A 57,671-nucleotide genomic window follows, 5' to 3' on the forward strand; every position below is an offset into this window, starting at 1 on the left:
ATAGCGGGTGATGAGTTGTAAGACTTGTTACCCGCTATTCTTTTTTAGACCGCGCCCGCGCTGTTCCCGCTGTTTTATTCTCTCTCTTTCCTCTCTCTTTCCTCTCTAACCTCTTTCTCTTGCTTCTCTTCTTTCCTCAAGAGCGAAGGAAAGCAAGAGGTAGAGAAAACACAGCCTGAATGCTACTACAAACAATTGCTCTAACTATTTCCTTATCTATTCCTCCCGCTATATACCCCAACTTCTAACCCTCTCTTTCTATTACATGCTGATCTTTATTGCTCTACTCCGTTTATTGCTTTGATTCTTTACTCCCTACTCCGTTTATCATATTCGGCACTCCAAAATGAGAGAGAGGGAGTATTCTCTGTCGAGAGGGGATACAAGCCATCTGTTGTGTTATCTTTGCGAGTATGAATAAGCGAACACTGTTTCACCTCTTTGTCGCTCTCCTTGTTTGGGGAGTGTTTTTGCTTGCTCCTCACATATCAGCATCAGCTCAACAGCTGTCTAAGAAGGAAGTATATGGTTTTCTGCAGCTACCGGCTTCGGCTGAAGCAGCAGCTCTTGGTGGACGCACAGTTTCTTATATCAGCGAGAACCCGGCCATGGTATTTTCTAATCCCGGATTGTATGGTCAGGAAATGAGAGGAAAGTTAGCTCTCTCTTATTTGAATTATATAGGTTCGGCTCATGCCGGATCGGTTCTTTATGGTCAAGATTGGCACGAGCGTGGAGCTTGGGCTGTAGGAGGGCGTTTTGTCCAATATGGTCGTATGGCAGGCTATGATGCACAAGGGCTTCCTACCGGGCATTTTGCTGCTACTGATCTAGCTTTACAGGCGACTTACGCTTATGATTTGTCTTACTATTTTCGTGGAGGTATAAGCCTAAAGGGCGTGTATTCCCACATTGACACCTATTCTTCTTTTGGTGTTGGAGCCGATGTTGGAGTCAGCTATTATAATGATGAGAATGATCTCTCTTTGGCTATTGCTGCAACTAATATTGGAACGCAGTTGAAAGGATTCCACAAAGAACGGGAGCTTCTGCCATGGGACATACAGTTAGGAATGAGTCAGGGGCTTTCGCATGCTCCTTTCAGAGTCCATTTTCTTGTCCATAATCTTAATCCTCGTATGTGGGGAGATAGGAGCCGTCCTCTTCTTAGACGGGGATTGAGACATTTGTTGTTGGGTCTGGAATTTCAACCCGGAGAACGTTTTAATCTGATTGCCTCCTATAATCCGGCTTTGGCTGAAGACCTGCGAGTGCAGAACGGTGGAGCCTTATCCGGATTTTCATTGGGCGCAGGACTACGTACCTCGAAGTTGGATATACAGCTGGCTGCCACATCTTTTCACCCATCCGTACTCTCAATCATGCTCAGCTTGAGTATGCCTCTTGGCAAGAGACTGCAAGAATTGTAATAGCTAATCACAGGTAGAGATATTTATATTCGATGAAGGACAAACGCATTATCATAGCCATTGATGGGCATAGTTCATGTGGCAAAAGCACGATGGCGAGAGATTTGGCCAAAGCTCTTGGTTATGTGTACATAGATACGGGAGCCATGTATAGAGCTGTGACCCTCTATAGTTTGCAGCAGGGAATATGGACAGAAGACGGTAGTCCGGATGAAGATGCTTTGCAGAGGTCTATGAAAGATCTGCATATAGAATTTCAGTTTTTCCCCGAAGAAGGTCGATCGCATACCTTGCTCAATGGTATTGATGTGGAGCAGGAAATTCGCAGTATGGAAGTCTCTTCCAGAGTCAGTCCAATTAGTGCTATCCCTTTTGTTCGTTCGTCCATGGTGAGCCAACAACAGGCTATGGGGAAGGAGAAAGGTATCGTGATGGATGGCCGAGATATTGGTACTACAGTTTTCCCTCGAGCCGAAATGAAGGTTTTTGTAACAGCCCGTCCGGAAGTCCGGGCACAGCGCCGTCTTGATGAGTTGCGCAGTAAAGGTAATACCGCTACAACATTGGAGGAAGTGTTAGCCAATATCAATGAGCGAGATTATATTGACTCTCACAGAGCCGTGTCTCCACTTGTGCAGGCTCAAGATGCACTTGTATTAGATAATTCTCAAATGACAATCCCCGAACAAAGCCAATGGCTGATAGACAGATACAAAGAGATTGTGAGCCGGCTGTGATACCTATTGTCGAAATAGATGAGGGCTCAGGCTTTTGTTTTGGCGTAGTCAACGCCATTCGTTCAGTGGAGAAAGAGTTGGAGAAGAGTAAAGAGACGCTCTATTGCTTGGGAGATATTGTGCATAATAGTCAGGAAGTAGAGAGGTTAGAGGCCAGAGGAATGTGTACGATTTCCTATCAAGACTTAGAGCAATTGAGAGATGCCAAGGTTTTGCTTCGAGCGCACGGAGAGCCTCCGTCGATCTATCGAATGGCAGAGAGGCAACATCTGAAGATTGTCGATGCTACATGCCCTGTGGTATTGGCTTTACAGCGACGTATTCGTAGAGCTTACGATTCTACCAGGGAAATATGTGCTCAGATTGTTATTTTTGGCCAGCGAGGGCATGCTGAGGTGAATGGTTTGGTAGGTCAATGTGAAGGAGATGCCCTGGTGATCGAGAATCCACAAGAGATAGAGAGCATAGATAGAGAAAGACCTGTACTACTCTTTTCTCAAACAACGAAGGGGCTGGAAGACTATGCTCAAATCATAGAGTTGATAGGACAATGGCTCAAGCCCGGCGTACGTTTTGAGCATTATGATACAATCTGTAGGCAAGTCTCCAACCGTATCCCTCACATTCGAGAATTTGCAGCCAAACATGGTTTGGTTCTTTTTGTCGCTGGAAAGAAAAGCTCCAATGGGCGAGTGCTATTTGCTCATTGTCAAGACTCAAATCCCAGATCTGTATTTTTGAGTTCGCCGGAAGAATTGTCTATCGAGCAGTTAATGCCTATTCCCCGGTCAATAGGTATATGTGGGGCCACCTCAACCCCCAAAAGACAAATGGAAGCCATGGCAGAGGCTGTAAAGGAGATATTGGCATGCGGAAGTTGAAAATTACAGAAATACAACGCCTCAGTGTAGAGACCTTTCGGCAGTTTAATAAATTGCCTATTGTGGTGTTGTTGGATGATATTCGTTCTATGAACAATGTCGGATCAATATTGCGCACTGCTGATGCTTTTCGCCTGGAGGCTGTTTTGCTGTGTGGTATTACAGCTTGTCCTCCCCATCCTGATATTCATAAAACTGCTCTTGGAGCGGAGGATAGTGTCTGCTGGGAGAAGATTACAGATCCGCATGAAGCCGTATTCCGGTATATAGAAAAGGGCTATCGTATTTGTGCATTGGAGCAAGCCGAGGGGAGTTTACTTCTACAGGATTTGAATGCACAGCGAGGAAAAGGCTATGTCCTGATTTTGGGTAATGAAGTTTTTGGGGTCAAGCAATCGTTGATTGATTTGTGTGATTGCTGTTTGGAAATCCCTCAGTTTGGCACTAAGCACTCTCTCAATGTATCTGTAGCAGCCGGAATGGCGATTTGGCAAATGGCTGTTCCTCTGTTGCCGAGCTTGGCATATTGATACTCAATGTGACTGAGAAGAGTAAAAGAGATGAGATGAAAATCCCGAATGGTATTTGTAGTACCTTTGTTCTCGAAAATGTCACATCAGAAACTAATAATGAACATGATAAAGATAACGTTCCCTGATGGTAGCATTCGGGAATATGAGGTCGGAACTACTCCGATGCAGATAGCAGAGAGTATTAGCCCTCGTTTGGCAAAGGAAGTTTTAGCTGCCGGTGTCGACGGTGAAATTTTTGATTTGCAACGACCGTTGTTCTCCGATGCATCTGTGAAGTTGTATAAGTGGGAGGATCCTGAGGGTAAATATGCTTACTGGCACTCAAGTGCTCACTTGATGGCCGAAGCTCTTGAGGAACTTTATCCAGGCATCAAGTTCGGTATTGGTCCAGCTATTGAGCAGGGCTTTTACTATGATGTAGACCCGGGTACTGCCATTATTAAAGAAGAAGATTTGCCTCGTATAGAGGAATGTATGCGTCGATTGGTAGCCAAGGAGGAACCTATTGTTCGTCGGGATATAAGCAAGGCAGATGCCCTCCGGATGTTTCAGGAGAAGAACGATGAATACAAGGTAGAGCTGATAAGTGAGTTGGCCGATGGCACAATCACATTGTATACACAGGGCAATTTTACCGACCTTTGTCGTGGTCCTCACTTACCCAATACGGGACTTATCAAAGCTGTTAAACTGCTCAACGTGGCCGGAGCTTATTGGCGAGGGGATGAGAAGCGTAAGCAGCTGACACGCATATATGGGATTACTTTCCCAAAGAAAAAGATGCTTGATGAGTATCTGCAGATGCTTGAAGAGGCCAAGAAGAGAGATCATCGCAAGATTGGAAAGGAGTTGGAGCTTTTTACGTTCTCTCAAAACGTAGGAGCAGGGTTGCCGTTGTGGTTGCCCAGAGGTACTCAACTCAGGCTCAAGTTGGAAGATTTTCTCAAGCGCATTCAGAAGCATTTCGGTTATCAGCAGGTGATGAGCCCTCATATAGGAAACAAGAAACTCTATGTTACCTCCGGGCACTATGCCAAGTATGGAGCAGATTCTTTTCGCCCTATAACCACGCCTCAGGAAGGAGAGGAATTCATGCTCAAACCCATGAATTGTCCCCATCACTGCGAAATATATAAAGCTATACCTCACTCATATAGAGATCTTCCTGTGCGTTTGGCCGAGTTTGGCACTGTGTATAGGTATGAGCAGAGTGGAGAGCTCCATGGTCTGACTCGTGTGCGTGGTTTCACTCAGGATGATGCACATTTGTTCTGTCGTCCAGACCAAATTAAGGAAGAATTTTGCAAGGTGATGGATATTATCTTCATCATTTTCAAGGCTTTGGACTTCAAGAATTTTGAAGCACAGATCTCTTTGAGAGATAAGGTCAATCGTGAGAAATATATCGGTAGCGAGGAGAATTGGGAGAAAGCAGAGCGTGCCATTATCGAGGCTTGTCAGGAAAAAGGCTTACCAGCTGTCATTGAATACGGAGAAGCGGCTTTCTATGGTCCAAAGTTAGACTTCATGGTTAAGGATGCTTTGGGACGTAAGTGGCAACTGGGTACGATTCAGGTTGATTACAACCTTCCAGAGCGATTTGAGTTGGAATACACCGGAGAAGACAACCGCAAGCATAGACCTGTGATGATTCACCGTGCACCTTTTGGTTCTATGGAGCGTTTTATAGCTGTTCTTATCGAACATACTGCTGGTAAATTTCCCCTTTGGTTGACTCCTGACCAGGTGGTGATACTTCCGATTAGTGAGCGATTCAATGAGTATGCTTATAAGGTGGCTCGCCAGCTTAATGAGGCTGATATTCGTGTGCAGGTGGATGATCGCAACGAAAAGATTGGTCGAAAGATCCGAGACAATGAGCTCAAACGTGTTCCTTATATGTTGATTGTAGGGGAGCAGGAGGAGCAAAATGAGGAGGTCTCTGTGAGAAAACAAGGAGAAGGAGATAGAGGTACGGTGAAATTGACTACCTTTGCCGGGCAAATCTGTGGTGAAGTGGATGCAATGGTCAATGCTTGGCAGGCAGATTTGACCGAAACTTCCGCAGAGTAAATGTGTTGATAGAAAACGACTCTACGAGAAATACAAAAGAATAAGAGTAGGGCTTGTGTAGAGGTATGATAGGACAAAGAACTAAAAAACCTGCAAGCTCAATGACTAATAGATACTGAATGGTAGAAGCAAGGCAGAAAGATCAGTACCGGATAAATGAGGATATTCGTGTTCGGGAAGTGCGTTTGGTGGGCGACAATGTGGAGCAGGGGGTATACTCTATCCAGGAGGCTCGCAAGATAGCAAAAGAGCAGGACCTCGACTTGGTGGAGATCTCTCCATCGGCCAAACCTCCGGTTTGTAGGGTCGTAGACTATCAGAAATTTATTTACCAGCAGCGTAAACGCCTGAAGGAACAAAAGGCTAAGAGCGTCAAGGTTGTGATCAAAGAGATTCGCTTTGGCCCTCAGACGGATGATCATGACTATAACTTTAAGCTCAAGCATGCGAAGGAGTTTTTGGAGTCTGGAGCTAAAGTTAAGGCGTTTGTATTCTTTCGTGGGCGGTCTATTCTGTTTAAGGAGCAGGGTGAGGTGCTGTTGTTGCGATTTGCCAATGACCTTGAGGATTACTGTCGAGTAGAGCAGATGCCTATACTTGAAGGCAAACGTATGTCCATTATGTTGGCTCCTAAGAAGCCGGGTAGTACGAAAAAAGAACCTCAACCTGTCACAGGCAAGGATGGTGTGGCTTCTCTTTCAGAAGAAGCCCAAAGAAGTGAAGAATAAGAAAGATAAAGGCCGTAGGGGCTTAGGCTGTTGCCTTTGTCTTCGAGGCGTAAACGTTTAATATTTAAGTAACAAGCAAATGTCTAAATTGAAGACTAAATCCGGTGCCAAAAAGAGGTTTGCCCTTACCGGATCCGGTAAAATCAAGCGTAAGCACGCTTTCAAAAGTCACATCCTGACCAAGAAAACAAAGAAACAGAAGCGCAATCTGACAAAGTTCACAGTGTTGGATAGGGTTGATGAGAAGCGTGTGAAGGAACTCTTGTGTGTGAGATAACCCCTTTGATCAAGAGTAACGAACAGATTTTATAACAGAGAGGTCAGCCAAGAAGAGCCGTAGTGATTTAACTCCGACCGCTGCCTATCACAAACATTTAGAATTATGCCAAGATCAGTCAATCATGTAGCTTCGAGAGCTAAAAGAAAAAGAATTCTCAAGCTGACACGTGGGTATATTGGTGCCCGTAAAAATGTCTGGACCGTAGCCAAGAATACTTGGGAAAAGGGTCTTACCTATGCTTACCGTGATCGTAAAAATAAGAAACGGAACTTCCGCGCTTTGTGGATACAGCGTATCAATGCAGCTGCTCGTTTGGAAGGGATGTCCTATTCTCGTCTGATGGGTGCTCTGCACAAAAGTGGGATTGAGATTAACCGCAAAGTTCTTGCCGATTTGGCTATGAATCATCCCGAAGCATTCAAGGCTATTGTGGAAAGAGTGCGTTAAGCTCGAATTTTTCCTTTTACACAAGGGCTGGAAGCTGCATGAGGCAAGTATGTAACTCGCCCTATGCAGTTTCTTTTTTTTCTACTGCTTAGAAGACAAGCAATAACTTTAGAGGAGTCTGTGGCTCAATGTGGGCTAGGCTTATTTCTGTTTACTCATACACTCAAATGAGATTGTATAATGCTTCCCTTTGAGCAATGTTTTTTTTAATCTGTTTTTGGGTGATAAATACAGAACTAAAAGACTACCTTTGTGGAAGGTAGAAAAGCACTTTGGAGGAGTTTCTCCGGGTGCAGACAGATTATGTTAAACCAATCCACATCTAAATTCAAAAGAAAATGGAGAATATCAATTGGTCAGAGCTCGGTTTCGGCTATATGAAGACTGACTACAATGTGCGTTGCTATTATCGGAATGGTAAGTGGGGTGAGTTGGAAGTTTCTTCCGACGAGCATATCAACATCCATATGGCAGCTACTTGTTTGCACTACGGACAAGAAGCTTTTGAAGGACTTAAGGCTTTCCGTGGTAAGGATGGTAAGATTCGTATCTTCCGTATCGAAGAGAATGCCAAGCGTATGCAACGCTCTTGTGAGGGTGTCGTAATGGCAAATCTACCTGTTGAAATATTCGAAGCTGCCTGCAAGAAGGCTGTCAAACTCAACGAGCGTTTTGTGCCTCCTTACGAAAGCGGAGCTTCTCTCTATATTCGTCCCTTGCTCTTGGGGCTTGGTGAACAAGTAGGGGTTAAGCCGGCTCCTGAGTATCTCTTTATTGTTTTTGTTTCTCCTGTAGGACCCTATTTCAAGGAAGGTTTTAAGCCGACTCCGATGGTTATTTTGCGTGGTTATGACCGTGCTGCTCCATTAGGTACGGGTACAATCAAAGTTGGCGGAAACTATGCTGCAGGTATGATTCCGACAGTGAAAGCTCATGATATGGGATATTCTGCTCCCTTATTCCTGGATGCTAAGGAGAAGAAATACATTGATGAGTGTGGCCCAGCCAATTTCTTTGGAATTAAAGACAATACTTATATCACACCGGAGAGCTCCTCTATTTTGCCCTCTATTACCAATAAGAGCTTGATGCAGTTGGCTGAAGATCTTGGTATGAAGGTTGAGCGTCGTAAGGTATTGGAAGAAGAATTGGCTACATTCGAGGAGGCCGGAGCTTGTGGTACGGCAGCGGTAATTAGCCCGATTTTGCGTATTGATGATCCGGACGAAAATCGTACCTATGTGATTAGTAAGGATGGAAAGCCAGGTAAGCGCTGTGAAGAGCTTTATCATAAGCTGCGCGCTATACAGTATGGAGATGAACCTGATGTGCACAACTGGGTCTCTTTTGTAGAATAATCCATTTATAGATTGCTTTCGCCGAGTTTTTCTCTTTGGCGGAAACTTTGATAGAAAAGGAGAGTGCGTGGTGAAGAACTGCGCACTTTCTTTATACATTAGCTCCATGAAAGATCAGTCTTTTTATTCTTTGGCTTGTCGTAGGCGTTCTATTCGTAAGTATACCGATGAGCCAATTAGTCCGAAGGATGTTCAGCTTCTCTTGGCCTCCGCTCTTCGGGCTCCATCCAGCAGGAATAGGCACTCCCCTCAATACATTGTAGTGGAGGATCGAGAAATGCTTAGCAAAATGTCTGTGGTTAGAGAGAAAGGAGCTGCATTTTTGAGAGAGGCTCCTATTGCAATTGTTGTGCTGGGTGATCCCTCTTGTTCTGCCCATTGGTTTGAAGATGCTGTGCTTGCGGCTTCTTACATACAACTGCAGGCTGAAGATTTGGGTTTGGGCTCGTGTTGGTGTCAAATAGTCGATACTCTCACGGTCAACGGGCAGGAGTCTGCAGAGTATATTCGCCTGTTACTTGGTATTCCACTGCAGTTGCAGGTGTTGGCTATCATTGCGATTGGGCATAAGGGTGAGGATAAAGAGCCTCGTCCGGAATCTGAGTTGCTTTGGGAGCGAGTGCATATTGGAGCCTATATGGATAGCAAAGAAGAGGATCATGAACCGGCCTGACTTGCAGATTGTCCTATTGGGTAGTGGTAATGTTGCTACTCATTTTGCTTTGGGCTTGGAGAGGGTAGGGCTTCCCGTTTCTCAGGTGTATAGTCGTACCCCTCAGAATGGTCTCTCTCTTCTGGAGAGATTGTCGAATAAGCCAGATTTGATCTTTACGACCGACAGACTGATTCGGACGGCAGATTTGTATCTTTTTACTGTTAGTGACAATGCTATAGCTTCGTTGGCCGAATCACTTCCTGCAACAAGAGGTATTTGGGCACATACTGCTGGCAGTATCAGTATGGAGGTTTTGCATAAACATCATGCTGACAGTGGAGTCCTTTATCCTTTGCAGACTTTTAGTAAGGACCGAGGATTGGACTTTTCGACAATCCCCCTGTATGTAGAGGGCTGTACACAGGCGGCATGCGATTTTTTGACATCGGTTGGCAAGATTCTTAGCTCTCAAGTTTCTTTTGCCTCTGAAAAACAGAGGAGGCAACTTCACTTGGCAGCTGTTTTTGCCTGTAATTTTGTCAATCATTTATACTGTTTATCCGAGGAGATTTTGTCGGGAGCAAGCCTTTCTCCGGAAGCTCTTGCTCCACTTATATCAGAAACTGCGGCCAAAGTACAGCGAATGCCTGCGAGAGAGGCTCAGACCGGACCTGCAGCTAGATATGACACTGAGACCATAAAACGTCATCTGGAAATGCTGCCAGAAGGGTACTCTAAACAGGTTTATCATTTGATGTCGGAATCCATAATGAGTCTAAATAGAAAAAGAAGTGAGTAGTATACCATACGATTTAACAAAGATTGCCGGATTTGTGTTTGATATGGATGGAGTGATTAGTTGCTCGGTCGTCCCTATGACAGCTGAGGGAGAAGCCCAGCGGACTCTGAATATCAAAGATGGTTACGCTCTGCAGTATGCAGCTAAGCAGGGCTATGTGTTGGCAATAATATCGGGAGGAGAAAGTCCTGCTATGCGTGAGCGGGCCAGATATCTGGGTATCCCTTATGTATATATGAGGGTGAGGAGTAAGCTCAATTGTTTGAAAGATTTGCTGGATGCCACGGGGCTTAATCCTGAGCAATTGATTTATGTAGGGGATGATATTCCCGATTTGGAAATTATGCAGGCAGTTGGGTTGCCAGTAGCACCACAGGATGCTGTCCCGGAGGTGAAAGCTGTTGCTGGCTATATCTCTCGCTATGCCGGGGGGCAAGGTGTTGTTCGCGATGTGATAGAGCAAACCCTCAAGGCACAAGGTCGGTGGGCCAATGGAGAAGGATGGGGATGGTAAAATAATGTGTGCTATGTTGAAAGATTTTCTCTCGGATTATCAGATCGTTTTAGCTTCACAATCTCCTCGTCGCCGAGAGCTGCTCGCCGGGCTTGATATCCCATTTATCCAGATTTCTCTTCCTGACATAGAGGAGGTTTATCCCGATTCTTTGCCTTTGGAAGAAGTCCCTCTATTTCTTTCTCGTCTTAAGGCAACCGCTTACCGTGAGCGAATGCAGGCAAGTACTCTGTTGATTACGGCTGATACAGTTGTGATTATAGAAGGAGAGATTTTAGGTAAACCTCAAGATCGCAGCGAAGCCGAGAGTATGCTCAAAAAGCTCAGCGGAAAAGAGCATATCGTGGTGACCGGAGTGAGTATTACTTCTCTTGAAAAACAGGAATCCTTTTCATGCTGCTCCAAAGTTTGTTTTGAGAAACTCAGCTCGGAAGAGATTGATTTTTATTTAGATCACTATCGTCCCTATGATAAGGCTGGAGCTTATGGAATCCAAGAATGGATTGGGTATGTAGGCATTCATCACGTGGAGGGGTCTTTCTACAATGTAATGGGGTTGCCTGTTCATTTGCTCTACCAATCCCTTAAAGACTTTGCATAATTAAGAATTGATCCCTACCTTTGCACTTCAATACGGAAGATGTAAAAGCATAACTGATAAAAGAAAATGAAAAGGACATTCCAACCTTCGAATAGGAAGCGTAAAAACAAGCACGGGTTTCGCTCGAGAATGGCCACTGCAAATGGTCGTCGGGTATTGGCTTCCAGAAGAGCCAAAGGACGTGCAAAACTCTCTGTATCTGACGAATACACGGTTCGTTGATAGGAGATTGATCTGACTGCTAGGGAAGGCTTGTTATTTTTCTGACTTTCTTCCTTGGCTGTCGGATTTTCCATTTCCTCTGTTTCGACCTCTTGTTTGTAATTCTTTGTAATCCTTGAGGTCTCTTGGTGCCAACTTGCTCCTTTGAGGGGATGAGACCCGCAGAGTGTCGGGTGTTTGTGTGTATAGTGAGGTTGTGTGAGTAGGAAAATATAGCTTACTTTGCACTTCTGATGATTTGTGAGCCTCCTCAGTGATGCTATGGGTGTAGTGCCACAGGTATGTGATATTGGTAAACAAATAACGATAAGAAATAAAGATATGTCTAAGATGTGTCAAATCACGGGAAAGAAGGCTATGGTCGGCAACCATGTGTCGCACTCAAAGCACCGCACCAAGCGTTCTTTCAATGTGAATCTCTTTACCCGCAAGTTCTTTTGGGTGGAGCAACAATGTTGGGTTGTACTTAAGGTGTCAGCAGCAGGCTTGCGCCTAATAAATAAGATCGGTCTGGAAGCCGCACTCAGAAGAGCTGCAGAGAAAGGCTATCTGACCAGAATAAACACTATGGAGGCATAAGGAGGCTATGGCAAAGAAAGCAAAAGGTAATCGCGTACAAGTCATACTTGAGTGTACCGAGCACAAGGAAAGTGGTATGCCGGGTACTTCCAGATATATCACTACTAAGAACAGGAAAAATACGACTCAGCGCCTTGAACTCAAGAAATACAATCCGATTCTGAAGCGCATGACCGTTCATAAGGAAATTAAGTAAGAGGAGGTTTTGACTCATGGCAAAGAAAGCAGTTGCTACGTTTAAGCAAGGGGAGAGCCGTTCCTATTCGAAAGTAATTAAGATGGTGAAGTCTCCCAAGACTGGTGCCTATACTTTCCAGGAAGAAATGGTTCCCAACGATATGGTGAAAGATGTTCTTAAGTAAGAAAGAACCTTTTTGGCTTCCTTCTTCATGCTCTTTTTACGCTGAGAGCGAGTAAATGTGGTAGGCCAATTTATAGAAGGGATTATAGAGAGTTCCCCCTTTGCTACATGGTGGCAAAGGGGGAATTTTTGCATAAGTACCGACAGTGTACTTGGTCAATGTTTTGATTACCGAGATAGTTAATAGGTACCCAAGTGTCTATTCATGCCCTTTTGATCAGTCTTTTCAGAATGGTGTAATCAAGGAAAAAATGAGAGATACAAGGGATGGAGTTCAGGTATGGTAAGGAACTATCAGCGGAAAGGGCATTAGGGTGAGGATGGAAGGTAAGTGAATGAGAATGAGAGGGATTTTCGGAATTTTGCGATGGATTGCATTGGAGTGTAAAGAGCAGAAGATGTGGATTTATGCAGAAGTTCCGTTACCAAATCGTTAGTCCATTTCTCTAATGGTAACGAAGAGGCAAGAGAAAGTAACAGACGGAAGAGTGTTCGGTAATTCGCCTTTCTGTCGTTACGGTTCTTATTCTTTGTACCACAATGTTTTGCGTAGCTGAAAACGCTTCGGTAACGGGTAATTTTGCCCATAATAAAGAAGCGTATGCAAACAGACAAATTCAAGGTGTTGCTCTACCTGAAAAAGAGCGGATTGGACAAGTCGGGACAGGCTCCGATAATGGGGCGTATAACTTACGGGCGAACCATCGCCCAATTCAGTTGTAAACTCTCGTGCGACCCGAAGTTGTGGAATGCTCGTGAGAGCAGACTGAACGGCAAAAGCCGTGAAGCGGTGGCAACGAATGGCAAGTTGGAACGCTTGCTTCTCTCGGTGCAGTCGGCTTATCGTGTACTTTGCGAGCGAGGAATTGCATTTACAGCGACAGACATCAAGGAGCAGTTCCAAGGGAGTATGCAAACTCAAATCACCTTTTTGGAACGATACGACCGAATGGTCAAGGAGATGGAGCAAAAGGTGGGCATCGAAATAAAGGCTACGACTATGAGTAGTTACTATACTATCCGTAAATATTTGCAAGTCTTTATTGGAGAGAAGTACCACACGGCTGACATTCCTTTCGGACAGATGGAAGAAGATTTCTTGGAATGTTTGCAACATTATTCTGTTGGGAAGCTGGGACATTCGCAAGCCTACTATCATAAGATGGCATTAGCCGTGAAGAAAGTCTGCCGTTTGGCGTATCGGGAAGGATTAACCGAACGACAATTGTTCGCTCACATACAGATTGAACGAGGAGAGAACAAACAACCTCGTGCTTTGGATAGGGCTTCATTGGATAAGTTGCAGAGCTTGACTTTTGAGCCGTATGAGGTGGAGTTGGAAACCGCCCGCAATCTCTTTCTCTTTTCTTGCTTTACGGGTGTAGCCTATTGCGATATGATTGCGCTGAATCGGGAACACCTCTTTACGGATGATGAAGGGGCGTTGTGGCTAAAGTTTCGCAGGCAAAAGACCAATACCCTTTGTCGTGTGAAGCTCTTGCCTGAAGCAATTCGTTTGATAGAGCGGTATCAATCGGATGAACGTACCACGCTCTTCGCTCCCATTGCTTATCCTGCTTACCGTGTCCAGCTTAAAGCCCTGCAACCTCGGGCAGGTATCTCCATTCCTCTTTCGGCACACGTCGGTCGCCACACTTTTGCCACGCTCATAACGTTGGAACGAGGTGTCCCCATCGAAACGGTAAGCCGAATGTTGGGGCACAGCAATATCCAAACAACCGAGCGATATGCCCACGTTACCCCGAAGAAACTCTTCGATGAGTTCGAGCGGTTTCTCTCTTTCACCGAAGATTTACAACTCTCTTTGTGACATTCAAGAATATACCCTCAAAAGCACCTAAGCTTTTCCGAGAAAGCAATAAAGCTTTTGTCCGAAAGCTTAGGAGCTTTGGGAGATAAAGTAATTACCATTCATACAGCAGACGAAAAGATTATGCGCAGTACCTTCAAAATCCTATTCTATATCAATAAGTACAAGACCAAGGCAGACGGCACAACAGCAATCCTCTGCCGTATCACCATAGACGGAGCGAACGTGGTGATAACTACAGGCGAAAGCACCACTCCCCACGATTGGAGCGTGAAGCGAAGGGAAACGACGGACAAGAAGACCAACCAACGCCTGCAAACCTTTCGGGAGGAAATCGAACAGGGGTACAACACCTTGCTCTACAAATATGGAGCGGTGAGTGCCGAGCTTCTGAAGAACTACTTGCAAGGCATCGGGAGAACTCCGACAACACTTCTCGCCCTTAGTACGGAGGAATTGAAAGCTCAACGAGAAAGCAAGAGTGAGGGGACGTATAGCAACAATCGGTGTTCAGACAGGCAACTCAATGCCTTTGTGCGAAGTCGTGGCGAGGAGGATATTCCCCTAACGGCTCTTACGATGAATTTCTTTGATGATTATCGTTTCCACCTGAAGAAGGAGGGCTACGCCCCTGCAACGATAAACGGGCATCTCTGTTGGTTGAGTCGGTTGATGTATCGAGCCGTCAGTCAAGGCACAATACGCTTCAATCCTTTTGAGAGGGCGAAGTATGAAGCCGTGGAGCGCAAATCTCGTTTCTTGAGCAAAGGCGATGTGGCAAAGCTCTTGGCATTCCCATTGCAGGACGAAGGGGCAGAACTAAGCCGAAGAATGTTTCTTTTCTCTGTCTTTACGGGTTTGGCATTTGCTGACTTACAGAGCCTGCGAGCTTCGCAAATCGAAACGAACAGTGAGGGGAAGCGCTATATCCGCAAGGCAAGACAGAAAACGGAAGTGGAGAGTCTGATACCCTTGCATCCGATAGCGGAGCAGATACTTTCGCTTTACACTAAGGAGGAGAGCAAGGGGGATTATAAGATATTTCCCGATACGATGAGCAAGGGCAAACTACTAACCCATCTCAAAGCCGTGGGCTTGGCGTGTGGCATTCGCACTCCGCTGGGCTACCACCTCGCTCGCCACAGTTTCGGCACGCTGACTTTGGAGGCAGGTATTCCGATGGAGAGCATTGCCAAGATGATGGGACACGCCTCCATCTCCAGCACGCAAATCTACACCCAAATCACCGACCAAAAGATTGCAAAGGATATGGATAGATTGATATAAAAAGGAATATTGTAGAGTTGGTATAAATATAAGGAGCTTGCTTCATAAATACGAGCAAGCTCCTTTCTATTTTCTCTATATGCGGTATCTATTTATGTTTACATACTGAATGTGTCAAGAGATTTTGCCGTCTATCTCATTTTTGTATCAGGAACCACTTTTTATTTTGTCCAACTTTGCACCTTGCGAATAAATAAAGACTGTTGATCAACAAACACATTATGAGAGCAATTATCCATATATATAACATTGTTTTTGCCTAATATATCTTGCAAGTTCTTGATTTGATCAGGTGAATAGAGTCCATCGTCTTTTCCATACAGACCATAAATGTTCATATTTTTTGTCTTTAGATGTTTGATGTTTGCTGTAATGTCGATAGTTGTGTATTTTTCATTTGCCCAAAAACCTTTTACAGCCTCTGGCGAAGCCTGAGAAGAATACTTTATCAACAAGGAATCGGTCTTAAATTTCTCATAAATACTTTGGGCTTCAGCCGTTGGATTCTTAGGATGATAAAAGCCATTTTGCATTGCGTGCATAAAGCAATAAGAACAATATTCAAGACTTGCGTTATCCATATTCTCAAGCATAGAAATATAGTTCAGATTTACGCTATCCTTCTTTGTTTGGTAAATATTTTTTGACTTTTGTAGAATAGTTTTAAACGACGATTGCAAAGAAACAGGTGTCCCTACGAGAATAAGTGATTCTATTTTTTCAGGATATTTCTCAGCAAATAATGTCGCAATCACACCGCCAAAACTATGACCTATTAGCGTTGATTTAGAAAGACCGTATTTTTGATAAATATAGTTTAAGTCATCAAAGGTTTCCTTGAAAGTGAATTGAGCAGAAGCTCTACTCCGTCCCTCTCCTCGTCTATCATATACAATAACATAGAAGCCACGATCAGCAAGTTGTTGAGCGGTAGTGAATTCAAAATTTGCACTGTTATATCCAGGACCTCCATGAAGGAATATAATAGCCCTATTCGTGTGATTCCCGAAAGTCTTGGTATAAAGATTCTGACTATAGGCAAACAATGTTGATAGTGCGAGTAGCGTTGTAAGCAAGATTTTTCTCATACTATTCGTAATTATTTATGAATAAATTAAGTATACGACCACTTACTCCGAATTGTTTAATTTCCGATATAGGAATCTTTCGACAATCAATGAGTTTCGTATATTTATTATGCAAGTATAGTTGTTTCTTGCGATGTTTTCAAGCGCTGAAAAGTCTATTAACACGACTTTAACAAATTAGCCTCTTCCGTATGCTTTATCTCATTATCTCAGATAATTCTCTTTCAAAATTCGTTGCAGGTCAGATATGCGATAGAGTATTTTCCCCGCGATTTGGGTGTAGGGAATAATGCCCTTGTCCCGATAGTCCTGCAAGGTACGAGGACTGACGAAAAGGCGTTCGCAGACTTCTCGCCCCGTAAGGTAAATTTCTCCTCCGAACAGCGGACGGTGCGTTTGGGCAATCTCCCGAAGGCGTTTGCTCACTTCTTTGATGCCTGAGATGAGTTGTTTCATTTCGGGCGTTTCTTTGTCTACGATTTCGTGTTCCATAATCATTGTATCTTTCGGTTCGACTTTTCGAGGAGTGCTTCCACATCCTCACGTTTGTAATAGCACTTATGCCCGATTTGGATAAAGGGTAACACGGACGTGTCCCGATAGTGTTGGAGCGTTCGCTTGCTGATGTTCAGTATTCGGCACACGTCCCCGTTGTGCAACAGGTCGGGGACTTCGGGTTTCGCGCCAAAATGTTCTCTCATGCAAAGAGCCAGTTCTTCGATGCTCTTTTTCAGTTCCTCCCAAGCGGAGGTGTCGATGGCGGTAAATCTCATATCAATATCGTTTTTAATTGTCGTTTTTCTCTTTTCGGTGCAAATGTATGCAGCCAAATCCTTGTTCTCTGACCTGATGAGATCAAAGGAAATCGCAGGAATTTACAGGCAAATGTATAAGTAAAACCTATCTGTTTTTAGAAGGGATTCCTTGCCTTTTCTCTCTGTTCCTCCGAATTCCTTGTAGTGGAATTTTCAGTTATTCGCAGCTTTCAGACATAGGAGAAGGAGGAGGCATACTTCGAGCATGTAGAGATATCAAGAAATTCGATAAATCAAAAGTGGTTGGAGGATAGGCGGACTTCAAGAGGGTAGGTAATCAAACCTGAATATCGATAATGAAGAGGTAGTGAGTACTGTGTTATGCAAGGTCTTATATGTCTTATATCGATAAAAAAGAGAGTGCTGTGAGCAAAACGCTACAGCACTCTCTTTGGTTTTGTTTGAATCCCTTAGTTTACGCCTACTGTCTTCCTTCAACTTCGATGGAACGGTCTATTTTCTTTACCAATCCTTGTAATACTGCTCCCGGACCCAATTCGATAAATTTGGTAGCTCCATCGGCAATCATATGCTCTACACTCTCTGTCCAACGTACTGGAGCTGTGAGTTGAGCAATAAGGTGTTCCTTGATCTCTGACGGATCAGAAGAAGGAGCTGCTGTTGCATTTTGGTATATAGGGCAAATTGGTTTGTTGAATTTGGCCTGCTCGATAGCTGATGCCAATTCTTCGCGTGCAGGTTCCATCAACGGAGAATGGAAAGCTCCTCCCACGGCTAATTTGAGAGCCCTCTTGGCTCCTGCTGCCTTGAGGAGTTCACAGGCAGTATCCACTCCCTCTATTGTTCCTGATATGACTACTTGCCCAGGACAGTTGAAGTTGGCTGCCACCACTGTATCCTTTACTTGTGCTACGATTTCTTTGATTTGTTCATCAGGTAGCCCCAAGATGGCTGCCATGGTGGAGGGACATATTTCACAAGCTTTTTGCATGGCTTGAGCACGACGACTTACCAGATTCAGTCCCTCCTCAAACGTCAAAGCTCCAGCTGCAACCAAAGCAGAGAATTCTCCCAGAGAGTGTCCGGCCACCATATCTGGCTTGAGTTCCTCTCCCATAGAGAGAGCCAGAGCAACTGAATGCAAGAAAACTGCAGGTTGAGTCACTTTGGTCTGTTTGAGTTCCTCGGCTGTACCGGCAAACATGATGTCTGTGATATTGAACCCAAGTTGCTTATTGGCTGTATCAAATAGGCCACGAGCGATATCATTTTGTTCGTAGAGGTCTTTCCCCATTCCTACGAATTGTGCCCCCTGTCCGGGGAAAACATAAGCTGTTTTCATCTTGATGTGGTTTTTAGTCCATTGTAAAAAGGTTTCATCAGCTCCAAGCCGACTTTATGTTTGAGATTCGTTAGAACTGTTCTAATGCGTTCACTAATACACGCCATACCCGTTCTACAGACTCGATGTGAACTTTTTCGTCTGGAGAATGTGGGTGACGTATTTCGGGGCCTACCGAGATCATATCCATATCCGGCATTACACCCTGAATGATTCCACACTCCAATCCAGCGTGCATCACCAATACATTGGGTTCGTAGCCAAATATTTTGGCAGAGCTTTTTTTCATCACCTCAAGGGCATGGCTTTCGATGTTTGGTTGCCAACCATTGTAAGCTGCGTCAAATTCGACGGCAAAGCCACCCAAGCGGAAAGCACTTTCGATGGCGGAAGCCACCCACATTTTTCGAGATTCACTGGAACTCCGTACAAGGAAACAGAGCTCTATTTTTCCATTTGCAGCCTTTAGCTTGGCCAGATTGGTACTTGATTCTACTGTGCCTGGGAAATCGTGCAACATGGATATTGGACCATTGACACAGGCTTCTACTGCATTGACCAGTGCATCTTGGATTTCCTCGGGAATGAGATGTTCGGGACATTCTACTCGTTCGGCTGTGAAAGAGATTTTGTCTTCAATCCCTTTATACTCCTGACGGAAGAGATCTTGATAATCGGATACCAATTCCCAAAGTCCTGCCACATCTTCGTTGGGCAATGTAATAACTGCTGTTGCTTCTCGAGGTATTGCATTTCGCAGAGACCCTCCATCAAGCCAAGACAGGCGTGCTCCATAAAACTCTATTGCTTCTTTGAGGAATCGGCACATCAGCTTATTGGCATTGGCTCTACCCAGATGTATATCTACTCCCGAATGTCCTCCTTTGAGCCCTTTCAGGCTTAGTTTAACTCCTGTATCTGAATTAGGTACAGGACAATCATCTTTGTATTCGAGAGAGACATTTACGTCGACTCCTCCGGCACAGCCGACAAAGAGAGAACCCTCTACTTCCGAGTCTATATTGAGTAGGATGTTTCCGCGAGAGAACCCCGGTTGCAAATTATTCGCTCCGTCCATACCCACTTCTTCATCTACAGTAATCAGAGCTTCGATTGGGCCATGCTTGAGAGTTTTGTCTGCCATAATCGCCAGAGCATAAGCCACTCCTATGCCATTGTCAGCCCCGAGTGTCGTTCCTTTGGCCTTTACCCATTCTCCGTCTATATGGGCTTCTATCGGGTCGCTCTCGAAGTTGTGGTTTACATCCGAGTTTTTCTGCGGTACCATGTCCATGTGCGCCTGAAGAGTGACAACCGGCTTATTCTCCATCCCAGGAGTAGCAGGTTTGCGGATAATCACATTGCCGATATCATCCCTGTGAGTTTCCAGTCCCAATCTCAATCCCTCTTGATAAATATATTCGCCGACCTCTTTGCAATGAAATGTCGGACGAGGAATCTGAGTAAGCTCGTAGAAATACGACCATACGGCTGCCGGTTGGAGTGATTTGATCTCTGTAGCCATAACAAAATCGATTTATTAAGATTGTTTTTGTGTGTACTAGACTTCTGGATGCGATGAGACTCGGTTGTAGCCCTTGTTCACAAGAGGCAGAAGCATGATTGACACGAACCCTACAATCGTAATCCATAGGGTTTGTATTGTATGGACAACCAATGCGAATGTAGCCGCATCGACTTTTGCTATTCCGTAAGAAGTGAGTGTATTGATAACCATGAAGTGCCATGCCCCAATACCACCTTGCACCGGTACGGCCATGGCAATACTACCCATTGTGAAGGCTACCAATCCAACACCAAAGCCCAAGTTGGAGGTGAAGCCAAAGGCAAAGAAAGTCGTGTAGAAGTACAAGAAGTATCCTAGCCAAAGAAGTACGGTGTAGAGAAGGAATAGCCACTTGCGTTTCATATGCCAAATGGAGTAGAGACCTTGAATGACCTTCGATACCATTTCGACGAGTTTTTTCATCGGTTTGGTCTGTCGCAGGTATTTGTAACTCACAAGGGTTCCCACAACAAGAATAACAAATCCTACATAGAGCCACATGGAACTGAAGATAGTAGCAATGCCGGGAACACCAAAAGAGGACTGATTATCAGCAAAAAAACGGAAAAGGAAGTCTCCGGCTCCAAGCAATACTCCCAGAAATATTAATCCTACAGCCACCAAGTCCATGATGCGATCCATGAAAAGAGTTCCCAGAAGTTGAGCGAAGGGTAAGCGTTCGTAACGCCCTTCTTCTGCGCAGCGCCAGAGCTCCCCTGCTCTGGGGAGGGCCATATTCACTGTGTAAGTGCCGAGGGTTGTTAGTACTGCATTGAGAGCTTTGGGTTTGGGGGTGGCGACCGGTTCAATAAGAAGTTGCCAGCGTAAACCTCTCACCACATTGGCCGCCAAGCCAAAGATGAGAGAGAGGAGGATATACCAGATGTTAAAACCTCGGTTTAGAGCTTCTTGAACTTCCTCTAAATCTAAATTGCGATAGACCAACCACAATATAAGTACTCCAAAACAGAGCGGGATGATGACTTTGGTCAATGACCGCAGCGGGGAGACTTTAGGGCTGTTCGTTTGCTTCATACCTTAAATTTTCTTTGCTACCGGACCTCCCAAGATTAGCGCAGCGGCATAATAGTGGTATCTTCGCACATCCAGTACCACAAAGATATGTACAATTTGAAAGATAAGGGACTCGTTAGGGCTAAGAAGCATTTGGGGCAACATTTTCTCACAGACTTATCTGTAGCAGAGCGTATTGCATCGACTGCCGATGAGGCTGTAGGGCAGATGCCAGTCTTGGAAATTGGCCCAGGTATGGGAGTCCTTACTGATTTCTTGCTAAAGAAAGGACATGATCTCTATGCCGTAGAGTTGGACAGAGAAAGTATCACTTATTTACACCAACGTTTCCCCGGCTTGGATGGCCGATTTTTAGAGGCCGACTTCCTTCGTTTGGATTTGAAAACACTTTTTCCAAAGGGACAGCATTTCTGTCTTACAGGCAATTACCCCTACAATATCTCTTCTCAAATATTTTTCCGCTTGCTCGATTATAAGGATCAAATACCTCTTTGTACGGGTATGTTGCAGAGGGAGGTCGCTCTACGTTTGGCCTCTCCTCCCGGACCGAAAGCCTATGGAATTCTGTCTGTATTGCTGCAGGCTTGGTATCATGTGGAATATTTGTTTACGGTGGATGAATATGTATTTTCTCCTCCTCCCAAAGTGAAGAGTGGGGTGATTAGACTTCGTAGAAATGACCGACAGACCTTGGGTTGTGACGAGGCTTTGTTTAAGCAGGTTGTGAAGACTGCTTTTAACCAAAGACGTAAGACTTTGCGCAATTCACTGAAATCGCTTTTACCACCCGAAGAAAAATCTTTGCTCGTAGAGCTACTAAACAAACGTCCTGAGCAATTATCTGTGGAAGATTTTGTTGAATTGACCTTGCTCATTGGTTCACCTCAAGATTGAATAGCGCAAGTTATTATTGTTATACCTAAACGGGGCTGTGGCAAAAATCAAATTTTGCCACAGCCCCGTTTAGGTATATTAGAACGCGAAGAATGTGAGGTACTAAGGCTGAGGCTGAAGGGAGCATACCGTGGAGTATGTAACCGAAGCCAAATGTCGCAAGTAACAAGGCCGTTTACGTATTATGCACACCGCCGTTTTTGTTAGCTAAAAGATAAGAATGATAATCATCTTCCTTTCCTGAGAGGTCATTTAGAACCTGACCCCAAGACCCAAGAAAAAGTCGGAGTTCTTTATTCTTACATTATCTATATCTATACTTTTTGCAATATCGGCAATACCGAAGTCTGTACCTGCTTGAGTGTAGAAGTGAGAAAACTCAAAAGAAACCTGAACTGTTCCTCCAAAGTCGAACCTCGTGAAGGCAGGTTTGATTTCCTTGTCTTCTAACTTTTTCCCCTCAAACAAGTCAAATTCTATGATTTTCTTTTCCTTGGAGTATAGTTCGGTTTCTATTAGTTTGGCCTTACTAGCGAAACCGTACGATAGATATGGACCAAATTGCAACGAAAACCCTAAGTTATTTGGGAATCTGAACCTTGCTCCCAATTGCAGAGGGATTTGTAGATAATGGGGACGCATCGTCAATTCCATTACCCCTTCTTCAAGGTCCATCGTTATCCCTTGCTCTTTGATTTTTGCTCCTTTGCTCAAAACAGAAAGCCCGGGGGAGAAATAGTACAACCCTGTAGATTCTTTGCCTGCAAAGGGCATTTCTACTGCCCCGTTTACACGGTAACCCGGAATTTTCTTGGGGTTTGCTCCAAGAACATTGATATCCAAATTGCTAAAACTCAAGTTCGCATCTACTTTGAACTTGATTTGGGCATTTGTTATAACTACAGATCCCAAAAGAAAGACTGTGAATAGAAGAATCTTTTTCATGTTTTTTATCGATAAAACATGGCTACAATAAAAGGGGACGTAGCCTTCCAAAAACAGATTTTTCAGAACAGAAAACCGGGTTACACATTTCCGGCGTATCTGACTTTTTGAAGGTACATTTTAGATAGAGTGCTGGTTGATTTGTTATAGTTTATAGCTTGTGCGAAGGAGGGTACCAAGGGTGAGTACAATACTACAACCGAATTCAGGCTAACTGAAACAGCTCAATCAACACAACAGTATCGATTGAGCTGCTTTTCCTTTTGGGGAGAGATCAAGACATACGATATCCCATCCCAATTCGCAAAACTTAGAATCTGATACCGACTCCTACAAAGAAGTCGTAGTTCTTTATTTTGTTTTCTTTCCCCAAAGTATCTTCGTTGGTATCGCTGGCAACATTGGCAAACCCGATGTCTGTTCCCACTTGAGCATAGAAGCGAGAAAACTCAAGTGCAGCTTGAATCGTTGCTCCGTAGTCAAAGCGTTCGAGGGGTGCTTTAACCTTGAAGCTACCGTCCAAGATAAATGAGTCCTCGAACAAATTGATGTCCTCTTCTATCTTACCTCTTGAATTTGTCAATTCTGCTTTCGCTTTGCCGGCAAATCCGTATGACAAGTATGGTCCAAATTGCAGAGAAACACCCATGTTTTCTGCAAAACGGAAGCGAGCTCCCAACTGCAGGGGTACTTGTAGATAATGTGGTCTTGCTGTTACTTCTATTTTGGTGCCTGGTGCCAAGCTCTCTGCTTCTAGCTTTGCTCCTTTGCTTAACACTGTAAGCCCAGGGGAGAAGTAGAATAGCCCTGTGGACACATCCCCTGCAAAGGGTATTTCTACGGCTCCGCTCACACGATATCCCGGAATCATTTTGGGACTTAGCTGTGAGATGTTGATGTCAATGTTACTGAAGCCAAGGTTTGCATCGACTTTGAAGCCGACCTGTGCATTTGCTACTGCTACGGAGCCCAGTACGAGGGCTGCGGATAAAAGAAATTTTTTCATGACTTTTTGGATTAAATTTTCACTTCAAACTATAGGAGTTATTTAGAAACGTATTCCTAAACCAATGTGGCTGCTGATGTTGTTGATAGACAGAGAATTGCTCTTTTTGTTGAGTGCTTTGATTTGGTCTCCCAAGGCATCTCTGTTGAGCATATTGAAGAGGCCATATTCGGCTCCTATCTGTATGTAAAAGCGGGCTATATCCACTATGGCTGTCGCGCCTATTCCTAAATCAAAACGATTGGCCAATGATTCGTCGTTTTTGATTGCTTTTTTGATCAATAACCCCAGATTGTCAAGCTCTTCTTTGCTGTATTCTCTGTAGAGACCTATTGTGTAGTTGGTGCCCAAATGAGATGTGAAGTTAGCCTCTCCGGAGAGAGCGTAACTTAGGTATGGACCGGCTTGTAACGAAAACCCGAGTAGATCCCCCAATGCCAACCGAAATCCCAAATTGACCGGTAATTGCACCTGTTTTGTCCGAACTTTTATAAGCCCTTCTTTTACTCCTAATTTGAGGAGATCATATTGTAATTCGCCACCTTTCGTGGCGAAGGTCAGTCCTGTATTGAGGTAGAGAACTGTTCCCAAAGGAATATCCACCCCAGCAGAGAATCGATATTGTTTGCTCGGCTTAGAGCCATTTTCAAAAACTTCTCCTGCATTACTTACGAGCATTTTGCTTGCACTCAAGTTCGCATCTGCCCTAAACTGAAATTTGTTTTGAGCACCAGTTGTACCTATAAAAGCTGCAAAAAGGACGGAAATTAATATCGACTTCTTCATACTCTTTCGGTTCTTCTTCAATATTACAAACACAACGGATGTGAATCTCTTTTTGTTGAGGCTAGTCCTTCTGGAGTAGTAACCTCATCGCCCTCTTGGTCAAATCTTGCATCCACACCCGAATACAAAAACTATGAGCAAACATAAAATAAAGAACCGATACGAGCAAGTTGTAAAGTGATATTGCTCTTGGTGCTGGAATATGCAAACCTCGAAAATTACTAATTGAGAAGTCTAATTGAGAAGTGTTGTTACGTATATTATTGTATAAATATATTTTCTTTGCCCTATGTTTTTCCACCCAAATAGAGGGGCTTTTTCTGAGGGTTTTCTCTCCCTTTTTTGATGCTGACGGGAGGTATTTTTTGCTGACACGGGAGAAAACAAAAATTCTCTCCTGAGAGAATTTTCGCTAACACAGGAGAGAGCAAAATTTTTCTCAGGAGAGAATTTTGACCCTCTCAGAATGTCCTATTCATCGATGTTCTGGGAGACCAATCTGAAGTGCCTAAAAGGGAGGTGTGTCTACCCATATAGAGAGGTCTTTTTTCCCCCTTTTTTCCCGATTCCCGTTCCAAGCGGAATTTACAAAACATATCACTTTGGGAGGGGCAAAAAAGAGCTTCTTGACTTCATCTCGATCATTCGGCTGCTCTTTGCCGGGCTCATGAGAAGGACTGCCATGAGGATATAACGTTTTCGTGGAAAGCAGCTGTAACAGCCTTTTTGATCTGTCCGTGCATTGCGTATTGAGGAAAGGCTTTGGCTTGCCTCCCAAACAAAGATGAGGCTGAGGCAAAATCCGATTTTGACATAGCCCGTCTCATTCATAAGGGCCTATCTCTAATTGTATTCCCGGAGTCCGTTTGTATCTTTGCTCTGGAATAAAAAAGAAAAGCAGTAGACCGGTCTGTCGCTCCGACTTTAGAGAGTTGGGGAGGAACGTCCGGGCAACGTAGAGCACCACACTACCTAACGGGTAGCCGTTCGTGAGGGCAGAGTAGCGTAACAGAGAAGAACCGCCATGGCTTGCCATGGTAAGGGTGAAAAGGTGAGGTAAGAGCTCACCGGCAGGGTCAGCGATGGCTCTGGCCGTACGCCTTGTGGGTTGTAAGATCATGTATACCAACGTTTGAGGGTTGCTCGCCTGAGGTTGGGGGGTAGATCGCTTGATTCGCGAGGAGACTCGACGAACAGATAAATGACAGACACCGCTTATTGCTTCGAGGAAGTCAAGTGGTACAGAACCCGGCTTATAGGTCTACTGCTCTCTTTTTTGTACATTGCCTTCCGGGAGTGTTCCATCTCTACCTAAGTATGTTAGTTTAGCGCAAATGTCTAAGAAGTCGAATAAACGATCCGAAGGATTGTCTCGGGAAAATCTCCCCAAAAAACATTCCAAGCTGCATTATGTCTGGGTATGGATATTGGTAAGCATTCGTTTCATTACTCGCGATATGTGGCGTTTGCGGGATGATGAATTGAGGGGAATGAGAGGGGTATTGGCACGTATTCTGCGCCCGGTATGTGTATCTGCCAAGGCTTTTATAGATGACGGCCTTTTCTCTAAAGCTTCTGCTTTGACCTACGATACAATCCTTTCTATTGTACCCATGTTGGCTGTGCTTATCGGGATAGCCAAGGGTTTTGGGATACAGCAACTCTTATCGAATTTTCTATACACCTATCTGCCTTCTCACCACCAAGAGCTGAATAAGATCATGGGGTTTGTCGATAACTATTTCTCTCAAATTCAGGGAGGAGTATTTGTTGGTATTGGTCTGGTGATTTTGCTCTATACGGTGATCTCTCTAATTGTGTCTATCGAGGATACTTTCAATCGAATTTGGCAATGTAGTTCGTCCAGACCGTGGGGACGTCGGATTGTGGATTATCTCGCCATTTTTATCATCATCCCTATCCTGATTACTTTTTCTTCCGGTCTTACCCTGGTGATGTCTACCGTTCGATCAGCATTGCCCATGCAGTACGGTTTGATTGCTCCGGCCTTGGAGTTTTTTCTCAACCTGACCCCTTTCTTTATCATCATATTCATTTTCACAGCCTCTTATATGGCTTTGCCGAATACGAAGGTCAAGTTTTTTCCTGCGCTTATATCGGCAGTTTTGGCCGGAATAGCATTTCAGGTGCTGCAGGCTTTGTATATCAATGGGGTTATATGGATTTCTAAATACAACGCTATCTATGGTAGTTTTGCTGCTATCCCCTTGATGTTCATGTTTATCCAAGTTTCTTGGGCAATTTGTCTTTTTGGGGCGCAGTTGGCTTTTTCGATACAGAATGTACGAAACTTTGCCTTTGAGCAAGACGCTCGCTCGATTTCCCGGCGTTACTTGGATTTTCTGACTATACTGGTTGCTTCGCGCATCGTTCAACGTTTCGACAATGTCCAGAACGATGAGCCTTATACAGCCGAAGAAATTTCGGCAGAGTGCAAAATCCCAATCAAATTGACCTCAAATATTATTCGCAGACTGCTCAAAATGGGCATTATCATAGAGGTTTTCTACAAACAAGAGCGAGAGGTCGGACATTACCATCCTGCCTTGGCTCCCGATATTCTCACTGTTGGCTATTTGATGCAGCGTATAGATAGCTTCGGCAGTGAGCGTTTCAGAGTAGATAATGAGGGTGTCTACCGTGAGCTTTGGCAGGCTGTTTTGGCTTCCAGAGCAGGTTTTACTTCGATTGAAAATCAGACCTTACTCAGAGACCTTCGCTATGTTAGCGGATCTTAATACTACTGGATATTTATCAATCTTTCATACATAACTAAATTCTCAAGCTCTCATGCTATACAGGATCATATTAGTAAGCGAAGAAGTGGACAACTTCCGTCGCGAGATCAAAATCAATACCGATGCTACTTTTGCCGATCTGCATACTGCTATCATGGATTGTTGTGGCTACAGTGATAAAGAAATGAGTTCTTTCTTTATCTGTGACCAAGATTGGCAAAAAGAACAGGAGATCACACAAATCCCCATGGGTAGCTCCAGCGATATGGATGAATACGTAATGGACGAAACCCGTTTGGAGGACTTGATAGAAGAGGTTGGCCAGCAGTTGATATTCGTCTACGATATGCTTTCCGAACGTTACTTCTGCATGAAGGTGGTAGAATTGATCACTCGCGAAACCCTTGACAAGCCTATTTGTATTCTATCGCAAGGTGATGCTCCCAAGCAGACCTCTACTATCGAATTAGCCGGAATGCGGAGTGTCGCAACTCATACTGCAACCACAAATACGGCTGACGAACTGGGAGACGAAGATTTCTATGGAGATGAGGCTTACAACGAAGACGAACTCTTCAATTTGGACGAAATACCAGCCGACTCAGCTGATCTTCTTTGAATACAGCAAGAGACAAGTCGTATGAGTACACAGGCCGATCGCCCGTTATTGATTGTGCTCACCGGACCTACCGGGATTGGCAAGTCGGCTTTGGCTTTGACTTTGGCTCAGAAGATTGGATGTAGCATTGTCTCAGCTGATTCTCGCCAAGTATACAAACAAATTCCCATAGGAACGGCAGCCCCTTCCCCAGCGGATTTGGCTGCCGTTCCCCATTATTTTGTAGGCTGCAGAGATGTATGGGAGGCTTACAGTGCAGCTGACTACGAAACTGACGTTCTGAAGCTTTTACCTCTCTTATTTAGAGAAAAAACAAAACAGCTCCTCTGTGGAGGTTCGATGATGTATGTAGATGCGGTTTGTAGCGGAATAGATTTCATCCCATCTATTCCTCAAGAGCTTCGCTCAGCTCTTTGGCGTAGGTTCGAGACAGAAGGAGTCGAACCCCTTGCCGAAGAGCTTTTTCGTGTTGATCCGGAATATCTGAAACGGATAGATCCTCGCAATCACAAGCGCATTATCCATGCCTTGGAGGTGTTTCATGCCTCGGGCAAGCCATACTCCTCTTTCCATACGCACAAATCCGTAAAACGTCCCTTCGATACACTCAAGATATGTCTCACGATGGAGCGCGAACAGCTGTATCGACGCATTAACCAGCGCGTCGATTTAATGATGACGCAGGGGCTGGAAGAGGAAGCCCGGGCCGTGTGGCCGTATCGTTCGCTCAATGCTTTGAATACCCTCGGATACAAAGAAATGTTTGCCTATTTTGATGGGCAAATTACCCTTGACGAGGCGGTGGATTTGATACGGAGAAATAGTCGCCACTATGCTCGCAAACAATTGGCTTGGTGGAGACGGGATCCTGAAATGAATTTTGTAAAGATAAGGGAGGATGCTTCCGCAATGAAGATTATAGAGGAGCTGCTGGAAGCTCAATCGCCTACATAGAACAACTGGGAAGATATGGCAATTAGAGTTTTACTGCTCAACGTTGTGCTGCTGTTTGTCTCTTTTACTTCTGTTGCTCAGGAAAAGAGACAAGTTGCAGGAGTACAGACCAGATTGTTGGGCACATCTCAAGAGCGGCCGGTAGTCTACTATCATTTGAATTCGGAGGAGCATATTGATATCGGTTTTGATTTGATCGGGGATGATAATGTGTCTCTCTACTATCGTATTTACAGACTACCGAAAGGAGAAGAAGCCGAATTGCCTCCAATACAGTACCTCAGCAATTCATGGCCGGTAGAAGTTTCCGGCGGTAGGCATTCTCGTTCGACTCGTATCCCATATGTCCATTATGAAATACAGATCCCGAACGAAAAGGTAAGTCCTCTGATGAGTGGGTTCTATATTTTGGAGGTATATAGCAATGATACAGACTATTCGAGAGGAGAGGGACTTGTGCGTGTCCCATTCACTGTAGTAGAGCCATTTCTGGATGTAGATTTGGAGTTTCAGTCTTTCAATATCGAGGGAGATCTTTCGCAAGATCAAGAAGTTGCGGTAACCGTACAAGACGAAGACTCCAAGCTGCTAAAAAATCCGCAAGACATCACAGTGGAAGTCTGGAAAAACTATGCCGAAGATTACAGGGAGCTTTCCATTCCTTCCCAGATTCATTCGGATAAGATCGTGTACGATGCCAGACGGGCGGCCATCTTTAGAGGCGGCAGTGAATACGAACATTTCGATTTGCTGGACATTTCCTCCGGTTCCATGTTAGGGATCGATAGCGTGGTATTGGCCTCCAATGGTTATCATGTTTATTTGCCGATGGGGCACAACAGAATAGATAGACCTTATATTTTCCAGCCAGATTTGGATGGAAAAAGAAAAATCCGCTCCACGGCCTATGGTGTATCACTTCCAGAGTTGGAGGGAGAATACTACACTGTTCATTTTGCTCTCGAATACGAGCCGGTCAAAGCAGAACTTCGGTCTGGATGTGTCTTCCGGCTTGCTGGGGAGGCTTTCTGTTTTTTCCCCGAAAGGACGACTATGCAGATAGATGAGCGTAATGGCACTGCCTATTGCTCTGTTCTTCTCAAGCAGGGTTATGTAGAATATGCCTACACAGCTCAAGATCGTTCCGGTTTACTTCATCACATGGGAGGAGAACATCGGCAGACCAGCAACACATACACGGCTTTTGTCGTGGCTGATTCTCCTAACGAGGATTCCTACCGTATCGTTGGCGCTACTGTTCAGCGCTACATGGGGTTGTGAGGGAGGTACATCCGGGAAAGAAGATTCCCGGAGGGGGAGAGAATCGTAGTGATTTCTTTTTTTAAGGAATAGAAAGGGGATTGGGTGATGTTCCCGAGAGAGTTGTTTGCAGGATTGAAACTTCGAGGTAGAGGGATCGCAACATCTCTGCCAGTGTATCCGCAGCCAATGCCAGCCTGTTTCTACCGTCCGGCAGCTTCTCTGCTCCGAAGTCATTAATGAAAATGAGTGTATCTCGTGTTTCCTCTCTTACTTTGGTTCGTTCGTGGTCGCTTGTGGGAGTAGCAAACGGGCCTTGTTCATCCACATAGGTCGGCAGACCTTCTATATTAAGTGTGCCACGTCCGATTCCCTCGAACTCGTCTTCGGCCGTTCCTCTTCGCAACAAGACGTTACCACCCACAGCACTGTAATCAAAAACTCCGATAGAGAAGCCGGTGGTAATTGAGATTACATTGCCTATGTCTACCAGTGGATTGACAAAGTATAGCCCATGTCCTAATGTGAGTCTGCGACAAAGTTGCTCGGCTGCAGGTCTGTAGCGATTGGGATCTTTGCCCAAAGCTTTGTAGGCTTTCCTTGTAGCAGCAATGGCCGCACGCTGCTTTATTTCGGCTGTTTCGTATCTCTGCTTTAGGAGATCTCCCGCTTCTTTCAATAGCTGTTCCACCGTAGGGGAGGTCTCGCCCCTCTCAGTCAAACCTCTTGCCACAGTCACAGATACACGAAACTCCGGAACTCGCTCGATGAAAAACTGATCGAAAGTTAATGTCTTAGGCATTGTCAATCTTCCCAGTCTACTTCTATCAAATCGTCATCTTCCTCCCAATCATCATCCTCAATTTCGTTTTCCGGAGGGGTCAGCTCTTCGTCTTCTTCCCATACGATCTTGGTGAGGTCTAAGTTTTGCTTGATAATTTCATCGGGTTCGTGTAGACTCTCTTTGCTAAGTGTTTCCCACAGGAGATCCTTTAGCTTATCCAAGCCTTTTTGAGCAACGGAGGAGATGAAGACGACGGGTAAATCTGTTGGGAGATCTTCACAAAGCATTTCCTGCAACTCTTCGTCTATCAGGTCGCACTTAGTAACAGCGAGTACACGGTGCTTATGGGCAAGCTCAGGATTATATTGTGTCAGCTCTTTTATAAGCGTTTCGTATTCTTTTCCAATATGCTCGGTGTCGGCTGGTACCATTATTAGCAATGTAGCATTGCGCTCTATGTGACGCAAAAACTCCAGGCCTAAACCTTTTCCCTCTGCGGCTCCTTCTATGATACCGGGGATATCCGCCATTACGAAAGATTTCCCATCCCGGTAGGCTACGATACCCAAACTTGGCTCAAGGGTTGTGAAAGGGTAGTCTGCTATTTTTGGCTTGGCAGCCGTAAGTACGGATATAAGGGTTGATTTTCCTGCATTGGGTAGACCGACCAAGCCTACATCTGCCAACATTTTCAGCTGCAGGATGATCGTGAGTTCCTGTGAAGGTTCTCCGGGTTGGGCGTACCGTGGAGCTTGGTTGGTCGAAGACTTAAAAAAGGTATTTCCCTTACCTCCTTTGCCTCCTTTTAGCAATCGTATCTCTTGGCCATGTTCTTTAAGATCAGCGATGTAACTACCATCTTCGGCATTGTATATCACTGTTCCGAGCGGTACTTCTATCACCCTGTCTTCTCCATCCGATCCGGTGCATTTGTTTGCTCCTCCCGACATCCCGTTCGTTGCTAAGATGTGTCTATCGAACTTTAGATGTAATAAGGTCCAATAGTTGCGGTTGGCTCGGATATATACATGTCCTCCACGTCCTCCATCGCCACCATCGGGACCTCCTTTGGGGATATATTTCTCACGTCGAAAGTGTCGAGAGCCTCGTCCTCCTTTGCCCGAACGACAATAAATCTTGACGTAGTCTACAAAGTTGCTGCCTTTGGCCATATGCCTGTCTTAGTTGCTGTTTAGCTGGTCTATCTCTTTGCGTATGCGTTCGGCAATCTGCTCTATTGTGCCAACCCCGTCTACACTGCGGTGTTTGCCTTTCTTCTTGTAGTAGTCCGCAATAGAGGCTGTTTGGTCGTAGTAGACGGAGAGACGCTTGTTTACGGTATCCAGATTGTCATCGGATCGTCCCGAGGCCTTTCCTCTTTCCAGAATGCGCTCGATAAGCACCTTCTCCGGTACTTCCAATTCTATCATCAGATCTACTTGTGTGCCGTGTTTCCCTAAGAGATCGCAGAGAGCATCGGCTTGCGCTACTGTGCGTGGGAACCCATCGAAAATGATCCCTTTGGCATCCTTATGGGCTTCCAGCACATGTTCGATCATTCCTATGATAGTGGAGTCAGGAACAAGCTGCCCCTGATCAATGTACGTCTTGGCTATCTGTCCAAGCTCTGTATTTTGGGCTATTTCGGCTCTTAACAGATCGCCTGTGGAAATGTGGTTGTATCCATAATGCGAGATTAACAACTCGCTCTGAGTCCCCTTGCCCGAACCGGGGGCTCCGAAGATAATAACGATTCTCATTCTTTTATCTTATAAATGTCGTTATACATGCGTCCCAAATCATCATAGTCCAATCCGTGTCCTACGATAAATTCGTTGGCAATATTGAGCCCGATATAATCCGTCTCTACATCGCATTTCTTGGCATCAGGTTTGCAAAGCATGGCTGCTATCACAACCTGTTTGGCCCCCAATTCGTAGAAGCGTCTTTTGACATTCATCATTGTGAATCCGGTATCGATCAAGTCTTCGAGTATCACCACTGTGCGTCCCTCCAGAGACTGTGTTACCGGCATTACTTCCTTGAGCTCGAATGTTGAGGAAGTACCGCTGTATGAGGAGTAGCGAGCAAAGGCAACTTCATAGCCATCATTGAGTCTCTGCATCAGCTCTGATGCAAACATAAACGAGCCATTCATGATGCAGACGAAGAGAGGGTTTTGGTCTCCCAAATCCCGTCTAATGTCTTCTGCCATACGATCTAATGCTTTGTTGATCTCTTCGGAGGAGATATATAACTCGAATACTTTATCCTTTAGCCGAATTTCTTTCATGGAGTAATATAACTATCATTGCCTCACAAAGGTAGTTAAAAAGAGAGCGTCTGCCTTGTTTTGCTCGACTGCGACTTCCCAGAGAGGGAGAGTTGTATTTTATTCCAGACTCTGTCCCTGGAGCTTTGGGGAGAAACTGTCGGTGCATTGGATTCCTGTTGAGTTTCACCGGAGTTGGGAATGGACCTGTTTTTTGTAAGCCTCGGTATCTTTTTGTCGATTGCTCGGTATTCTTTCCGGGAAGCACCCAATGAGAGCGTCAAAAGCAATAAAGCTTTTGTCCGAAAGCAATAAAGCTTTTTGAAGAAAGCAATAAAGCTTTTTGGAGAAAGCAATAAAGCTTTTGACGGATTACTCGGCATCTTTTCCGAAAAGCTCCTAATTAGCGTATGAAAAGCACCTAAGCTTTCGATTGATCGCTCGGTATCTCTTTGTCGATTGCTCAGTATCTTTTTCACCGTTGCTATAAGGGGAGCAAGGAATAATACCTCCCTCTTTGAGACTATATATATGGCGCGATACTCAATTGAGCCTACAACCCATTCCCAATTGGGAGGAAAACTGAGGATTGGTGACATTGATTACCTTTGCCGGAGCAATTAAGTCATTACTCACCAATAGCAATGCAAGAAAAAATACTCATCTTGGATTTCGGGTCACAAACTACTCAATTGATCGGGCGTCGTATCCGTGATCTTGGTACGTATTGTGAGATTGTACCTTACAATAAGTTGCCGAATTCATTCGAAGGCATTAAAGGTGTTATTCTGTCAGGGAGTCCCTACTCGGTTTACGATCCTCACGCATTTAGAGTGGATCTCTCTGCCATACGTGGGCATTTACCTTTGTTGGGTATTTGCTATGGAGCACAAAGCCTCGTAAATCAGTCTGGAGGAAAAGTAGAGCCAGCCGATAGTCGCGAGTATGGTCGTGCGGCTTTGTGCATAGATAAAAAAGATGACCTTCTTCTGAAAGGCTTAAAAGACAAAAGCGTTGTATGGATGTCTCATGGAGATACTATTACTTCCTTGCCTGAAGAATTTGAATTGATTGCTTCTACTTCCGATGTCCCTAATGCTGCTTTTAAGATCCGAGGAGAACAGACTTGGGGTGTCCAATTTCATCCGGAGGCTCACCATTCGGAAGAGGGTAAGGTCTTGATCGGTAACTTTATTGATATATGTGGCGTGCGAAACAATTGGTCGGCACAAAGCTTTATTGAGCAGACCGTTCAAGAGCTCAAAGATCAATTGGGTCAGGACAAAGTCATCTTGGCTCTGTCCGGAGGTGTCGATAGTTCTGTATGTGCAGTATTGCTCAATAGAGCCATTGGAGATCGCCTTACCTGTATATTCGTAGACCATGGTTTGCTCCGGAAAGGAGAAGCACAGAAAGTCTTAGCCGATTATGAGCACCTGGGATTGAATGTAATAGGGGTGGATGCCTCGAAAAAATTCTACAAAGCACTGAATGGTGTTACGGATCCTGAACAAAAGAGGAAAATCATTGGAAAGGGATTCATAGAAGTATTTGATGAGGAGGCCCGCAAACTGGAAGGCATCAAGTGGCTGGGGCAGGGAACGATCTACCCCGATGTGATAGAGTCTGTCAATATCACCGGAATGGTAATTAAGAGTCATCACAATGTGGGGGGATTGCCCGAGAAGATGAACTTGAAGTTAGTCGAACCCCTGCGAGCTCTATTTAAGGACGAAGTGCGAAGAGTCGGCTTAGAGTTGGGAATGATGCCACACTTGATTCATCGCCATCCTTTCCCCGGTCCCGGTCTGGGCATACGTATCCTGGGTGAGATTACACCAGAGAAGGTGCGTATCTTGCAGGAGGCAGATGATATCTATATGTCTATGATGCGTGCCGAGGGTTTGTATGATCAAGTTTGGCAAGCCGGAGCTATCCTGCTTCCGATTCGTTCGGTAGGAGTGATGGGAGACGAACGCACCTACGATTATACGATAGCCCTTCGGGCTGTATCTTCTGTTGATGCCATGAGTGCTGACTGGTGCAGGCTCCCATATGAGTTTTTGGCCAAGGTATCTAACGAGATTATCAATAAAGTTCGTGGCGTGAATCGTTGCGTTTACGATATTTCTTCCAAACCACCCAGTACAATCGAGTGGGAGTAGATCCCTCTGTCAGGTGATTTTTTTCATAAGGTACACAGTCGAAAAACTATACTGATATAATAAAATGTCTGTACATCAAGCAGAAGATGGTCGCAAGGTAACTACGCATCGTCTCACTGAAATGAAGCTGCGTGGAGAGAAGATAGCCATGCTTACGGCTTATGATTATTCTATGGCTACTCTTATCGATGCCGCTGGGATGGATGTAATCCTTATCGGAGACTCCGCTTCCAATGTTATGGCCGGTAATGTGACAACCTTGCCCATAACATTAGATCAGATGATTTACCACGGCAAGTCTGTAATGAAGGCTGTTCGCCGTGCTTTGGTTGTTTGTGATTTGCCTTTTGGTTCTTATCAAGGGAATTCCAAAGAAGCTTTATGCTCGGCCATCAGAGTGATGAAGGAAACGCATGTAGATGCAATCAAAGTAGAGGGTGGCCGAGAAATAGAAGAGAGTATTACCCGCATTCTCTCCGCTGGCATACCAGTGATGGGGCACCTTGGGCTTACGCCACAGTCGATAAATAAGTTCGGTACTTATAGTGTCCGTGCAAAGGAAGAAGAGGAAGCCAATAAGTTGATTGAAGATGCGCATTTGCTGGAGAGTTTGGGCTGTTTTGCTCTGGTATTGGAAAAAATACCGGCATCACTTGCTGCCAGAGTTTCCTCTGAACTGACAATCCCGGTCATTGGTATAGGAGCCGGAGGTGGTACAGACGGCCAAGTGTTGGTAATGCACGATATGTTAGGGATTACCCAAGATTTTAGCCCTCGCTTCTTAAGACGATATGCTTCATTAGGCTCTTTAATAAAAGAAGCTACAGCTCGTTATATTGAGGATGTGAAATCCTCTGATTTTCCCAATATCAACGAACAATACTGATCCATATAGATTTTATTGTCTCTCTTAAAATAAGCAAATAGCCTCACAAGTCCGAACGACCTGTGAGGCTATTTGCTTTCTTCCTGCTGGGGCTCAATTATTGATGTCTGAGAGCAGAGAGTTCGTATGCAAGAGGTTTTCTTATTTCACTCCATTTTCTGCAAAGAATTCTCGTATCATTCGTTTCACATCGGCTATTGTATTATATCCGTCCAACTTCTTGGCAGGTTTGCCGGGAGCTATAGCGAATAAAGCAGGGATAGCATTGATGTTTTCTTTTCCAACACCATCACCTATGATTTCTCCTATGGGAGTCGTTTTTCTTTTGGGGTCGTAAATTTCAGCTTTTACAAAATAGGCACGACCGGCATATTCCTTAGCAAGAGGTTCTATTACTCTCTTGTACATCAGTTTGCATGGTGCACACCATGTTGCCCAACAGTCCAATATTATTGGACCATCAGCCTTGCTGATAAATTTATTTGGACTGGTTTTATAGTCCCAAAGGTAGCGTTGCATAATTTCAGGAGTCAGTTCAAGGGCATGGTCACTATTGAGAGCAGGAAAATTATTAGACCAGCTGACTTTTATCTTTATGATTGTTTCCAGACCAGCTGATGCAGATTTGCCGGTGATCTGAGCTTGACCTTCGTTCAGGGCTGTTACATATCCATCTTCTCCTACCATAGCTATGGTTGGGTCGGAAGTCGTCCAGGTCACATCATTGTATTCAGCAAACTTCAGCTCTTGGCGTTCGCCAGTTTTCATTTCTACCACATCTTTATTTTCCGGTTTCTCTTTCTTCGGAGTCGTGTCGTCACAAGAAGTTAGAAGCAAAAAGAAAGAAAACAGCATAAGCATTGCTGTCGAGAGCTTTTGATAAAGTTTCATTGGTTTGATCTTATTTATTGGGTTAAACATTAGTTTTTCTACTATTTACCTGCCGAATACACCAAGAAATCACTAAGTGCCCCCAAAAGTAGTACATTTTGTCTTTCTGAGATCTAATTCTTTCGACAGATTGCTTCTATCTTGATTGTACTGGTATAAAAAGAAGGTCTCAGAGGGGCTTCCGGGCAACAATATAGATTGGTTTGTAAGTAAGTCTGACTTTTTTAGAATTGGCTGTTTCGGAATAACGAGTCTTATAGTCTTGGATAAATTGCTTAAGAGACTTGGGAGTCCAATAGTTTGAGGTTGCAGACTCCGTGGCTGTGACTCCGGTGTACTTCAGGTGTTTGAGTACTTCCATTGGATTAGCAAAATGGAGTACAATTTCCTCTTGCAGCACTTCCAAGACTTCATAGTGCGAAGTGAGCATTCGGGATAGCTCATTGCAATTGTGATAGTGGAGTTTCTGTCCGATGAGGCTGTTTAGTTCACACAGATTGTCAGGAGCAAAGGTGGATAGCAGCAGGTAACCACCCGGCTTTATTGCACTTGCTATTTGAGAGAAAAAAGAGGATAGATCCTTAAACCATTGTATGGTTGATGCCGAAATAACCAAGTCGTAGTGGCTTTTCTCAAAAGAGAGCTGTTCAGCATCACCACAGATAAACTCGAATGAGACTCCTCCCGAATTGGATTGTAGGTACTCGAAAGCTTCCGGATAGAGGTCATTGAGTGTGTACCGGTACACGGAGTAGTGATTCAACAAAGCCCTTGTGAGCATACCACTACCACAGCCGATCTCCAATACCTGCTCCAACTCGGTCTCTGTTGGCAGGTATTTCTCGGCCAGACTAATCAGACGATTTGAGATTTTCTGCTGTGCTACAGCATACTTCTCATAAGTGGGCAGAGCCCTGCGAAAACGTTCGGCTATGAAAAGTCTCGAATCAGCTGACTCCATTGGGTAATATCGTTGAACAGGTAATGCTCTCCTCTCGGAATTTCTACTACCGGAACATTTTTGTGCTGCCAGTATGTCTGTTGATTGATTGGAGGAATAATTTTGTCTTTCATAGGTACTAGAGCTGCTGTCCATGGTAGAGAGAACTGTTCTGCCTCAGCGATGTGATTTCTGCTCCATTCGTAGACTTCTCGCAGCTCCTGTTTGATTTCGTCTAAGGGTCTCTTTGCCAAAGAATCGAATAAATGACGCAGGGATCGACTGCCACACATTCGTCTGTTAAAACGTTCTCTATTCTCTTCGGATAAGCCGTTCAAAGTGGCGCGAAAGAGTAGTGGAGGAATCCCCAAGCTGTCATGCATAGGGATTGGTGTCCCAGCTATAGCTACAGCGGAGTCTGGAGGAGGGATTGTTCCGTGTAAATAAAGTCGCTCGGCGGCCCAAACTCCCATAGACCAAGCTACCAGATGCAGCCGACGATAATCCTTTTTTATTATGTCAATGTCAGATCCCGATAGTAAAGATCTATAATCTTGACAACATAGTAGGTCATACCCTTGTGGCGTGTCCATATGTTCTACGGCAGCTTTGTCCATTGCCCAGCCGTTAAAAAACAGGATTAGACTCTCTGTTGTATTCGAATGGGAGAGAAAATATGATGTCATGGATTAAATGGCAATATTTAGTGTCGGGAGTAAATGCAAAAGCCCTTCTATCTCAGTCTGAGCTGTTAGGCTGATACGTAGTCTTGCCGAACCTTGAGGTACTGTGGGAGGGCGGACAGCAGGGGAGTAATAGCCGGCTTCGATCAATCGAGATGCAGCCGATAGAGCATGGCTATTGCTGCCCAAGATGATAGGAATAATATGAGATGTAGAGGGCATAGTATAACCCAACTCCTTCAGTGTATTTCTTATTTTTTCTGATTTTTCTCTCAAGATTGAGCGATGAGAGTAGAAGTCGGATAGACGATCGAATATGAATTTGTTCCAGGCCGAGACAATAGGCGGCAAAGCTGTAGAAAAGATGAGAGGCCGGGAATGATTGATCAAGTATGAGCGTACATTGGATGAGCAAACTACATATCCTCCCATCCCTGCCAGAGCCTTCCCAAAGGTACCACACAGCAGATCGATGTCTTGGATCAAACCATATTCTTCGGCTAATCCCAAGCCTTGATTTCCTCGTACCCCTACAGCATGCGCTTCGTCGACGTACAAGACAAGTTGAGGGTAGATCTTTTTAAGAGCAACGAGGGAGCGCAAATCCGCTTCATCGCCATCCATGCTGTAGATGCTTTCCGTTAATACCAAAACTTCATCGTACTTGTCAGCTTTGCGCTGCAAAATGCGCTCCAGAGCCGTTATGTCGTTGTGGCGAAATCGCTCGAATGAGCATCCACTCAGGCGAAGACCATCTATCATTGAGGCATGTACGAGTTTGTCTGCAATTACAAGTGTCCGGTGAGAGGCCAAAGCAGAAATGATACCCACATTCATGTGATAACCACTGTTAAAGACAAGGGCAGACTCTCGGTCATATCGGTTGGCCAGACTATGCTCCAACTCTTTCAAAATCGGATAGTTGCCAGTGAGTAGCCGGGAAGAAGTCGACCCGAGAGCCCAATCTTCATAGGATACCATTTTTAGAAATTGGGTTCGCAGCTCTTTGTTTGATCCTAAGCCCAAATAGTCATTAGAGGCGAGATTGATTAGCTTGTGGCTATCTACCACAATACTCTGTCCGCAATATTGCTTTTGTATGCTACGTAGTTCGCGTTTCTGTCCTTGTAGAGACAACGCTTCTAATTCAGCCGATAATCTTTCCTCTATCATTGCTATTATCCTCGTTTTTCTCCTATTACTTGAGTGGATCACTCACAATGTATTTATCCGCAACAGCAATTTTTAATCACTTTCAGAAGACCCGAGGTGAGTTTCCGAAGCTCTTCTGGGCGAATGATGTAAGGAGGCATTAGATAGCAAAGTTTGCCAAAGGGTCGAACCCAGATACCCTCTTGTACAAAGGCCTTTTGCATTTGAGACATATCCACAGCTTCTTTAGTCTGGACAACTCCTATGGCTCCTAATACTCTCACATCTGCTACAGCAGGGAGTTTTCTTGCCGGCTCCAATTCTTCTTTCAGTTGTGATTCAATGGCACGTACTCGTTCTTGCCAAGGACTCTTGAGTAATAATTGCAAACTGGCTACAGCTACAGCACAGGCTAAAGGATTGCCCATAAAGGTGGGGCCGTGCATAAAACAGCCGGCTTCTCCACCACATATGGTATCGGCAACGAACTGACTGGTGATAGTGGCAGAGAGGGTCAAATACCCACCTGTGAGAGCCTTGCCGATAGTCATGATATCCGGCACGACTCCTGCATGATCTCCTCCCCAAAAATGTCCTGTGCGTCCAAATCCTGTAGCTATCTCATCGAATATCAGCAAAATACCAGCATCCGAACAAATACGCTTGGCCTCTACTAAATATTGGGGATGATAGAAATACATCCCTCCAGCTCCCTGTACAATAGGCTCTAATATCAATGCTGCGATATCTTTTCCATGTTTTCTCACAAGGTCTTTCAGAGGATTCATGCTTTCCTCTTGCCATGATTCGTAATATCCGATGGGTGGTGTTGGTAAGAAATATTGGGTAGTTAAGGCTCCACCAAAGAGAGAGTGCATACCTGTTTGAGGGTCACAAACGCTCATGGCATGCCAAGTGTCACCATGATATCCACTTCGGATTGTAGCGAAATGATTGCGGTTGGAATACCCCTTGGCTTGCTGGTATTGGATAGCCATTTTGAGGGCGACCTCTACTGCAACAGAGCCAGAATCGGCATAGAAGATCCGATCAAGACCTTGAGGCAAAACGGATAGGAGTATTTCGGCGAGTTCCACTGCGGGACGGTGAGTAAACCCTCCGAACATTATGTGGCTCATCCGGCTTATCTGATCCATTGCAGCCTTGTTGAGCTCGGGTACGTTGTAGCCATGTATTGCAGCCCACCAAGAACTCATACCGTCAATCAAATCTTTGCCGTCTTCCAGATAAATATGTGCTCCGGAAGCTCTTTCCACCGGATAAACAGGCAATGGATCTATAGTAGAGGTATATGGATGCCACAAGTGTGTGCGATCCAATGCTATATATCTCTCTGATATTTTCATAGATAAAAGGGATAAGAAAAACTATTGAGCATGTTGTCGATACCAAGAGATGACCGATTCGACATATTGAGATACAGCCTTACCTCTCAGATAACCAGCTTTGCAGACAGGATCATTGTAGTAACGAGGGTCATTTTTTAGCCTTAGATAGGTCTCTACACTTCCCTCCCATACATGCGGATCTTGTCCATGCTTCTGAGCAAGACGCATAGCATCTTGTAAATGGGCTGCTCCAGCATTATAAGCGGCTAGTATAATTTTGATAGTTTCTTCTCTCTCTGGCAAGTCTCCGAGAGCTTTTTTTGTAGAAATCAGGCAATCTACAGAAACTCGTATGGAAATGGCAGGATCCAACAGCTCTTCTTTTGATGCTCCGAATATTTTGCCTGTGGCAGGCATGATACCCATAAGACCTCTAGCTCCACTCCATCCCACTACATCAGGCTGAAAGCGGGACTCATGATAAGCTATCGCAGCCAACAACTGCCATGGCCAACCTATACGGGGAGCCTCTTTTTTGAATAGTTCGTCAAAAGGAGAAATTCCTCCTGCTACTTTGTAGTAGATCTTTCTAGAGCCACGATGAGATGTCGGTGCTGCATTATACTCTTCTGTTCTTCCTTCGTAACTCTGCTTACTTTCTTCGAAGTATCGTTTGTAGATGATTCGGTGTGCATTTTTTGTGGGTACGCCCTTAGCCCACTCTTCGATAGAGGTTGCCAATTGTTTGCGGTCTTTCCTTACAATCCAACTCAATCGCTGGCTAAGTCCCACTGGTACGGATACATCGATGTCGTGGTAATAGGTATGGCTTAGCTTGGCTAACTTTTCATCGGCAAAAGTGCAACCTATACTGCGCTCTACCACAGCTTCGATCAGATCTTCTTCTGTGATGGTATCCCCATAAAGGATCGTTGAATCTACACCTCCACCGAGCTCTTTGTCTAGATGATGTAGCCTGTAGGCATAGCGGGTATAAGCTGGCACAGTGACATTATGCCCTGGTAATTCGGCTGCTGAACATAGAGCCGAGTCAGATTTGGGTTGCACCAACACAATGCCGGATTCTTCCTCTGGTCCGACAAAAAGGTAGTGTCTGTTAGCAGTTTGTGTTTGAGCCTGTGGGGTGATGCATAAATCTGCATAGCCACTGTCTATAGACTGCAAGAGAGCCTCGGCACTGGGAGCGATTTTGACTACAATAGGCATCCCGGCTTGCTCTGCATACAGTTTGGCCAGCTCATACTCATACCCCATATCCTCTCCTCTATATTGGAAATAAGTTGTGGAGCCAAACAGTGTGACGATACGCAAGGTGTCTGGCAACTTGTCTTCTAAGTTTGTCTGCCCGAGCTGGCTGTCTTTCCTGTAGCATTCTTGCAAAGAAGCTGTGACCCATATTAGCAACAGACCAGCCAATAAAGCCAAACAAGAATCCTTGAGAGAAATAGATCCGGAGAAACCCATCTGTGGAAGAAAGAGGTGCAACTAAAGGGCACTGGCAGAAGAGAGGGAAGTCTTCCGAAGCTCCAGCAATACAACATTCTCAATATGATGGGTTTGTGGAAACATGTCCACAGCTCTTGACTTCAACAATTCGTATCGACCATCCACCATCAGTATAGATAGGTCTCTGGCCTGGGTTGCCGGGTTGCAACTGACATACACGATGCGCTTTGGCTCCACAGTGAGTATCGTTTTGATCACATCATCGTGCATTCCGGCACGTGGAGGATCGGTAATTAGTACGTCGGGTTTCCCATGAGTTGACACAAAATCCATGGTGAGAATATCTTTCATGTCTCCAGCGAAGAAAGTAGCATTCTCTATACCATTGATTCGGCAGTTTATTCGTGCATCCGCCACGGCATCTTCTACGTATTCTATCCCTACAACTTTTTTGCAAAAACGAGACACAAAAGAGGCTATCGTACCAGTCCCGGTATATAGGTCATAGACCAATTCTTGGCCTCCGAGGGAAGCAAACTCTCTTACAACTGAGTAGAGCTTGTATGCTTGTCGGCTGTTCGTTTGGTAAAAAGATTTGGCTCCAACACCGAAGCGTAAGCCCTCCATTTCCTCTAGAATATAGTTGCGACCCGAGTATACTTCTACGGCCAAGCCAGCTAAAGTGTCGTTGCATTTGGGGTTTATCACATAGCAAAGAGAAGTTATCTCGGGGAAAGCTTTTTCAATCGCAGCCAAGAGGGACATCCGTTTCGGTGGGTCATCGTGATAGAACATCACTACAACCATTACCTCTCCGGTCGAAGCTGTACGGATCAACAAACTCCTCATCATTCCTTCCTGATTTTTCAGGTCGAAGAAAGGATAGTCCTCTAATCGCTCCAAACAGTAATCACGAACGAAAGATCGGATGCGATCACTTAGATCCGAGCCTAAGAAGCATTGTTTTATGTCAATTACCTTGTCGAAAAGGCGAGGAATATGGAATCCAAGTCCCGGTTCTATGCGAGGCTTTTCCTCTTCGGAAGTCATCTCGTCAAGAGAAAGCCACCGTTTGTGACTGAAAGTGAATTCCAGTTTATTACGGTATCTATAGGTCTCATCTGCCCCGACAATAGGTAGATATTCCTGAGGTTCTATCTTCCCTATGCGTGTAAGAGCATCTGATACTTGTTGTTGCTTGGCCTTGAGTTGTACTTCATACGGGATGTGCTGCCAACTGCAACCACCACAGATGCCAAAATGAGGGCAACGAGGTTCCACTCGAACCGGAGACGGAGTGATGATACGCTCCATACGTCCTTCCAAATAAGAGCGTTTTTTGCGTACAATTTGTATATCGCAGATATCTCCGGGAGCTGCGTAAGGGACAAAAATGACCTGTTCGTCCACTCTTGCGATAGCCTTTCCTTCGGCGGCTATATCTGCAATGTGTACATTCTCAAGAAGAGGAAAAGGCTTTCGTTTGCGACTCATTTAACAAGGGTTTGAATACGATCGACAAAATCCAAAGCCAGTCGATCTGCCTGCCCTTGGGTTGGAGCTTCGGTGTAAATACGAATGATCGGTTCTGTATTGCTGCGCCTTACATGTACCCAGCTGTCAGCGAAGTCAATCTTCACTCCGTCTGTGAGTGTGGGGTTGTGCTCGGACATATCTTTGGCCAGTTTGTCCAACAAAGCTTGGGTATCCTTACTTTGAGGAACCTCGACACGCTGTTTGCTCATGGCATATTGTGGCAGGGTAGCACGGATGGAGCTCATGTTTTGTTTTCTTTTGGCCATCATTGTAAGTATGATAGCCACACCTACCAAAGCATCTCTGCCATAGTGCAATGCCGGATAGATAACTCCGCCATTGCCTTCACCTCCGATTAAGGCTTTTACCTCCTTCATCTTTGCTACCACATTTACTTCTCCTACAGCAGATGCGTAGTAGTGACCTCCGTATTGCTCTGTAATGTCTCGCAATGCTCGTGTCGAACTGAGGTTAGATACTGTGTTTTTTCCAGGAAATTGTGACAGAAGGTATTCAGCTACAGCGACCAATGTATATTCTTCACCCACGAAGGCTCCATTTTCGTCAATCAGAGCCAAACGATCGACATCAGGGTCTACTACTACTCCCAAGTCTGCTTTTTGTTCGGCTACTAAGCTGCATATCTCTGTTAGATGATGGGGTAGCGGTTCGGGATTGTGAGCAAATTCTCCATCTGGCTCACAATTGAGAGGGTAGATTACTTCTACTCCTAAAGCCTCCAAAAGACAGGGTATAGCTACCCCTCCAACAGAATTGACAGCATCTATAGCAACTGCAAAGCCAGCCGAACGGATGGACTCTGCGTCTACTATATCCAGAGCAAGTATTTGTCGGATATGCTCATCGAGGAAGTTCTTGTATTCTTCTATTCTGCCCAATTGGTCTACTTCAGCAAAAGAAAATTCGTCACGTTCGGCCAAAGCCAAAACCTCAGCTCCTTGCTTCGCATCCAGAAATTCTCCTGTTGAAGTCAGCAGCTTAAGAGCATTCCATTGTCGGGGGTTATGGCTGGCTGTGAGGATTATACCTCCATCGGCATGGAAATGTGTTACTGCTAATTCTGTGGTCGGGGTAGTGGCCAGATCGATATCCAATACATCACAGCCCATACCACACAAAGTTCCCAACACCAACTGCTTGAGCATTGGTCCTGAGATGCGGGCATCACGCCCCACAACAATACGCGGACGAGATAGTCCGCTATTTTTCTGGATAAAGGAAGCGTACGCCGAAACGAAGCGAACAGTGCTCAAGGGATTTAGACCCTCTTGTACAGCCCCTCCTATTGTGCCTCGTATGCCCGATATAGATTTAATCAAAGCCATTGCTATACTTCACTTAGAATGTGTACTCAACCTCATCGAAATAAATAGGAATACCACTGCGACTGGTAAATTCTGGTCCAATGCTGAATGGTACTATCAATCGCACTCTCGCTCCATCCCCGAGCAAAGACATTGGGAACGCCAAGCCTTCACACATGTATCGGTTTAGGTTGAAGCCTGCTGCAGGAGGCAATGGCTGGAAATGTAAGGGCCCATCCCGGTAGACGTCAATGTAAATAAACTCTATGGGCTGATATTTGCCTTTCGATAAACTGTCGAATATGACCGGCTCTGAAGAGTCTAATGCATAACCTCTTATTCGCATGAAAACATGCGTCTTCTGAGGCACGGCTTTAGCTCCACCCTTGTCAAGAACCTCCATATATAGATCATTGTCGAAATGGTAGAGGATTCCCGGGACAAAGTCTTTTTGTTCTCGCTCAGCTTCTTTCACTTTGAAGCCTTTGCTTACTATGAAAGATTTGATCCGTTTGCGCTCATCTTGTCTCATCTCTGTCAAAGAGCGCACTTTGCTCTTTTCACAGGATATCAGAGTAAAGCAGGCAAGCATACAAATCAATCCAACGGCTCGATATATACGCATTGTTCTCTTCATTTGTCTATATTTTTTTTCGGTTACGTATTTCTTCCAATATCATTTGTGCTACCTTTTCCGCTTCATCCGGATTGGGATATTCTGCACCGGCTGCATTCTTATGACCGCCTCCCCCAAACAGTTTAGTGGCAATGTCATTTACCGGCCTATCTCCACTGCTGCGGAGAGAGATCTTGAGATAAGTTTCTCGCCTGCGGATATAGAAAGAGTAGTAGATACCCTCTATTGCCAAAGGCTCGTTCACAAAGCCTTCTGTATCACTATCCGATACGCCAAATGACTCCAGCTCTTCTCTCTCCAATACAAAATAGGCTGCACCAATTTCTGGTATCAACTGCAACTTCCGGTCTAAGACATAGCCGCGGAGTTTCACCTGACCTGTGGTATTTCGGTGAAAGATTTGATCTATCAGCAGAGTTTTATTGGCCCCACAACTCAATAGATCGGCTACGACACAAAAAACACGTGGTGATTCCGATTGATAGGAAAAACACCCCGTGTCAGTAATAATTCCACAGAGTAGGCTTTGGGCGCAATTGGGGGTAATAGCAGAAGCCAGTCCCATCCCCTGCAGGCAATGATATACCAATTCCGCTGTGGATGACATCCCTGGAAAACTGAATGAAAGTTCAAAGAAGTTTTCTTCTGGATACAAATGATGGTCAATGAGTATCTTGGGTGCTTTCGATTTGGTCAAGATTGGAGCCAACAGATTGCCCACTCGCTTGGGAGACTGAAAATCTAAACAACAGATCAAGTCGGCATCTAACAGCACTCTTTCGGCTTCTTGATTGGTGGTCCCATTGTGATGGATCAGCACCTCTTTTGCTAGAGGAAGGTCGGCCACGATGCGAGGTATGGCATTGGGCAAAATCATTTGCACATCCTTCTCTGGGTAAGCTGATCGCAGAGCATCACAAAGACCACAAACCGACCCAACAGCATCTCCATCCGGAGCCGTGTGGGACAACAGGCATATTTTGGTGGATCTTTCGATGCGTTGTTTCAGTAGGCTAAACTTTTCCGTGTCGAAAGAAAAAGAGTCTTCCTGTTGAGATGACAAGTTTGTATTACAGCTCATGATGCATTCAAGGGGGAACTGGAGGTTCTTCGATATTTGTTTTATTCCGGGCTTCAAATATACGAAGTTTGCACACATCGGGATAATCCGAAATGCTCAGAGAAATTATTACCTTGCAAAGCATTAATATCGATAAAAAGGTATGAGAAATAACACATTTCACCACTTGTTATACTCTTCTCTTTGCACACTGGTGCTGCTTGGCTCGTGTACTTGCCTTCCTTCTGTGCAGGCCCAAGAGAGAACCCTCCCAACCAAAGTCATGCAAGCGAAAGTTGATAGAAAAACCGGAAAAATGGATTTGCTGAAACAAAAGATAGATCTCGCAGTAGAGGATCGTAAACCCAGAGAAGCTATCCGATTCTGTGAAGATCTTATGGATCAAGCCCGGAGGCAAAAACATCTTGCTTATCTCTTATATGCAAGTGCACTACATTCTCAACTCGGGGAGGAACTAGACCCAGAAGAAAGAAAGAACAGTATTGCTCGGATATGGGAGATACGTACCCTTCCTTGGTTGTCTGAGGCGGATCAAATGGTTTTGCATGCTTACATGCTGGATTACTATACACAGCGATTCCGTCCTTTTTCTTGGAGTCCGAAGACTCAATCTCCTGAAACTGATAGGGCAGCTCAGCTGGGTGAATCTCCCGATTTTTGGGGAATGGATCAATTCCGTTCGGTGTTGCTACGCTGTATGGATGGTATGCTCAAAGATCCCAAATTGCTATCTGATACCACCATTGATCTCTATTACCCAATCTTCAAAACAGACTGTTCCTCTCCGGAAAAATCGGAAGTTATAGACTTGAGCCGTTCTCTTCTGTTTCAGTTTATTTCCCTCTGCGAAAAACTGATGCAGAATACACCTTTTCTGCAAACAGACCAGATAGAGGTGGATGGCAAAGTGGTTGATCTATATGTCTATCTCACAAGTCAATTGGATGGGGTGGCTCAAGCAACCTCAAATAAAGAGCTTGCAGACTATATTGTGTGGAAAAGACTGCAGTTGGATAGGAATACTCACCGAATATCACAGGAGGAATATGCTACCAAACTTCGATCTTTGATAGATCGAGCAAATGGGCAGTATGTGTTGTCTAATCTATATGAGGATTTGTGTAGACAATATGACTATGGTCGTCGCAAGTATAGACAGCGAAGAGCAGAGCTAATAGAACTGTGTGAACAGCTCTTGATGCGTTGCCCGGAGGATACTTTTTCTCGTCGGGAGCTTCTCAGAAACCTTTATTTGATAGTTGAGCCAAGCTTCAATTGGCAACTACCTGCTGTAGTCCAGAGTCAGGACACTGTCTGGTTGCAGGTAGATCGCTTCGAGGCCTATGATATGCAGTCCATATCCGTGAAGATAGATAGGATGCAAGATCAGCAAGGGGGATGGCGAACAAATACACCTGAAACTCCGATAGAGGGACAGACTTTAGAGCTGCATTTGACTCCTAAAGATCTGATGTCTTTTACAGATGAAACGGGAGATTCTTCAGATACTTTTTTTAGATATCCCATAGCAGCCAAATTGCCGTATGGTACCTATAGAGTGCAACTAAAGGTTGAGCCTCTTTTGCTGACCAAGGAATTTTCTCCATTCGAGGGCGTAGAGTCTGTTCTCTACTTTGGTGTCAGTGATTTATTGACAGTAAAGCTGACGAATAGTGGGTCATCAGAAATTCGTGTTCACGAGGCAAATAGTGGGCGAGCGGTTCCTTTGGCTGAAGTTGAGATCTTCACACTCGAACGTAAGTATGGAGAAAACAGGCATACCGATTACCTTGAGCTTAAAATGCGACTCAAGACTGACAAAAGTGGTATAGTTGTTCTTCCTTCTGAGTTACAAGGTTCATTGCACTGCCGGCCCATATCCGGAGAAGATAGGTACTGTCCCTCATCTAACTTATATGTCAGGGGAGGGTATCAGGAGAAAGACGATTCGATAGCCGCCAAACCTATTCCTTATGTGTACACGGATAGGTCAGTGTACCGCCCCGGGCAGCGTGTCTTTTTCTCCGGTATCCTATATGAGAGTAATGTCTATCGAGCTAAGTCGAAGGTGTTGTCAGGCAGAAAGGTGGAGGTTGCCCTCTATGATGCCAATATGGAGTTTGTAGATAGTCTGAGCCTAACAAGCGGAGAGTATGGAGAATATGATGGTTCGTTCTTACTTTCTGAAAGGACTCTCGGTGGAGCTTTCTTCATCAAGGCTAAATATGAGGAAGAAGAAAGTCAAGCTCTTTTATATGTGGAAGAATACAAACGCCCTCGCTTTGAACTGACCCTGAAGAAGGAGGAAAAGAGGCAGTACAAACTGGGAGAGAAGGCTCTTATAGAAGGACAGGCCAAACTGTACAGCGGTGTGGGACTGCCCGGAGCACAGGTGAGAGCTGTGACAACCGTAGTGCGATATGATAGTTTTTACCGATCTATGCTGTACAGATCTGCAAGTTCTGAAATAGTCTCTGTAGATACTACCGAAACAGATTCTCTGGGTAACTTCCAGATTGCTCTATTGATCCGATTGAATGCGAAGCTGGAGAGAGAAAGACAGTCTCTGGAGAAGGAGGCTATCAGAAACTCTTACTATCACTTCCGGACAACTGTTACAGTATTGTCTGAGAATGGAGAGACACAGTCTGTGGAGCACAGCTTTTTGATTGGTAAGCCTCATTCTCAACTCAGTGTACATCTGCGTTCTACGGGAATAACCTATGGTGTGGATGATTCTCGATTGTTTATCGACAAGAGTAGATCTGGAGAGAAGTTGTACTTCGAGCTTGATGCCCCTTTCGATTCGGCGCAATCCGCAAAGGTTTCTTTTAGTCTTTCTGGTAAAGATGGCAGAGTCCGTTACCATAAGGATGATCTTCCCCTTGTGTCAATCATTGATATTGCTAAAGAGTGGGGTAAGCTTCCTTCCGGATCTTATGTACTTAAGGCTTTTGCATACACTGATAGTGGTGACAGAGTAGAGCTTAGCAGGCCCATTGTTTTGTATGGATCAAGAGACAAACAGATCTCTGAAGCTTCGAAGTTATTTGTACGGCTATCCAAAGAGGAGTATTCCGATGGAAATCCTCCAGAACTTCTTTTAGCAAGCAAATTCGAGGATGCTCAGGTATATTATGATGTCATCACGAGAAAAGGAATCATAGAGAGGAGGCATATCTGCTTGTCTAGCAATCGATTGTTCCGTCTGCGGCCAAACTTGCCATCCGGAAAACTGCCTCCTGCATACATGATCCGAATTTACACGGTGAGGAATGCTGAACTCTATGAGCATAGAGTCCATTTTAAGCTAAAGGAGCCCGACAAAACCATTCGCATCAAGCAAATTTCTTTTAGAGATAGGAGCTTGGCCGGTAGTGCCCAACAGTGGAGTTTCTCCCTAACCGATGCATCGGGAAAACCACTCAAAGCCCATGTGACAGCATTTCTTACTGATGAGGCTCTACAAGCTATTCGACCTCGCGAATGGATAGGTATTGAAGCTCAACATCCATTTTTGATGGATGAGCTGCCTGCTTCTGTTTCGAGGAGAGAGATGGCCCATTGTGCCATAAGTTTCTCCCAAAAGAGAATCGCTACTCTACCTCATTGTGTCTATAGACCAAACTGGCATTCTCATCTAGTCAATGTCTACAGAGGCCCTTGGTATGCGAGGGGTGGTGTGTCGTATGCGAAGGGAAGCGACTCAACGAGACCGACCCTTTTTGCCCAAAGCTTATCTCTGGTAGCAGATGTAGAAGAAAGTGTACAGGAAAATTTGGGTACAATTGAGCAAAATCCGGCCGTCCGGCAGAATTTTGCCGAAACAGCTTTTTTCTACCCACAGCTTACAAGCGATGAACACGGAGAAGTCAGCTGGAGATTTACCTTACCCGAGTCTCTCACACGCTGGGAGCTCCAATTGGTTGCTCATACTCCTGATTTATTTTGGGGAAACCGTGTTTTGCATGTCGAATCCTACAAAGAACTGATGCTTGTGCCCAACATGCCTCGTTTTTTGCGCCGAGGAGATCAAACAGTCGTCGCTGCAACTGTGTATAATAGGACAGATATTCCACAACAGGTCGAATATTGCATGGAGCTGTTCGATCCGGATTCTCAGGCTATTCTGCAAAGACAGACACAGCCATTGAAATTGGAGCCGGGAGCACATACAACAGCTTCTTTTGAGCTACAGACAGTAGGAGATTTGCCTTTGATAGGGGTGCGTCTCATGGCTATTGGAGAGACACATACAGATGGAGAGCAGTATATCCTCCCTCAGCTGAGTGATGTAGAGAAAGTACGTGTTACGCTCCCCCTTTCTTTATCTCCAGGAGAGGAGCAAGTAGTAGATTTGTTCACTCTTCTTCCTCAGTATGAGGTGTCGGACTTGCAGATTTCTCTGCAAAATGAAGGAGGACTCCTTTGGCCCCTTTTCAGGAGTCTGATCTCTGTAGTCAAACCTAAAGAAAACAATGCCATAGAAATAGCTTCTTCTCTGTATGCCAATAGGGTAGTGGAGTGGTTGCTTTCTCGGCCATCATTGCAACCCATACTCAAAGATATACGCCAATCGTCCCCTGATGTCAGTTCCACTCTGCGTCATTCGGGAGAGGCCTATGATATGTTGGATAGAGAGATGCCTTGGCTTAGAGAGAGTAAGCTCGAAGAGGCCTCTGCTTCTGCTCTTTTGGCTTTGTTAAATAATGACAGTAGTAGATTGCCGGCCTCGGTAGCCATCGAACAGCTAAGAGAGTTACAGAGAGATAATGGTGGTTTTGCTTGGTACTCGGATATGGAGGCTTCTTTTCATGTGACATCTTACATAGTTGAGCTGTTTACTCGATTGAAAATTATTGGTATTTCAGAACGGAGAGCTCCCGAATTAGATATTTGTATGCTGGCTTTCAACTACCTCGATGCCTACGCTTTGCGCGAGGTAAATCGATTGTTGCTACAAAAAATAAGCCCCAAGAGACTTCCCTATAATCTTTTGCGCTATCTCTATTTATCCACGATAGCTGATAGAAGACCTGAAACGGAGCAGACAAAAAAGGTCTGGGACTATTGTTTGCCTCTACTGTATCACTCTATGTCTAAGCTCCCTCTCGAGGAACTTCCCTATGCTGCGATTATCGCACAAGAAAACAATCAGGCTCAGAAAGCTGCTTGGGCTGTGGAGGTATTGAGGCAACATTTGACTGATTTGCCCCACCAAGGAACTTTCTTTGCCATGAAAGAGTCCGAAAGCTATCATTGGCAAGACAATCGCTATCCGCTACACTTGGCTGCTATGGAGGCTATAAATAGAGTGGAGGCAGATTGGTCTACCATTCACCGCATGCAGAAGTGGCTGTTGAGTCAGAGACGTGTACAGTACTGGCCCTCTTCTCCTACGACTGTGAATATTATACAAGGGCTTTTGATGAATGAACAGGAGTTGTTGGGGCAGGTTTCTGCTCCTTCCAGGCAGATGCTGACAATTCCGAGTGATGGGCAGTTAAGAGTCCGGAATGAGAGTGGTCAGATACAGTGGTACGGAGTGTATATAGATTACTCTCGATCTTTGGAGCAGGCAAGTGAACTGCTTTCTGTTGCCAAGGGGCCTCTGCAGCTCGAGAGCAAGGCTTATAAAGTCGTAGTGAATGGGAATCAAAAGCGACTGCAAGCATTGGAGGATGGAGAAGAGCTCCATCCCGGAGATGAAGTCAGACTTCATTACACCATCCGACTGGATCGAGATATGGACTTCATTGTTCTTTCCGATTCTCGTATTGCAGCAGCCGAGCCTATGGGACCCCTTAGCGGATATAAATATGAGGGTGGAACCTTCTTCTACTTTGAGGCTAAAGATTCTGGACAAAATTTCTTTTTCGATACACTGCATCGAGGCAGTTATCAATTGTCTTTTTCTCAAAGAATTCAGCATGAGGGTTTCTATCGCTCGGGAAAAGCGACTCTCAGATCCGCTTATGCCCCAGCTTTTTCCTGCGAATTGCCGGGTTTGAGAGTACGTGTTAGGAAGGAATAGGATCTGTAGTGGACATAAATAGATCTTGAGAAAGTCCTCATATATGGAGAGTTTTTCTCCTATATGAGGACTTCTTTTTCTCTCTTCCTAAAAAAATCTATTCATCAGCATTCTGAGAAGATCAAAATTGTCTCCTGTGGGAATAAACGCTAGCTCTTGTGTTGGCGGAAGTTCTCTCAGGAGATATTTTTTTGCTCCTTTCTCTGTGGTTGAGGCCATCGTATGAGCTCCTGCCAAAAGCCTCAAGTAGATCTCTGATGAAGGTGCTTTATTGTGTATTCTTATGTTTGCTTAGGTTTTCATGGTGAAGGGCTTTTTCTACTTCAAATCGAAGTTTTTGGCCTTGATTTTCACCCTCCTTTTTGATGTCTATAGGAGCTGTTTTTTACTAACACGGGAGAGAACGAAAATTCTCTCCTGAGAAAAAAAATATTCTCTCCTGTGTTAGCAAAATTTCTCTCAGGAGAGAAATTTAACCCTCTCGAAACGCCCTATTCATCGGTGTTTCGGAGGGCCATCATGAGCTAAAAATGAGGAACAAATTCGCTTGTCTATACAGGCTCTTTTTTTCTCCATTTCTTCTGTTTTTGTAGTAAGAAGGAATTTACAAAATATGTCGATTTTGGTGGCGAGAAACAACCTCTTGAAGACCTTTGCATGGGTTCTAAAAAGCAAGTTTTAATTGCCTTTTGTCGATTTGCAGAATGCGGAGATCTTCATCTTTGTCTTAGAGCTTTTCACCATGATTATTGTATCCTGCAAAGGCAGTCGAAATAGCCTTTTGAGAGCTCGTATGGTGGTCTTTTTTTGACTTTCTCCTTTCTTCTTTTCTCTCTGTCATAAAATGGCTATTAAATCTGGCTGAAACAGAACTATTACCTTTGTCTCCTGCTAAAGAAAGACTTGACAAAGTCTCATGTAGAGGGCTGTGTCGGTGTGCTTGATCTTAAGTAGGAAATTTGACAATGAAACAAAAAACGATCGTGGTGGCAGCTATCGCATTGGGGCTGGTAGCTGTTGTGTTAGGAGTGCTATTTTGGCAAGGGAAAAGATCTTTGCAAAAAGAACGAGAGAGCTTCGCTCAAATAGAGAAAGAACAGATGCTTGATGAATTGTATGAGCTTTCGGCACAATATGATATGCAGTACAACAAATTGTCTGGAACGAACACAGAGGGACAGCTTAAAATAGCTAATGATTCTATTTTGCAGCAACTTATCAGTGAGCGAGCAAAGGTAGATCGGCTAACCGAGGAGTTGGCAACAGTAAAAAGCGACAACCTCAAACGTATCAGTCAGTTACAATCCGAAGTCAAGACTTTGCGTAATATTCTCCGTTCTTATGTGACACAAATAGATTCGTTACATGCTACCAATGAGCGTTTGAGAGATGAGAACAAACAAGTGAAGGCTGATTATCATCGAGCTGAAGCCGAAGCGGGTCGTCTCAAACAAGAGCGAGCAGAACTATCTGACAAGGTGACATTGGCTGCCAAACTTAATGCAGTAGGCATATCTGTCAGTACACTCAACAAAAAGGGGAAATCGACAAAGAAAATCAGTAAAATCACTGACTTTGCTGTGCAATTTACTCTCGCACGGAATGTGACGGCAGAACCAGGGCCTAAATCCATCTACATGAGGATCATTTTACCTACAGGGCAAGCCATGGGAGAAGTCGGAACTTTTTCTTTTGAAGGGAAGAATATAGGATACACGGCAAAAAAAGAGATTGAATATACAGGAGAGGATATGTCTCTCACTATTTATAAATCTGTAACGGAGGCTCTCCCTCCTGGTCAGTATAGAGTTTATCTTTTCTCTGATGGGAATCAGATCGGGCGAAGTTTCTTCGATTTAGGGAATTGAGAACTGCCGATCTCACCTGGTAGAGACAATGAAACGAACATTCTGTGATTTGTAGCTGTTACTCACAGTGTAAGACCAGAGAGTCAAAGTCGAATAATCAAACATATAAAACAGTACGTAAAACCTATGGCAACAGTTACATTCAAACACGAAATCAAAGTAAACACATCCGGCAATTTACCTGCAGTAGGTAGCTTGGCTCCGCATTTCTGTGGTATAAAGGGAGATCTCAGTGAACTCAAGTTGGAAGATTTGCGTGGCAAGAGGGTGGTGATAAATATTTTCCCCAGTCTGGATACCGGAGTGTGTGCGGCCAGCGTGCGTCGTTTCAATAAAGAAGCCTCCGAATTGCAAAATACTGTGGTACTTTGCATTTCTCTCGACTTGCCATTTGCTCAAACTCGTTTTTGTGCAGCAGAAGGTTTGGAGAATGTGATTACCCTTTCTGCTTTCCGCTGCGATTGCTTCCCCAAGAATTATGGAGTATTGATGGAAGACGGCCCTCTCAAAGGTCTTCTTGCCAGAGCTGTATTGGTTTTGGATGAAGAGGGAAAAGTGATCTATAACGAGCTTGTGCCAGAAATCACACAAGAGCCGAATTATGAGGCAGCTATCGCTGTCTTAAAATAAACACACTCTCAGTCCTTGAATTGGAGGACTTTGGGTGATGAAAAAATTAAGAAAACCTCTGGGGCTGGCTTCCAATTTGGGAGACAGCCCCATTTCTTATTTGTATATAAAGAGCGTGGGAGATACCTAGAGGGAGATGAGGATCATTGGAAGGATCTTCAAAAACTGCCGAGAAACTCCTTTGCTGAAGTTTGCAGGGAACAATAATCCCAAGACGTCGATAGTGCCTTTAGGTAGCTTAGCTATCTAAGCTCAAATTGTTGATAGCAATTTAGCAGTATGCTGTGTTGGCAAAAGGTTATATGGAGCTGAAAATCAGGATCAGATGTCGAATTGGAACTACTTTCGTCTTTAATGGACTTGAGAGGGGAGTAGCGGTTCTTTCTTTTGTATCTTTGCGCACAAAGCAGGATCGATAGTCAAAAACTTTAGCAATAGGTATGTGACATCTGTTCCGCAGTTTTTAGTTACCAACAAAAATCATCAACCAAATTTTAATTATTTATGAAGCGAGCATTTCTTCGTTTGACTCTGGTAGGTATGCTATGTCTCCTTGCCGGTTCCATGGCTTGGGCTCAAACGCTGCTGACAGGTCGCGTGTTGGACAAAACAACACGAGAAACCATCGTTGGTGTCTCGGTTACCACAGGTCAGGGCAGTAGCCTTAAAGGGACAGTGACTGATGTCGATGGGAAGTTCTCTTTTGAAGTTCCCTCCACTGCTACTATCTCTTTTCGCTATGTAGGTTACAAGACTCTTACTCATTCTATTCGAAATGCAGGCAGCAAGCTCGAATTGGGTGATATTCTTTTAGAATCCGAAGCAACATCATTGGATGTAGTGAATGTAATCGCATCGGTAGTCCCCAGAGATCGTATCACACCGGTGCCGGTATCTAACATTAAGTTGTCTGATATAGAGGCAAAGGCATTCAATTCTGAATTCCCTGAATTGATGAAGTCTACTCCTTCAGTATATGTTACTCGATCCGGAGGTGGTTTTGGAGACTCTCGTATAGCCCTGCGTGGTTTCGATATGAGTAATATCGGAGTACTTATCAATGGAGTACCCGTCAACGATATGGAGAACGGCAAAGTATACTTCAGCAACTGGGCTGGTTTGAGTGATGTTTCCAGTTTCGTTCAGGTACAGCGTGGTATCGGAGCATCCCGTCTTGGTCTTTCCTCTGTGGGTGGAACAATGAATATTGTAACTAAGAATGTCGATGCTAAGCGTGGAGGTAGCGTATTCTCCGGTGTCGGAAATGATGGTTACTTGAAGTATGGCTTCAATGTTTCTACTGGTTTGATGGACAATGGCTGGGCTGTGACTGCTTCGGCAAGTACGTCAAAAGGGGATGGTTATATCATGGGTACAAACTTCCGTGGGTACAATTACTTTTTGAATGTGTCGAAGAAAATAAATGCCGATCATACTCTCTCTCTCTCCGCTTTCGGTGCTCCACAGTGGCACAATCAGCGTAGTTCTGCCTATACACAGAAGCAATACGATGAGCATCCGGACGGAATTCGTATGAATCTTGAGTATGGCTACCTCAATGGAGAAGTGTTGGCTCCCCGTTACAATTACTACCACAAGCCTCAGGTTTCTCTCAATCACATGT

53 protein-coding genes and 1 other RNA gene (1 of these 54 running past the window's edge) are annotated in these 57,671 nt (G+C 44.7%); 31 read left to right on the top strand and 23 right to left on the bottom strand.

Translation table 11 applies throughout. The features are described 5' to 3' along the window. The first annotated feature begins 413 nt into the window (after nucleotides 1-413). From porQ to B5D48_RS06285, 19 genes are all read left to right on the top strand, one after another. Nucleotides 414-1,430 (top strand): type IX secretion system protein PorQ, encoded by a 1,017-nt coding sequence (porQ, locus tag B5D48_RS06195; RefSeq protein ID WP_023938514.1) that lies wholly within the window; start codon nucleotides 414-416, stop codon nucleotides 1,428-1,430. 32 nt (nucleotides 1,431-1,462) lie between these two features. Next, a complete protein-coding gene (gene cmk / locus B5D48_RS06200) occupies nucleotides 1,463-2,167 on the top strand; it encodes a (d)CMP kinase (RefSeq protein ID WP_023938515.1) in 705 nt (234 codons plus the stop codon). After that, complete coding sequence (locus tag B5D48_RS06205; RefSeq protein ID WP_023938517.1) at nucleotides 2,125-3,048, top strand: 4-hydroxy-3-methylbut-2-enyl diphosphate reductase; 924 nt, start codon at nucleotides 2,125-2,127, stop codon at nucleotides 3,046-3,048. Before cmk ends, B5D48_RS06205 begins: the two co-directional genes overlap by 43 nt. After that, nucleotides 3,036-3,578 carry an RNA methyltransferase gene (locus B5D48_RS06210; RefSeq protein WP_023938518.1) on the top strand — a complete coding sequence of 181 codons (543 nt, stop codon included), beginning with the start codon at nucleotides 3,036-3,038 and terminating at the stop codon, nucleotides 3,576-3,578. Before B5D48_RS06205 ends, B5D48_RS06210 begins: the two co-directional genes overlap by 13 nt. A 105-nt stretch (nucleotides 3,579-3,683) precedes the next feature. Continuing rightward, nucleotides 3,684-5,654: a threonine--tRNA ligase gene (gene thrS / locus B5D48_RS06215; protein WP_023938520.1), complete on the top strand. Its 1,971-nt coding sequence runs from the start codon at nucleotides 3,684-3,686 to the stop codon at nucleotides 5,652-5,654. A gap of 119 nt (nucleotides 5,655-5,773) precedes the next feature. Further along, nucleotides 5,774-6,382, top strand: a complete 609-nt coding sequence (gene infC / locus B5D48_RS06220) for a translation initiation factor IF-3 (protein WP_023938521.1) — start codon at nucleotides 5,774-5,776, stop codon at nucleotides 6,380-6,382. A 79-nt stretch (nucleotides 6,383-6,461) separates the two neighbouring features. Beyond that, nucleotides 6,462-6,659, top strand: a complete 198-nt coding sequence (gene rpmI, locus B5D48_RS06225) for a 50S ribosomal protein L35 (RefSeq protein WP_036887893.1) — start codon at nucleotides 6,462-6,464, stop codon at nucleotides 6,657-6,659. A gap of 105 nt (nucleotides 6,660-6,764) precedes the next feature. After that, entirely contained in the window at nucleotides 6,765-7,109 is a 345-nt protein-coding gene (rplT, locus tag B5D48_RS06230; protein ID WP_036887891.1) for a 50S ribosomal protein L20, read from the top strand. Between the two features lie 338 nt (nucleotides 7,110-7,447). Next, on the top strand, nucleotides 7,448-8,467 hold the full coding sequence (locus B5D48_RS06235) for a branched-chain amino acid aminotransferase (RefSeq protein WP_023938524.1): 1,020 nt from the start codon (nucleotides 7,448-7,450) through the stop codon (nucleotides 8,465-8,467). Between the two features lie 106 nt (nucleotides 8,468-8,573). Next, nucleotides 8,574-9,140, top strand: coding sequence for a nitroreductase family protein (locus tag B5D48_RS06240; protein ID WP_023938526.1), 567 nt, complete (start codon nucleotides 8,574-8,576; stop codon nucleotides 9,138-9,140). Next, entirely contained in the window at nucleotides 9,127-9,921 is a 795-nt protein-coding gene (locus tag B5D48_RS06245; RefSeq protein WP_023938528.1) for a Rossmann-like and DUF2520 domain-containing protein, read from the top strand. The genes B5D48_RS06240 and B5D48_RS06245 overlap by 14 nt, the downstream gene beginning before the upstream one ends. Continuing rightward, entirely contained in the window at nucleotides 9,914-10,435 is a 522-nt protein-coding gene (locus tag B5D48_RS06250; protein WP_036887890.1) for a KdsC family phosphatase, read from the top strand. Before B5D48_RS06245 ends, B5D48_RS06250 begins: the two co-directional genes overlap by 8 nt. After that, entirely contained in the window at nucleotides 10,413-11,036 is a 624-nt protein-coding gene (locus B5D48_RS06255) for a Maf-like protein (protein WP_394358633.1), read from the top strand. The genes B5D48_RS06250 and B5D48_RS06255 overlap by 23 nt, the downstream gene beginning before the upstream one ends. Before the next feature lie 66 nt (nucleotides 11,037-11,102). Continuing rightward, nucleotides 11,103-11,258 carry a 50S ribosomal protein L34 gene (gene rpmH / locus B5D48_RS06260; RefSeq protein ID WP_023938534.1) on the top strand — a complete coding sequence of 52 codons (156 nt, stop codon included), beginning with the start codon at nucleotides 11,103-11,105 and terminating at the stop codon, nucleotides 11,256-11,258. A gap of 321 nt (nucleotides 11,259-11,579) precedes the next feature. Next, on the top strand, nucleotides 11,580-11,837 hold the full coding sequence (gene rpmB, locus B5D48_RS06265) for a 50S ribosomal protein L28 (RefSeq protein WP_023940480.1): 258 nt from the start codon (nucleotides 11,580-11,582) through the stop codon (nucleotides 11,835-11,837). 7 nt (nucleotides 11,838-11,844) lie between these two features. After that, nucleotides 11,845-12,033 (top strand): 50S ribosomal protein L33, encoded by a 189-nt coding sequence (gene rpmG, locus B5D48_RS06270; protein ID WP_023938540.1) that lies wholly within the window; start codon nucleotides 11,845-11,847, stop codon nucleotides 12,031-12,033. A 16-nt stretch (nucleotides 12,034-12,049) separates the two neighbouring features. After that, nucleotides 12,050-12,199 (top strand): DUF4295 domain-containing protein, encoded by a 150-nt coding sequence (locus B5D48_RS06275; RefSeq protein WP_023938542.1) that lies wholly within the window; start codon nucleotides 12,050-12,052, stop codon nucleotides 12,197-12,199. A 600-nt stretch (nucleotides 12,200-12,799) separates the two neighbouring features. Beyond that, the gene (locus B5D48_RS06280; RefSeq protein ID WP_023938543.1) at nucleotides 12,800-14,029 is read left to right on the top strand and encodes a site-specific integrase; all 1,230 of its coding nucleotides are present in this window, start codon (nucleotides 12,800-12,802) and stop codon (nucleotides 14,027-14,029) included. A 123-nt stretch (nucleotides 14,030-14,152) separates the two neighbouring features. Then, nucleotides 14,153-15,316, top strand: coding sequence for a site-specific integrase (locus B5D48_RS06285; RefSeq protein WP_042120555.1), 1,164 nt, complete (start codon nucleotides 14,153-14,155; stop codon nucleotides 15,314-15,316). Nucleotides 15,317-15,477: 161 nt separating this feature from the next. Here B5D48_RS06285 and B5D48_RS06290 read toward each other — a convergent pair whose 3' ends face one another. The 6 genes from B5D48_RS06290 to B5D48_RS06315 all read right to left on the bottom strand — a co-directional run bounded on the left by B5D48_RS06290 (nucleotide 15,478) and on the right by B5D48_RS06315 (nucleotide 21,124). Beyond that, nucleotides 15,478-16,404, bottom strand: coding sequence for an alpha/beta hydrolase (locus B5D48_RS06290; RefSeq protein WP_023938547.1), 927 nt, complete (start codon nucleotides 16,402-16,404; stop codon nucleotides 15,478-15,480). A 204-nt stretch (nucleotides 16,405-16,608) separates the two neighbouring features. Then, on the bottom strand, nucleotides 16,609-16,896 hold the full coding sequence (locus B5D48_RS06295; RefSeq protein ID WP_023938549.1) for a helix-turn-helix domain-containing protein: 288 nt from the start codon (nucleotides 16,894-16,896) through the stop codon (nucleotides 16,609-16,611). A 2-nt stretch (nucleotides 16,897-16,898) separates the two neighbouring features. Continuing rightward, on the bottom strand, nucleotides 16,899-17,177 hold the full coding sequence (locus B5D48_RS06300; protein WP_042120557.1) for a helix-turn-helix domain-containing protein: 279 nt from the start codon (nucleotides 17,175-17,177) through the stop codon (nucleotides 16,899-16,901). A gap of 463 nt (nucleotides 17,178-17,640) precedes the next feature. Then, nucleotides 17,641-18,522: an ACP S-malonyltransferase gene (gene fabD / locus B5D48_RS06305; protein ID WP_023938551.1), complete on the bottom strand. Its 882-nt coding sequence runs from the start codon at nucleotides 18,520-18,522 to the stop codon at nucleotides 17,641-17,643. 70 nt (nucleotides 18,523-18,592) lie between these two features. Beyond that, nucleotides 18,593-20,047, bottom strand: a complete 1,455-nt coding sequence (locus B5D48_RS06310) for an aminoacyl-histidine dipeptidase (protein ID WP_023938552.1) — start codon at nucleotides 20,045-20,047, stop codon at nucleotides 18,593-18,595. A 36-nt stretch (nucleotides 20,048-20,083) separates the two neighbouring features. Continuing rightward, nucleotides 20,084-21,124, bottom strand: a complete 1,041-nt coding sequence (locus B5D48_RS06315; protein ID WP_023938553.1) for a lysylphosphatidylglycerol synthase transmembrane domain-containing protein — start codon at nucleotides 21,122-21,124, stop codon at nucleotides 20,084-20,086. Nucleotides 21,125-21,211: 87 nt separating this feature from the next. Here B5D48_RS06315 and rsmA point away from each other — a divergent pair, with 87 nt between their 5' ends. Beyond that, complete coding sequence (gene rsmA / locus B5D48_RS06320; protein WP_036889434.1) at nucleotides 21,212-22,018, top strand: 16S rRNA (adenine(1518)-N(6)/adenine(1519)-N(6))-dimethyltransferase RsmA; 807 nt, start codon at nucleotides 21,212-21,214, stop codon at nucleotides 22,016-22,018. A 252-nt stretch (nucleotides 22,019-22,270) separates the two neighbouring features. Here rsmA and B5D48_RS06325 read toward each other — a convergent pair whose 3' ends face one another. The 3 genes from B5D48_RS06325 to B5D48_RS06335 form a co-directional block, all read right to left on the bottom strand. Then, on the bottom strand, nucleotides 22,271-22,963 hold the full coding sequence (locus B5D48_RS06325) for a porin family protein (protein ID WP_023938321.1): 693 nt from the start codon (nucleotides 22,961-22,963) through the stop codon (nucleotides 22,271-22,273). A gap of 310 nt (nucleotides 22,964-23,273) precedes the next feature. Next, a complete protein-coding gene (locus tag B5D48_RS06330) occupies nucleotides 23,274-23,969 on the bottom strand; it encodes a porin family protein (protein WP_023938320.1) in 696 nt (231 codons plus the stop codon). A 42-nt stretch (nucleotides 23,970-24,011) separates the two neighbouring features. Then, nucleotides 24,012-24,755, bottom strand: coding sequence for an outer membrane beta-barrel protein (locus tag B5D48_RS06335; RefSeq protein WP_023938319.1), 744 nt, complete (start codon nucleotides 24,753-24,755; stop codon nucleotides 24,012-24,014). 897 nt (nucleotides 24,756-25,652) lie between these two features. Here B5D48_RS06335 and rnpB point away from each other — a divergent pair. From rnpB to B5D48_RS06365, 5 genes are all read left to right on the top strand, one after another. Beyond that, nucleotides 25,653-26,027: RNase P RNA component class A (gene rnpB / locus B5D48_RS06345), an RNA gene on the top strand. Between the two features lie 62 nt (nucleotides 26,028-26,089). Next, a complete protein-coding gene (locus B5D48_RS06350) occupies nucleotides 26,090-27,514 on the top strand; it encodes a YihY/virulence factor BrkB family protein (protein WP_023938317.1) in 1,425 nt (474 codons plus the stop codon). Nucleotides 27,515-27,566: 52 nt separating this feature from the next. Then, nucleotides 27,567-28,133 carry an IS1096 element passenger TnpR family protein gene (locus tag B5D48_RS06355; protein WP_023938316.1) on the top strand — a complete coding sequence of 189 codons (567 nt, stop codon included), beginning with the start codon at nucleotides 27,567-27,569 and terminating at the stop codon, nucleotides 28,131-28,133. Between the two features lie 21 nt (nucleotides 28,134-28,154). Beyond that, nucleotides 28,155-29,087 carry a tRNA (adenosine(37)-N6)-dimethylallyltransferase MiaA gene (gene miaA / locus B5D48_RS06360; RefSeq protein WP_023938315.1) on the top strand — a complete coding sequence of 311 codons (933 nt, stop codon included), beginning with the start codon at nucleotides 28,155-28,157 and terminating at the stop codon, nucleotides 29,085-29,087. Between the two features lie 15 nt (nucleotides 29,088-29,102). Further along, nucleotides 29,103-30,368, top strand: a complete 1,266-nt coding sequence (locus tag B5D48_RS06365; protein WP_023938314.1) for a type IX secretion system plug protein — start codon at nucleotides 29,103-29,105, stop codon at nucleotides 30,366-30,368. A 61-nt stretch (nucleotides 30,369-30,429) separates the two neighbouring features. On the opposite strand, the gene B5D48_RS06370 is transcribed toward B5D48_RS06365, so the two are convergent. From B5D48_RS06370 to B5D48_RS06385, 4 genes are read right to left on the bottom strand one after another with little or no spacing between them, the layout of a single operon-like run. Further along, a complete protein-coding gene (locus B5D48_RS06370; protein WP_023938312.1) occupies nucleotides 30,430-31,149 on the bottom strand; it encodes a B3/B4 domain-containing protein in 720 nt (239 codons plus the stop codon). A gap of 2 nt (nucleotides 31,150-31,151) precedes the next feature. After that, nucleotides 31,152-32,303 (bottom strand): GTPase ObgE, encoded by a 1,152-nt coding sequence (gene obgE, locus B5D48_RS06375; RefSeq protein WP_023938310.1) that lies wholly within the window; start codon nucleotides 32,301-32,303, stop codon nucleotides 31,152-31,154. 9 nt (nucleotides 32,304-32,312) lie between these two features. Then, nucleotides 32,313-32,891, bottom strand: coding sequence for an adenylate kinase (locus B5D48_RS06380; protein WP_023938308.1), 579 nt, complete (start codon nucleotides 32,889-32,891; stop codon nucleotides 32,313-32,315). Continuing rightward, nucleotides 32,888-33,424 (bottom strand): phosphoribosyltransferase, encoded by a 537-nt coding sequence (locus B5D48_RS06385; RefSeq protein WP_023938306.1) that lies wholly within the window; start codon nucleotides 33,422-33,424, stop codon nucleotides 32,888-32,890. The genes B5D48_RS06380 and B5D48_RS06385 overlap by 4 nt, the downstream gene beginning before the upstream one ends. Nucleotides 33,425-34,047: 623 nt before the next feature. Between B5D48_RS06385 and guaA the strand changes: the two genes are divergently transcribed. Next, nucleotides 34,048-35,568, top strand: a complete 1,521-nt coding sequence (gene guaA / locus B5D48_RS06395) for a glutamine-hydrolyzing GMP synthase (RefSeq protein WP_023938303.1) — start codon at nucleotides 34,048-34,050, stop codon at nucleotides 35,566-35,568. A 64-nt stretch (nucleotides 35,569-35,632) separates the two neighbouring features. Beyond that, nucleotides 35,633-36,454 carry a 3-methyl-2-oxobutanoate hydroxymethyltransferase gene (panB, locus tag B5D48_RS06400; RefSeq protein WP_023938301.1) on the top strand — a complete coding sequence of 274 codons (822 nt, stop codon included), beginning with the start codon at nucleotides 35,633-35,635 and terminating at the stop codon, nucleotides 36,452-36,454. Nucleotides 36,455-36,595: 141 nt separating this feature from the next. Here panB and B5D48_RS06405 read toward each other — a convergent pair whose 3' ends face one another. From B5D48_RS06405 to B5D48_RS06450, 10 genes are all read right to left on the bottom strand, one after another. Next, the gene (locus B5D48_RS06405; protein WP_023938300.1) at nucleotides 36,596-37,345 is read right to left on the bottom strand and encodes a thioredoxin domain-containing protein; all 750 of its coding nucleotides are present in this window, start codon (nucleotides 37,343-37,345) and stop codon (nucleotides 36,596-36,598) included. Nucleotides 37,346-37,514: 169 nt separating this feature from the next. Continuing rightward, on the bottom strand, nucleotides 37,515-38,306 hold the full coding sequence (gene bioC, locus B5D48_RS06410; RefSeq protein WP_023938298.1) for a malonyl-ACP O-methyltransferase BioC: 792 nt from the start codon (nucleotides 38,304-38,306) through the stop codon (nucleotides 37,515-37,517). Beyond that, nucleotides 38,276-38,902 carry a pimeloyl-ACP methyl esterase BioG family protein gene (locus tag B5D48_RS06415; RefSeq protein ID WP_234985407.1) on the bottom strand — a complete coding sequence of 209 codons (627 nt, stop codon included), beginning with the start codon at nucleotides 38,900-38,902 and terminating at the stop codon, nucleotides 38,276-38,278. Before B5D48_RS06415 ends, bioC begins: the two co-directional genes overlap by 31 nt. Nucleotides 38,903-38,974: 72 nt before the next feature. After that, nucleotides 38,975-40,141: an aminotransferase class I/II-fold pyridoxal phosphate-dependent enzyme gene (locus tag B5D48_RS06420; RefSeq protein WP_023938294.1), complete on the bottom strand. Its 1,167-nt coding sequence runs from the start codon at nucleotides 40,139-40,141 to the stop codon at nucleotides 38,975-38,977. 53 nt (nucleotides 40,142-40,194) lie between these two features. Next, nucleotides 40,195-41,487: an adenosylmethionine--8-amino-7-oxononanoate transaminase gene (gene bioA / locus B5D48_RS06425; RefSeq protein WP_023938293.1), complete on the bottom strand. Its 1,293-nt coding sequence runs from the start codon at nucleotides 41,485-41,487 to the stop codon at nucleotides 40,195-40,197. Between the two features lie 21 nt (nucleotides 41,488-41,508). Then, on the bottom strand, nucleotides 41,509-42,954 hold the full coding sequence (locus tag B5D48_RS06430; RefSeq protein ID WP_023938291.1) for an MltF family protein: 1,446 nt from the start codon (nucleotides 42,952-42,954) through the stop codon (nucleotides 41,509-41,511). Between the two features lie 21 nt (nucleotides 42,955-42,975). Then, complete coding sequence (gene rlmD, locus B5D48_RS06435) at nucleotides 42,976-44,430, bottom strand: 23S rRNA (uracil(1939)-C(5))-methyltransferase RlmD (RefSeq protein ID WP_023938290.1); 1,455 nt, start codon at nucleotides 44,428-44,430, stop codon at nucleotides 42,976-42,978. Continuing rightward, nucleotides 44,427-45,818, bottom strand: a complete 1,392-nt coding sequence (glmM, locus tag B5D48_RS06440; RefSeq protein WP_023938288.1) for a phosphoglucosamine mutase — start codon at nucleotides 45,816-45,818, stop codon at nucleotides 44,427-44,429. Before glmM ends, rlmD begins: the two co-directional genes overlap by 4 nt. A 13-nt stretch (nucleotides 45,819-45,831) precedes the next feature. Beyond that, the gene (locus B5D48_RS06445) at nucleotides 45,832-46,422 is read right to left on the bottom strand and encodes a DUF4827 family protein (RefSeq protein WP_042120477.1); all 591 of its coding nucleotides are present in this window, start codon (nucleotides 46,420-46,422) and stop codon (nucleotides 45,832-45,834) included. A 16-nt stretch (nucleotides 46,423-46,438) separates the two neighbouring features. Next, on the bottom strand, nucleotides 46,439-47,515 hold the full coding sequence (locus B5D48_RS06450; RefSeq protein WP_023938286.1) for a DHH family phosphoesterase: 1,077 nt from the start codon (nucleotides 47,513-47,515) through the stop codon (nucleotides 46,439-46,441). A 262-nt stretch (nucleotides 47,516-47,777) separates the two neighbouring features. Between B5D48_RS06450 and B5D48_RS06455 the strand changes: the two genes are divergently transcribed. The 4 genes from B5D48_RS06455 to B5D48_RS06470 all read left to right on the top strand — a co-directional run. Further along, entirely contained in the window at nucleotides 47,778-53,549 is a 5,772-nt protein-coding gene (locus B5D48_RS06455) for an alpha-2-macroglobulin family protein (protein WP_042120475.1), read from the top strand. 965 nt (nucleotides 53,550-54,514) lie between these two features. Beyond that, nucleotides 54,515-55,417 carry a coiled-coil domain-containing protein gene (locus B5D48_RS06460; RefSeq protein ID WP_023938272.1) on the top strand — a complete coding sequence of 301 codons (903 nt, stop codon included), beginning with the start codon at nucleotides 54,515-54,517 and terminating at the stop codon, nucleotides 55,415-55,417. A gap of 126 nt (nucleotides 55,418-55,543) precedes the next feature. After that, nucleotides 55,544-56,047 carry a thiol peroxidase gene (gene tpx, locus B5D48_RS06465; RefSeq protein ID WP_023938270.1) on the top strand — a complete coding sequence of 168 codons (504 nt, stop codon included), beginning with the start codon at nucleotides 55,544-55,546 and terminating at the stop codon, nucleotides 56,045-56,047. 504 nt (nucleotides 56,048-56,551) lie between these two features. Beyond that, nucleotides 56,552-57,671, top strand: the start of a protein-coding gene (locus B5D48_RS06470) for a TonB-dependent receptor (RefSeq protein WP_023938268.1). The gene runs 1,592 nt beyond the window's last position; 1,120 of the gene's 2,712 nt are visible here — the first part of the coding sequence; it begins with the start codon at nucleotides 56,552-56,554; its stop codon lies beyond the right edge, outside the window.

This window comes from Porphyromonas crevioricanis, assembly GCF_900167225.1.
Classification (GTDB): Bacteria; Bacteroidota; Bacteroidia; order Bacteroidales; family Porphyromonadaceae; genus Porphyromonas; species Porphyromonas crevioricanis.

Bases quoted from the DNA above. Each gene is read 5' to 3' on its own strand.
- porQ (WP_023938514.1), top strand. From the start codon at position 414: ATGAATAAGCGAACACTGTTTCACCTCTTTGTCGCTCTCCTTGTTTGG.
- cmk (WP_023938515.1), top strand. From the start codon at position 1,463: ATGAAGGACAAACGCATTATCATAGCCATTGATGGGCATAGTTCATGT.
- B5D48_RS06205 (WP_023938517.1), top strand. From the start codon at position 2,125: ATGGCTGATAGACAGATACAAAGAGATTGTGAGCCGGCTGTGATACCT.
- B5D48_RS06210 (WP_023938518.1), top strand. From the start codon at position 3,036: ATGCGGAAGTTGAAAATTACAGAAATACAACGCCTCAGTGTAGAGACC.
- thrS (WP_023938520.1), top strand. From the start codon at position 3,684: ATGATAAAGATAACGTTCCCTGATGGTAGCATTCGGGAATATGAGGTC.
- infC (WP_023938521.1), top strand. From the start codon at position 5,774: ATGGTAGAAGCAAGGCAGAAAGATCAGTACCGGATAAATGAGGATATT.
- rpmI (WP_036887893.1), top strand. From the start codon at position 6,462: ATGTCTAAATTGAAGACTAAATCCGGTGCCAAAAAGAGGTTTGCCCTT.
- rplT (WP_036887891.1), top strand. From the start codon at position 6,765: ATGCCAAGATCAGTCAATCATGTAGCTTCGAGAGCTAAAAGAAAAAGA.
- B5D48_RS06235 (WP_023938524.1), top strand. From the start codon at position 7,448: ATGGAGAATATCAATTGGTCAGAGCTCGGTTTCGGCTATATGAAGACT.
- B5D48_RS06240 (WP_023938526.1), top strand. From the start codon at position 8,574: ATGAAAGATCAGTCTTTTTATTCTTTGGCTTGTCGTAGGCGTTCTATT.
- B5D48_RS06245 (WP_023938528.1), top strand. From the start codon at position 9,127: ATGAACCGGCCTGACTTGCAGATTGTCCTATTGGGTAGTGGTAATGTT.
- B5D48_RS06255 (WP_394358633.1), top strand. From the start codon at position 10,413: ATGGAGAAGGATGGGGATGGTAAAATAATGTGTGCTATGTTGAAAGAT.
- rpmH (WP_023938534.1), top strand. From the start codon at position 11,103: ATGAAAAGGACATTCCAACCTTCGAATAGGAAGCGTAAAAACAAGCAC.
- rpmB (WP_023940480.1), top strand. From the start codon at position 11,580: ATGTCTAAGATGTGTCAAATCACGGGAAAGAAGGCTATGGTCGGCAAC.
- rpmG (WP_023938540.1), top strand. From the start codon at position 11,845: ATGGCAAAGAAAGCAAAAGGTAATCGCGTACAAGTCATACTTGAGTGT.
- B5D48_RS06275 (WP_023938542.1), top strand. From the start codon at position 12,050: ATGGCAAAGAAAGCAGTTGCTACGTTTAAGCAAGGGGAGAGCCGTTCC.
- B5D48_RS06280 (WP_023938543.1), top strand. From the start codon at position 12,800: ATGCAAACAGACAAATTCAAGGTGTTGCTCTACCTGAAAAAGAGCGGA.
- B5D48_RS06285 (WP_042120555.1), top strand. From the start codon at position 14,153: ATGCGCAGTACCTTCAAAATCCTATTCTATATCAATAAGTACAAGACC.
- B5D48_RS06290 (WP_023938547.1), bottom strand. From the start codon at position 16,404: ATGAGAAAAATCTTGCTTACAACGCTACTCGCACTATCAACATTGTTT.
- B5D48_RS06295 (WP_023938549.1), bottom strand. From the start codon at position 16,896: ATGGAACACGAAATCGTAGACAAAGAAACGCCCGAAATGAAACAACTC.
- B5D48_RS06300 (WP_042120557.1), bottom strand. From the start codon at position 17,177: ATGAGATTTACCGCCATCGACACCTCCGCTTGGGAGGAACTGAAAAAG.
- fabD (WP_023938551.1), bottom strand. From the start codon at position 18,522: ATGAAAACAGCTTATGTTTTCCCCGGACAGGGGGCACAATTCGTAGGA.
- B5D48_RS06310 (WP_023938552.1), bottom strand. From the start codon at position 20,047: ATGGCTACAGAGATCAAATCACTCCAACCGGCAGCCGTATGGTCGTAT.
- B5D48_RS06315 (WP_023938553.1), bottom strand. From the start codon at position 21,124: ATGAAGCAAACGAACAGCCCTAAAGTCTCCCCGCTGCGGTCATTGACC.
- rsmA (WP_036889434.1), top strand. From the start codon at position 21,212: ATGTACAATTTGAAAGATAAGGGACTCGTTAGGGCTAAGAAGCATTTG.
- B5D48_RS06325 (WP_023938321.1), bottom strand. From the start codon at position 22,963: ATGAAAAAGATTCTTCTATTCACAGTCTTTCTTTTGGGATCTGTAGTT.
- B5D48_RS06330 (WP_023938320.1), bottom strand. From the start codon at position 23,969: ATGAAAAAATTTCTTTTATCCGCAGCCCTCGTACTGGGCTCCGTAGCA.
- B5D48_RS06335 (WP_023938319.1), bottom strand. From the start codon at position 24,755: ATGAAGAAGTCGATATTAATTTCCGTCCTTTTTGCAGCTTTTATAGGT.
- B5D48_RS06350 (WP_023938317.1), top strand. From the start codon at position 26,090: ATGTCTAAGAAGTCGAATAAACGATCCGAAGGATTGTCTCGGGAAAAT.
- B5D48_RS06355 (WP_023938316.1), top strand. From the start codon at position 27,567: ATGCTATACAGGATCATATTAGTAAGCGAAGAAGTGGACAACTTCCGT.
- miaA (WP_023938315.1), top strand. From the start codon at position 28,155: ATGAGTACACAGGCCGATCGCCCGTTATTGATTGTGCTCACCGGACCT.
- B5D48_RS06365 (WP_023938314.1), top strand. From the start codon at position 29,103: ATGGCAATTAGAGTTTTACTGCTCAACGTTGTGCTGCTGTTTGTCTCT.
- B5D48_RS06370 (WP_023938312.1), bottom strand. From the start codon at position 31,149: ATGCCTAAGACATTAACTTTCGATCAGTTTTTCATCGAGCGAGTTCCG.
- obgE (WP_023938310.1), bottom strand. From the start codon at position 32,303: ATGGCCAAAGGCAGCAACTTTGTAGACTACGTCAAGATTTATTGTCGT.
- B5D48_RS06380 (WP_023938308.1), bottom strand. From the start codon at position 32,891: ATGAGAATCGTTATTATCTTCGGAGCCCCCGGTTCGGGCAAGGGGACT.
- B5D48_RS06385 (WP_023938306.1), bottom strand. From the start codon at position 33,424: ATGAAAGAAATTCGGCTAAAGGATAAAGTATTCGAGTTATATATCTCC.
- guaA (WP_023938303.1), top strand. From the start codon at position 34,048: ATGCAAGAAAAAATACTCATCTTGGATTTCGGGTCACAAACTACTCAA.
- panB (WP_023938301.1), top strand. From the start codon at position 35,633: ATGTCTGTACATCAAGCAGAAGATGGTCGCAAGGTAACTACGCATCGT.
- B5D48_RS06405 (WP_023938300.1), bottom strand. From the start codon at position 37,345: ATGAAACTTTATCAAAAGCTCTCGACAGCAATGCTTATGCTGTTTTCT.
- bioC (WP_023938298.1), bottom strand. From the start codon at position 38,306: ATGGAGTCAGCTGATTCGAGACTTTTCATAGCCGAACGTTTTCGCAGG.
- B5D48_RS06415 (WP_234985407.1), bottom strand. From the start codon at position 38,902: ATGGACAAAGCTGCCGTAGAACATATGGACACGCCACAAGGGTATGAC.
- B5D48_RS06420 (WP_023938294.1), bottom strand. From the start codon at position 40,141: ATGATAGAGGAAAGATTATCGGCTGAATTAGAAGCGTTGTCTCTACAA.
- bioA (WP_023938293.1), bottom strand. From the start codon at position 41,487: ATGAAAATATCAGAGAGATATATAGCATTGGATCGCACACACTTGTGG.
- B5D48_RS06430 (WP_023938291.1), bottom strand. From the start codon at position 42,954: ATGGGTTTCTCCGGATCTATTTCTCTCAAGGATTCTTGTTTGGCTTTA.
- rlmD (WP_023938290.1), bottom strand. From the start codon at position 44,430: ATGAGTCGCAAACGAAAGCCTTTTCCTCTTCTTGAGAATGTACACATT.
- glmM (WP_023938288.1), bottom strand. From the start codon at position 45,818: ATGGCTTTGATTAAATCTATATCGGGCATACGAGGCACAATAGGAGGG.
- B5D48_RS06445 (WP_042120477.1), bottom strand. From the start codon at position 46,422: ATGCGTATATATCGAGCCGTTGGATTGATTTGTATGCTTGCCTGCTTT.
- B5D48_RS06450 (WP_023938286.1), bottom strand. From the start codon at position 47,515: ATGAGCTGTAATACAAACTTGTCATCTCAACAGGAAGACTCTTTTTCT.
- B5D48_RS06455 (WP_042120475.1), top strand. From the start codon at position 47,778: ATGCAAGCGAAAGTTGATAGAAAAACCGGAAAAATGGATTTGCTGAAA.
- B5D48_RS06460 (WP_023938272.1), top strand. From the start codon at position 54,515: ATGAAACAAAAAACGATCGTGGTGGCAGCTATCGCATTGGGGCTGGTA.
- tpx (WP_023938270.1), top strand. From the start codon at position 55,544: ATGGCAACAGTTACATTCAAACACGAAATCAAAGTAAACACATCCGGC.